Source organism: Thermodesulfovibrio thiophilus DSM 17215 (genome assembly GCF_000423865.1).
GTDB lineage: Bacteria > Nitrospirota > Thermodesulfovibrionia > Thermodesulfovibrionales > Thermodesulfovibrionaceae > Thermodesulfovibrio > Thermodesulfovibrio thiophilus.
In genome coordinates, this window is record NZ_AUIU01000019.1 from 1 (window position 1) to 57,671 (window position 57,671).

Below are 57,671 nucleotides of genomic sequence, written 5' to 3' on the forward strand. Positions count from 1 at the left end.
CAGCAAGGATAGTCAGACATGGGAGGCATGTTGTTATGAAATTGGCTCAGGGTATTCACAGGTTTGCTGACATTTTTTATGCATATGAACAAATACTGAGCCTCCAATTCCGATGACCCAATATAAAATCTCTGACTACTATCAACGCAGTATAAGGGATATGTGTGTCCATTTTCGGTATCTTTAGGGACAAAGTAAGGTTTTATAACTCCAATTCCGACTTCCTCATGATAGTTTTTCAATAAATTAGCTATTGCCATGACAAAATTTCCTTCTTTACAACTCTCTACATCAGGTATATTTGCTTTTATAACGTTTATCGCTGGATTTGGGTTTCTGATTGTTGAGATGTGTATTTTAACTGCCAAGAACAAGGAGTGGATGAAGAGAATTCTTCTTTATTTTTTATTAGGTTTGTTTACGGGGTGGACGGGACTCGAACCCGCGGCCTTTTGCGTGACAGGCAAGCGTTCTAACAGCAGGAAGTGACTTACTTGCTTGATTTGTAATTGTGAAAAACAGCACTTTTTGAAAATTTTTATCACAATTTAACTTTTAATCTCTCCCCTTTATGAATTTCTCAATCTGCAACTTTTTATATGCAAAGATGCCATGTTTTATCCTTTTAAAAAGCCAAAAAAATCAAAGCGTAAGGTAACAGCGGGTACTATAGTTTTTTATAAATTTTGCTTCTATGTCCAACTGCATGAATGAGAATTATTTTTTCGTCTTTAAGAATCTCATAAATCACTCTATAACTACCTGCTCTCAACTTATAAAACCCTACCATCTTACCACTTAATTCCTCAGGTTGAATGTTATCAATGTTTTCTTGAATCCACATGATTTTGTCTAAGATTCGTTTTGAAGCAAGCTTGTCAAGACTGGATAGATATCATCTACTGCTTCGTTAAGAAAACGGACATTATACACCAAAATTATTCCAAACCCGGTTCCTTAAGCACGTCATCGAGAGGCTTGCCCCTTTCGCCTGAGAGAACTTTCATTCTCTGTTTTTTAAGCCTTTCAACAAACTCATCACTTAAAGGTAATCCTTCGTCTGGGTCACCTATCAACTCGAATATCTTCTGTTCAACAATGTAATCTATCAGCGCCTTAAGCTCCTCTTTTGTCATTTGAATTATTGTTGAGTTCATACTTAAATTTTAATATTTGGTGGCCAAAAAATCAAATTCACGAACTTCCTCAAAAATAATCTCTCTGAAAAGTAATTGTTTCCTCAGAATTAAAAAAAGGGGCAACCATTCATTTAACCTAATTAATGGTAAATTTAATAAATGGAGGTTATTGAAAATTTCATGAAAATTTTCAAATATGGAATGAAACAGAGCATGAGTGGAAGAGGGAATTGTTATGATAATGCTGTTTGTGAAAGTTTTTTTAAAACATTAAAAACAGAACTTATTTATCTAAAGAAAGGTGGTTATAAATCTAAAGAAGAGGCCAGAAGGGAGATTTTTGAATATATAGAATGTTTTTACAACTCTAAGAGATTACATTCTGCTCTTGGATATAATAGCCCAAGAGAATATTTAGAAAAATATTATAGAGGTTATTACAAATGTGCTTAACTTTGTGTGGAAAAAATTGTTGCAATTCCAGATTTTTGGAGATTTTGTAACCCTTTGATTTTATTATCGGGGCGAGTGGATTTGAACCACCGGCCCCCTGCTCCCAAGGCAGGTGCGCTATCCAGGCTGCGCTACGCCCCGATGTTTTTAAATTTAATAGAAAATATTGAAAAATGTCAAATTGTTAAGCCTATTTAAAATTTAGTATTATATATTAAATACTTCGCCGGAGGTGTCTTATGTTAGAAAATATTAAATGGCTGGGGCATGATACTTTTAGGATTATCGGTGAAAAAGTTATTTATACTGATCCATTTCAGATTAAAAAATCTGAGAGGGCTGATATTATTCTTATTACGCATGAACACTATGACCATTTCAGTCCTGAGGATATTAAAAAACTTTTAGGACCTGATACAGTAATTGTTATTCCAGTTGATTGTGCCGGAAAAATTAAAGCAAAAGAAGTTATTGTTAAACCAGGAGACAAAATTATCGTAGATGGAATAGAAATAGAAGTTGTTCCCGCCTACAATATAAATAAAAATTTTCATCCAAAGGATAAAGGATGGGTTGGATACATTTTTAAAGTCTCCGGTAAAAGAATTTACCTTGCAGGAGATACTGACTATATTCCAGAAATGAAAAATTTCAGAAACATTGATATTGCTTTGCTTCCTGTTTCTGGTACCTATGTAATGACAGCGGAAGAAGCAGTGAAAGCTGCGCTTGATATTAAACCAAAGATAGCAATTCCAATGCATTATGGAAGTATTGTTGGTTCCGAAAAAGATGCTCAATTTTTTGTTGAAAAACTTAAAGATAAAATAGAAGCAAGAATACTTAATCCAGAGAGGTAAATAATGGAATTTACAGTAGAAGACTTAAAAAAAGCTATTTCTTCAAAAACATTAGAAATTGGGAAAGAAATAGTAATTTATGATGAAGTTGAATCAACTAACAGTATGGCTAATGAACTTTTAAAACAGGGATATCCATCAGGAACAGTTGTGATAGCGGATAGACAGATAAAGGGCAAAGGCAGGCTTGGCAGAAAATGGATTTCACCTTATGGAAAAAATCTTTATATGAGCATTGCGCTTAAACCAACTATTCCACCTAAATATGCTACGTTACTCACTTTAACCTCTGCTGTTGCCTGCACAACAGCCTTAAGAAGATATACTGATATACCTGTAATGATTAAATGGCCCAATGATATGCTGGTTGATGATAAAAAAGTTGGCGGGATTCTCACAGAAATGAAGATTGAGGGTGAAAAAATAAAGTCCGCAGTTGTTGGCATTGGTATTAATGTAAACATGACAGAAGAAGATATCCCTGAAGAGATTAAGGAAATAGCATCTTCTCTTAAAATATGTAAGGGAGAAGAATTTTTAAGGGTTTTACTTGCAGCAGAAATTATTAAAGAATTTGATAAATGGTATCAGCTTCTTGAAAAAAGACAGAGGAAAACAATTATTGATCGCTGGATACAATTAAGTTGCACTATTGGAAGACAGGTCAAGATTGTTTTGTCTGATAAGGAGCTTATTGCTGTTGCTGAAGCTATCGATGAGGAAGGTAGGTTGATTGTAAAATTGAGCGATGGAACATATGAAAAAATAAGTGCTGGTGATGTTACTCTACTCAGAACAAAATAATGCTTTTTGCTGTTGAAATAGGAAATTCCACTATAAATATTGCTTTTTTTAGAAATTCGTATAATTCTGAGTTTGAAATATTTTCCTTTGATACTCAAGAATTTTCCTTATTCAGCAATGCCAATCAAACTGATATTATAACTAAAACTGTAATCGAACCATTGAATAGAACTGGAAAGTTTGACAAAAAATTACATGATAATATTGATTGCATAATATGTTCTGTTGTTCCTGGACTTACAGAGAAAATTTTTATATTTTTTAAAACTCTCTGTAAAAACACTATTGTTATGGATTACAAAATCTACACAGGATTAATACTAAAACTGGATAAACCAGAAACTTTCGGTGTTGATAGACTTGCCTCATCAGTAGCTGCATATGAATTATTTAAAGAAAATTTAGCTGTTGTAGATGCTGGCACTGCAACCACGATTACTATTGTTACTAAAAATGGAGAGATTCTTGGGGGGTCAATAATGCCAGGAATCGGCACAATGAATTATGCCCTTACAGAAAAAACCGCAAGTTTACCTACTGTAGATATTAAAAAAAATTTTGATATACCTGGTAAAGATACCCATTCAGCCATCCTTAATGGAATAGTATTGGGAACAGTTTATGCGGTTGAAGGGATAATAAAAGCTGTTGAAAAAGAAATAAATTTAACTCTTTTAACGATTTTAACAGGTGGATACTCAGAATTAATATCAAAACACATGCAAAGAAAACACTTATTAAATAAATATCTTGTAATTGAAGGCATGAGATTGATATACTTAAAAAACATTAATTTTAGGAGGACGTTATGAAGTTTCAGAAAATTCTTTTACCGACAGATTTTTCAGATGAGTCTTTGTATGCTCTTTCTTATGCAGTAGACTTTGCCAAAATGTTCAATGCAAAGTTATATTTACTTCATGTTATTTATGATATTGAAAAAGTTTCAAATCTTCACATTCCTCATCCATCAATAACCGAACTTTATAAAGATCTCGAAGCTCATGCTAAAAGAAACCTTGATTCATTTGGAATCGAGATGCGTGAGGACTTGAAAAATGTTGAAAGTGTTGTTTTAAAAGGCATTCCTTACGAAGAAATTATTAAATTTGCCAAAGAAAATGATATTGATTTAATTATTATTGGCACACTTCCAAGAAGTGGAGTAGAAAGATTCTTTGTAGGAAGCACAACTCAGAGAGTTATTAGAAATACTCCGTGTCCTGTTCTGGTTGTAACCAAAAAACAGTAAGGATGGAGTGTGAAGTTTTAGTTGTTGGTGGCGGACCTGCTGGAAGCACTGCTGCAAGATTACTTGCTGAAAAAAGAATTGATACTATTTTAATTGAAAAAAATCTCTCATTTAATAAGCCCTGCGGAGGAGGAATCCCATCGGCAGGGCTAAAAGAGTTTGATATTTTATATAAACTCCAGACTGATATTCCATTTAACAGAATCACCAGAATTAAAATAGTTCCACCATTTTCTGATCCATTAGAAGTCGATTTCCATGATGGAGAACTATTGATTTTTAATCGCTCAAAATTTGATTCTTTTCTCAGAAAATTAGCTGAAGAAAAAGGAGCAAAACTTATTGAAGCTGAATTAATAAGCATTGAAGATTTCAGAAGTAAAATTAAATCAAACATTAAAACAAAATCAGGCGAGATTATACAAGTTATATCAAAATATATTATCGCTGCAGACGGGGTTAACTCAAAGATATGCTCTCTTACAGGTATTCCCGGGCCTCTTTATTACTGGACGGTAAGTTTTCATGCACCTGAAAAGTTGATTAATAAAAAAGATACCTGCGAATTCTGGTTTGGCAGTTTTCATGCTTCTTTTTTTTATTCATGGATTTTCCCTGGTACAGACTATTTATCTATTGGAACAGGTTCAGAAGATATCAAGAAACTGAAAAATCTTATTACAAATTTCATTGAAAGAAGATTTAACGGACAGATAGATGTTAATTCTTATAAACTCAGAGCTTACAAGATTCCCATATGGGAAGATAGAAAGTTTTTCAAAAACAATATTCTTTTTTGCGGAGATGCTCTGGGCACTGTCATGCCTATTTCATTCGAGGGAATCTATTACTCAATGAAATCTGCTCAATTTGCATCAGAAGCAATAATACAAAAAGATTTAAATTTATATGAACGCCTCTGGGATGAAAGATTCTTAAAACAGTTTAGCATGATGAAGAAGTTTCAGGATATTATGTTCGGTAGTGATGAAGCCATAGATAAATGGCTTAATATCCATAGAGACCCTGCTGTTCAGGAATTTGCAATGGCTTTATGGTTAAGAAAAGAACATGGTAGCAAACTTATTCCTCTATATTTAAAAGCCTTCAAAAGCTTTATTTCACGAATTGTAACTTTTTAAGCTAAAATAAAATTGTGAAGCGAGCTTTAATTTATTCTTGTATTTTCCATATTTTGTTATTCATATTTATCATGTTGTGGCAGGAGTATTTTAAGCCTGGAAAAGTAGTTACTGAGCCAGTTTCTGTTTTAATTGTACCCCCTACTCCACCATCATCAAGAGCCACACCATCTGTAAAAACACCTCCTCCTAAAACTCTGGAAAAACTTCCTCCTATTCGAGAACCTAGACAACCAAAGGATCTCACTGCTATTCCAAAAGGAAATCGCGGAGAAACAACAGAAAAACAGAAAGAATCAGCGTCTTTACAGTCTTTAAAAACAGACAGGCAGTTTACAGAATTATCTCAAAAAAACTCTCCTGACCTCTTTGACAAAGATGTAATAGCAAAGCTTTCTAGAAGACAAAAAAACAAAAAAGATATGGAAGCATCATCAGGATTAACTTTTTCTACCAAAGAATTCAATAACTGGGGATATCTTGAACGACTTAAAGAAAAAATAGAAAGGGTCTGGCAGTATCCTCCTCAGGCTGCAGAAAGAGGTATATTCGGCGATCTTTATCTTAGATTTACAATTGACAAAAGAGGCAAACTTGTTTCTGTTGAACTCTTAAGGACATCTGGATATAGAATGCTTGATGATGCAGCAATTCAGGCATTAAAAGATGCTGAACCTTTCTGGCCATTGCCTGATGATTGGGAGAAAAACAGTTTAACCATAACAGGACATTTCATCTATACATTACAGGGCGTTTATATACGTTAGTTCCCTCAAAAGTAATTCGTGGTGCATCAAGCCATAGTCTTTCAAGATCATAATATCGTCTTGTTTCTTCCAAAAAAATATGAACAATAACATCACCATAATCCATTAAAATCCAGCGTGCATTTGAAACGCCTTCTATTCCAAAAAGTTTGAACCCCTCTAATTTCATTGTTTCTTCTAAATGTTCTGTTAAAGCTTTAACCTGAGTTGTGCTATCAGCAGAACAGATTACAAAGTAATCTGTTATTATTGTTAATTCTTTAACTTCAAGAATTTTAATATCATTTGCCTTTTTATTATCAAGTAAAGCTGCAATTTTAATTGCTTTTTCCTTTGTAGTTAGTGTCATTTTTTAATTATATCATAATTTTGCATGAGAAAGCTTACAATACCTACTGATACTATTGACGCAGTTTCTGCTCTCAGTATTCTTTTTCCCAGAGAAGCAACCTTTAATCCCTTTTCAGATGCCTGTTTAACTTCTTCAGAGCTGAAACCTCCTTCTGGTCCTATTAGTAAAAATAAAGAATTTTTATGATTAATTTCATGTATGCTCTGTATTAAAGGCAATCTTTCTTTTTCCCAGAAAATAATACCATTATCAATATGTTTAATTAAATCAGAAAAATTTATAACATCACTTATTTCAGGAATAATACTTCTTCCTGATTGCTCGGTAGCTTCTTTTGCAATTTTTTTCCATCTTTCAAGTTTAGTTGTATTCCTTATAACACATCTTTCACTTATAAAAGGTACTATTTTTTTAACTCCAAGCTCTGTAGCTTTCTGAATGACAGTTTCCATTTTTTCACCCTTAAGTATTCCCTGACATAGAACTATTGAAAAATCATCTTCAGTGAATAATTCCTCTTCATGAATAATCTCTATCGTAGCTTTATTTATTATTTTTGCTTTAAAACTTTTTCCCCTGCCATCAGTAACAGAGATTAGATCTCCATGCGAGCATCTCATAACATTAAAAAGATATTTTCTATCCTCCATTGAAAGGTTTAATAAAACTCCCGGAGCAATATAGGAAGATTGAATACAGATTCTTCTATCAGACATATAAAATTTTGAAATTAATTTTTAGAAAAATACCAAATATTTTTAGAGAACAATCTCTGTGCCAACTCCTTTTTTAGTAAAAATTTCAAGAAGCAGACTGTGTGGAATTCTTCCATCTATTATATGCGTTTTTCTCACATTGCCTTTAAGGGCATTAAGGCATGCATAGACTTTAGGAATCATTCCACCACTAATAATTTCTGCCTCTATAAATTTTATTGCATCTTCATTATTAAGAGTGGAAATAAGGTTATTGTTTTCATCACTTATTCCTTTAACATCTGTAAGAAGTATGAGCTTTTCAGCTTTTACTGCGACAGCAATAGCAGAAGCAACTGTATCAGCATTTATATTATAACTCTGCCCCTTTTTATCAAATCCTATCGGTGCTATAACTGGAATAAAACCTCTATTCTGTAAGCTTTCAAGAACATCCACGCAAACTTCTTCTATCTCACCAACAAATCCTAGATCAATTTCTTCATTATTGATTTTTATATTTTTTTTAGTTGTTTTTAAAAGATTACCATCTTTCCCTGTAAGTCCAACAGCTTTTCCACCATGAGAATTAATGAGTTGAACGATTTCCTTATTTATAACACCACCAAGAACCATCTCAACAATTTCCATGGTTTCTTTATCAGTTACTCTGTGTCCATGAATAAACGTAGGGTTTTTACCGAGTTTTTTCATGAGTTCAGTAATTTTGGGACCACCACCATGAACAACAACAGGATTTATTCCGATAAAATTGAGTAAGACAATATCCTGAGCAAAAGCCTGTTTCAGTTCAGGCTCTTTTTGAGCAGCACCACCATATTTTATGACAAATGTTTTTCCGTAAAATTTTCTTATATATGGAAGAGCTTCAACAAGGATATTGGCTTTTTCAAGAAGAGCCTGTTCAAAATCATTCATTATCTGATTTTTCTTAAAAATTCTTCTATATCAAATTCACTACTGACAACTTCTTTTGCTTTTATTGCTTTATCTTTTTCTCTTATTACAGCTTTTCCCATAAGCTTTTCCATTCTATCAACAGCTGCGAATGTATCCATTGGAGTAACAACAATCGGGATTCCTTTAGCCTTTGCTATTCCACTGACTGTCTCATTCACATGCATTCCACCTGTGAGAATTAAACACTTTGTTGATGTTTCCATTGCAACAATTTGAATGTCAGTCCTGTGAATTCCTGTTATAACAGCTTTATTTGGAGTTCTTAAAAAGTATGAAAGTGCTGTTTCAGGGTCCATTGCTCCTATGGAAAGATTTTCAACAAATTCATCAAGCTTATCCTCACAGCATACAAGACCACCATTTACAGCTTCCATTAGTCTTCTTACTGTAACAGCCTCAAGAAACTTATCCTTTTTGAAGACTCCCAAAATCTTTATACCCTTTCCCTCAATAAATGGAATTACTTTTTCCTTAACATGATGGAACTGTTCAGGAACAATTTTATTTATAACTGCACCAATAAATCTATCACCAACTAGCTGTCTTATCCCGAATATATCATCCATAGCTAGATCACTATCCCAGTGTTGAATGGCTATAACTTTTCCATTTGTTTCGTTTAGTAGACCTATAGCATCAATACCAAGAGTGAAACCTTCAAATATATTATTAGAACCAACTACTATCACAAAGTCTTTAGTACTCTGTTTTGAAAAGGAATTAAGAACTTTTTCTTTTACCTTTAAATCTGAACCCTCAAAAAGTCTGTACTGTGTTTCATAAGTAAAAACAAACGGAGATATCACATTTAAGGGTTCTTCAAGCCCTAATAGTTCCTTTATAAAAACTGCTTCCTCATCAAATACTTCATCCCCTTTTTTCAAAGGAATTCTTCCAAGAGGCCTTATATAGCCCACTTTAAATCCACGTTCCTTAAGAGTAAGAGCCAACCCTAATGCGAAGAAATTTTTCCCCGTAAAAGCTCGATTTGATATTATAAAAATTGGAATCATTTTATCCTCCATATTTTTACTTTTAAATTATTATTCTTGCATCCAGTCCAATTCCACCATTATTGAATACCATATATGGATTAATATCAATCTCTTTAATTATGGGGAAATCCTGAACGAGTGCAGAAAGTTTTCTAATGCAACTCGCTATATCTGCTTTGTCATAAGGTTTTTCACCTCTTACTCCATCAAGAATTCTACTTCCTTTAGTTTCATTTATCATCTCAACTGCTTCTTCTTCAGATACAGGGACTATTCTGAAAGAAACATCTTTAAGCACTTCCACATAAATTCCTCCGAGCCCAAACATAATCATATGACCGAAACTTCTATCATAACTCACGCCAAGAATAACTTCTTTACCACCAGAAACCATTTCATATATCATCACACCTTCTATATATGCATCGGGCATAAATCTTTTAACATTTGTTGTAATCTCAACAAAAGCATTATAAACTGCTTTCTCATTATTAAGATTTATCTTTACGCCACCAACATCAGTTTTGTGAAGAATATGCGGAGAGGAAACCTTCATAACAACTGGATAACCAATCCTTTCTGCTATAGCGACTGCCTCCATAGGCGTTTTTGCAAGCGCTCTTTCAGGAAAAGAAAATCCATAAAGAGACAGTATCTGCATTGCCTCTTCTCCACCTATCTCAGAAATTCCCTGTGTCTGCAACTTTTGCAATATCTCAGCTACTTTTTTAATATTTTCTTCTGGCATTTTTATAGGACTTCCATCAGACATCTTTTTATTATTCATTTCAACAAAATCAATGAGTCTTCTATATGCATTAATTGCAATAGAAGGATCACTAAAACATGGAATCCTCATATTTTTAAGTTTAGTTATAGCATTTTTTACTCTCTTACCACCAATAAATGTTGCAAAAACAGGTTTATCTGTATTTTGAGATGAATTTACTATTACATCTGCAATGTTGTCAACATCGGTAACTGCCTGAGGCGTAAGTATCACACAAACTCCTTCTACAACCTCATCTTTCAGAGCTTGATCAAGAACAATTTGATATCTCTCTGATGTGGCATCACCAATTATATCAACAGGATTATAAAGAGATACTGTTGAGGGAAGTTTTTCTGCTATGGCATCTATTGAATTTCTGGTCATTGGGTCAAGTTTTATTCCCATTTTATCTGCTGTATCTGCCGCAATTATTCCTGGACCCCCTGCATTTGTAATAATAAGAAGTCTTCTACCTTTGGGATTTCTTTTTGAAATAAACATTTCAGCTGTTTCAAAAAGTTCCTGAATACTAGAAACTCTTATAATGCCTGTTTTTCTGAAAGCCTCTGTAAAAGCTCTATCAGAGCCTGCAAGTGCTCCTGTATGCGAAGAAGCAGCTCTTGCACCTGCTACTGTTGCACCGGACTTGATAAGTATTACTGGTTTGACTTTTGTCACTTCTCTGGCTATCTGTAAAAATTTTTTGCCATCTATAACATCTTCAATATAACCAATAATTACATCTGTATCTGGATCTTTTGCAAAATATTCTAAAAAATCTATTTCATTCAAATCGGCTTTATTACCAAAACTTACAAATTTTGAAAAACCGAAATTGTTCTCTACTGCCCAGTCTATTATTGCAACGCCTAATGCTCCTGATTGCGAAAATAGAGCAACCCTTCCATCAGGAGGTAAATCTGGAGCAAAAGAAGCATTCATTTTATTTGTAGTATTGATTACACCGAGACAGTTTGGACCAACCATTTTCATTCCTGATGATCTTACAATTTCAACTATCTCTCCTTCTCTTGTAACGCCATCTCCACCAACTTCTTTAAAACCTGCTGTAATTACAATAACACCCTTCACTCCTGCCTGAGCACAATCTTTTAAGGACTCTTTAACTGCTTTAGCCGGTATTACAATAATTGCGAGATCTACTTTATCAGGTATCGCTGATACTGAAGGGTAACAAGGAAGAGAAAATATCTCTGTCCTTCCAGGATTTACAGGATATATTTTACCTTTGTACCCATTTATAAGATTTTTCAGAATAGCATAACCTACTTTTTTCTCTTCTGCAGAAGCACCAATTACAGCTATAGAAGATGGATTAAAAATAAAATCAATCATATTAAATAATTTAGCATAAATAGAGAAGCAATTAAAATAGGAATTATCTATTTTTTTATTAAATTTTCTTTTACTCTTATAAAATTTGTAATTATTTTATTTACAGGGACTGATAAATTACACTCGTTTGCAAGTCTTACAATGGCTCCATTTAATGCATCTATTTCGGTTTTTTTACCTTGTTTTATATCATAATACATTGAAGGGAAATGTTTTACTGTTGGAGGAAGCAGATTTTCATAAAAATAGCTGAGATATTCTTTATAATCCGTCCAATTAAGTTTTATTCCTTTTGCTTTAGTTGTATAAAAAATCTCTTCAATTATTTTATTCATTATTAACCTTGTTTCTTCATTGTCTGCAAGCACTCCATATGTACATTCAAGAATAGCTCCTAGAGGATTCAAAGCTGAATTATAAATAATTTTGTCCCACAGTATGGCATAAACATCTTTAGACACTCTTGTAGGAAGTCCTGCTTTATTAAAAGCATTGTCAATCTCTTTTAATTTTTCTTCAGAAATTGCATTATCAGGTTGCCCGATAACAATATCATCAGCAAATACAGTTACTTCTGCAACTCCTATCTCAATAGTTTTGGCACCGAATATAATTCTTGAAAGAATCACTCTTTCCTTACCAATTAAAGAACTCGCTATTTCATAATTTCCATATCCATTCTGGGCCAGCAATACCACAGTATTCTGTGTCAGAATACTTTTAAGCTGATTTATTACAAGCTCTGTATCATAAGCTTTTACACAAACTATTACAAGGTCAATTGGATAGCTCTTTATGTGCTGGATATCAGTAAAAATACCATCCAGCTTAGCCTGTTTTTGCCCAAAAACTCCATAAATTTTTAATAGATTGTTCTTTATTTTTGCAATATATTTTTCTTTTGTTAATCCAAATACCTCATGTCCTGAGGCTTTAAGAGATGTTGCAAAAACAGTTCCAATAGCACCTAATCCAAAAACTAAAATACGCATGATTATTCTTCTTTACTTTGGCATAATTGAATCAACTCCTGTGGATGAAGGAGTCTTTAATGATTCATCAGATTCATCAGATTCACTAGGTTCAGAAGGTTTCTGCATTGTATCAGGATTAATAAAATCCTGCACCTCTTTTTTAGCAAGAGCTTCTTTCATAAATTGAGCCCATATTGGTGCAGATACTCTGCCACCAGCTTCTCCATGAGCAAGACTTTTTCTCATATCATCATAACCAACCCATACTCCTGCAACAAGCTGGGGCGTATAACCTACAAACCATGCATCCTTAAAATCATTGCTGGTTCCGGTTTTTCCTGCAACAGGTCTACCTATATTTGCTCTTGTGCCTGTTCCATAAGAAATTACATCCCTTAGCATATTGGTTACAGTATAAGCAACCTGAGCCGCTAAAACATCCTCTACTTCAGGTTCATTTCTAACTAAAATTTTACCTAAACCATCAGTAACATATTTTATGGCAATTGGCTTAATTTTTTTACCACCATTGGCAAAAACAGCATATGCTGAAGTCAATTCCAAAGGTGAAAGGCTAACACTTCCAAGAGCAATTGTGAGGTCAGAAGGCATTTCAGATTTTATTCCTGCTCTTCGGGCGAGCTCAATAATAGAATTCACTCCTACCATTTCAGCCAGTTTTACAGTGGGCACATTTCGTGAATAGGCAAGAGCTGTTCTCAATGATATTTCTCCCCAGAATTCTCCATCATAGTTTGAGGGAGACCACTCTTTAAGCCCTGTTCTATAACTTATTGGTTCATCAGGAATGGTGCTATCAGGAGTAAATCCCTTTTCTATGGCAGCAGCATAAACAAAAGGCTTGAAGGCACTCCCTGGTTGTCTCTTTGCAAAAACTGCTCTGTTAAACTCCCCCTTCTGAAAGCTATATCCTCCAACCATTGCTCTTATATAGCCAGTCTGTGGCTCTAAAGCTACGATAGCTCCTTCTATTTCTGTATCCTGCTCAAGAGAAAAAAGAATTTCTTTCCCCACCGCTTTGAATTTAACCATTATTACATCTCCGGGTTGCAATATGTCTGTCAGTTTAAAATTTTTAATAACTTTAACTTTGCCTGCCTGGTCAAGAACTCTGCTTGCCCACATAGCATCACTTATAAGAAGTCTTCCTTTGAGTCCTCGTGCTTTAATAATAGCCTGGTTACTTGAAACAGAAAGAACAACCCCTCTTGCAATATCGCCCTGAGAAGGATAAAAGGCGATTTTTTCTTCTTCTTTTTCTTCTTTTTTTATTGATACTTTATCAACTGGACCTCGCCAGCCAATTCTTTTATCAATATCTCTGAGTCCTTCTTGTAATGCTCTTTGAGCAGATATCTGAGCCTGAGGGTCAAGAGTTGTATAAACTTTTAAATTTCCTTTGTATATTTTTTCAATATCAAAATTTTCTTCGAGCTGTTTTCTCACATACTCAAGAAAATAATTGTAATTTTCAGTTGAAATTCTCAGCGAACTTAAATGAATTGGTTGAGAAAAAGATCTTTTTCTTTCATTAGGAGTAATTAATTCCTCACTTTCCATTCTTTCAAGAACTACTTCTTGACGTTGTTTTGCTTTAACAAGGTCATTATATGGAGAATAAATATTAGGTGCTCTTATTAGTCCTGCAAGCAAAGCTGCTTCAGGAAGTGTTATCTGGTGTACAGACTTGCCAAAATATATTCTTGATGCCATCTCAACCCCGTATGCACCGTGTCCAAAATAAACATTATTAAGATACAGTTCAAGAATTTTTTCCTTGTTTAATTCTTTTTCAATTTTCATTGCAAGATAGGCTTCTTTAATTTTTCGTGAAAGAGTTTTTTCAGGCGTAAGGAACATAATTTTCGCAAGTTGTTGTGTAATTGTACTACCACCTTCTTTAAGACTCATATGTAAAATATCTGTTACAACAGCCCTGCCTATTCCAATATAGTCAATACCTTTATGTTTCCAGAAACGACTGTCTTCTGTAGCAACCACAGCATCTATAAGATACTTAGGAATCTGCTTGAAAGGTATATATATACCTTTCTGGATTTTAAACTCTCCAATTAAACGGCCATCCTCTGCATAGACTTTTGTTCCCTGTGGCATCTTTACTTTATCAAAGTCTTTTATTGATGGTATATCTCTAAATAAAGCAAATCCTGCACCTGCAACAAATGCTATAAAAACAATAACAGTAATTATAATGATTTTAATTTTCATGAAAATTATTATAACCCTAATTTGCTGAGAGAGTAAAACTGAATACAAATTTTAGACCAATAGATTGGCTGTATAAGAAATTTTTTACAATAGAACAGAAACGAAAAATAACTTACAGTGACATGTATCTTATCAATTCGTTATTATAGAGTATGTTTTTTTCATTAAGTATCGGAATTGGCGGAATTAGAAGCGGAGTTGGCAAGACTTATCTTATTGAAAGCCTGATAGCTGAGTTAAAAAGACGATATGGTACAGCACTAAAAATATTTGCAGCAAAATATACCAGAACCTCTCTTTATTCATGCATTATTAAAGACTCATCCGTAATTAGTCAATCTGGTAAAGACACCTCGAGAATGAAAAAAGCAGGTGCAGATTTTGTTTACTGGGTAAAATCAACTGACAAGGACCTGCCAGAGATTGGGAAGAATTTAAAGAATATTATTCATAACATTATGGAAGATATTAGTTCTAATAAAAATATTGTTCTTAATTGTAATACAAAATATGTTCTCATCATTGAAGGGAATTCTCTGGTAAGAATAATGCGGCCAGATGTTATAATATTTCTTAAAGATGATACCAAAGACAATATAAAACCTTCTGCAAAATCTGTTATTGAAATAGCAGATATTGTCCTTAAAAAACCGTATAATCTGGAGGATGTTATGGCAGAGATTGAAAATGTTGAGATTAAAAAAAAGATTCACCAGCTTCTGCAGGAAAGAAGTAACAGTGGTAGAATTACCTGCACTGAAGCAAGAAAAATAGCTGAAGAACTTGCAGTGCCATATATTGAAGTTGGAAGAATAGCCAATGAATTAAATATAAAAATTCGCAAATGTGAGCTGGGTTGTTTTTAATGGGAACTCTTTTTTTTGAAATTGCATTAACTCTTTATTTTGCAGGATTTCTTCTCAGTATTTCTGAGCTTGTAAGAAAAAAAACAGATTTTGAAAAAATCATATTTATTCTCTGCCTATCAGGATTTGTTTTACATACAGTTTATCTGGCTGTAAGGTATATCATTTCAGGTCAGGCGCCTGTATTTTCAATGCATGAAGCCACTTCTTTTTTTGCCTGGAGTATCTTATCAGTCTCCATATTCATCAATTATTTTTACAGAACAAAAATTTTAAATTTCGGGATAATTCTCAGTTTTCTATTGATGTTTATAAGCGCTTTCTTCTCAAGAAGCATTCCAATTATCAAACCTGAGTTGAGAAGTCCGTTGATTGATCTTCATGCAATTCTGGCTTTGTTTGGCATAGCGTTGTTCAGCATTGCCTTCATTTTCAGTATTCTTTATCTCATTCAGGAAAAATCAGTTAAGTCCAAAAAATTTGGAGGTTTTGAAAAAATCCTGCCAAGTCTTGAAATTCTTGATAGAGTGAACTACCGGTTAATATTCTGGGGATTTCCTGTTTATACAGTTGCACTTTTATTTGGCTTGATAAAATATTTACATCTAGGTGGAATTGTATTTGATCCAAAACAGGTATGCAGTTTTATTACATGGATTGTATACCTTGCAATATTTTATTTAATGGTTAAGGGAGACTGGAGGAAAAAAAAAGCTGCATATCTTACAATTATCGGCTTTCTTCTAGTAATAATTGGTTTTTTTGGTGTAAATCTTTTAACAGAGAGCTTTCATAGAAAACTATGGGCTTAATAGTTGTTGGATTAAATCATAAAACAGCACCTGTTGAAATAAGAGAAAAGCTTGCGTTTAATACAGAGGAGTCAACAAGAGAGGCTTTAAAAAAGCTAATCAAGCTCGAATCTGTTGGGGAAGTTGTTATTTTTTCAACATGTAACAGAGTTGAGATATATATCTACTCTGAAAAACAATCTGAAATAGCTGATGTGATAAAGGAGTTTCTAGCTAAGTTTCATCAAATTGACATTACAGATTTTGAAAAATATCTCTATGCCTATACAGATAGAGATGCTGTAATGCATCTATTCAGAGTTGCATCTAGCTTAGACTCAATGATTGTTGGTGAACCTCAGATAACAGGCCAGGTCAAAGCATCTTATGAAATAGCTCTTTCAGAAAGGACAACCTCGCTTATTCTTAATCATTTAATGAATAGAGCTCTTTTTACTGCAAAAAGAGTGAGAAATGAAACTCGCATAGGAGAAAATCCAGTATCTGTAAGCTATGCTGCCGTCGATTTAATAAAGAAAGTATTTCACAAACTTGATAAGAAATCAGTTCTTCTTATAGGTGCTGGAGAAATGGCAGAGCTTGCAATGAAACATTTAATCAGTAGTGGTATAAAAAATATTTTTGTAACAAATAGAACATATAAAAAGGCAGAAGAGCTCGCAATTAAGTTTCATGGAGTTGCAACTCTGTTTGAGAATTTAAAGCAGGAACTTGTAAGCGTTGATATTGTAATCTGCTCTACTAATGCGCCTTACTATGTAATCAATAAAGAAATCATTAAGGAAATAATGTCGCGGAGAAAGTATAAGCCTCTGTTTTTTATTGATATCTCTGTTCCAAGAAACATAGATCCAGCCTGTGATGAAGTTGATAATGTTTATCTATATAATATTGATGACCTTCAGAATGTTGTTGACAGTAATCTATTTGAAAGGGGAAAAGAGGCAGAGAAGGCACTAAAGATTGTGGAGGAAGAAACTGAAAAATTTTTCCAGTGGATCAGTTCGTTGCAATCTGTTCCAGTAATAGTATCAATCAGAACCCGAGCAGAGCAGCTCAGACAGGAGGAGTTTGAAAAATTCAAAAATCGTTTTAAGGATTTGTCACCTGAGGTTTTAAGTTCAATTGATTATCTAACTCAGAGTATTCTCAATAAAATTATGCATTCTCCAACAATAGCATTAAAAAATAACTGCGAAGATAAAGAAATACTCATTTTTGCAGCAAGGAGGTTGTTCGGACTTGACAGTGACGAAGAATAAGATAATTATAGGAACCAGAGGAAGTAAACTTGCGCTATGGCAGGCAAACTGGATTAAAGACAAACTGGAAAGACTCTATCCAGATTTAGTGATAGAAATTGAGAAGATAAAAACAACAGGGGATAAAATCACTGATGCTCCTTTATCCAGAATTGGCGGAAAAGGTTTGTTTGTAAAGGAAATCGAGGAAGCTCTATTTAAAAGCAGGATTGACATCGCGGTGCACAGCATGAAGGATGTTCCTGCAGAACTTCCAGAAGGGCTACATATAGCTGCAATATGCGAAAGAGAAAATCCAAGAGACGCCATTATAAGCAACAACAATAAATCTTTACAAGAGCTTCCTGATGGTGCGGTTTTGGGCACAAGTAGCCTTAGAAGGACAGTTCAACTAAAAGCAATTAGAACTGATTTCAACATAAAGCCTCTTAGAGGAAATGTTGATACGCGTATAAAAAAACTAAAAAATGGGGATTTTGACGCCATTATTCTTGCAATGGCTGGGATAAAAAGAATGGGGCTGGAGAATCTTATTACGGAAGTAATATCAGAAGACACAATGATTCCTGCCATAGGACAGGGTGCTATTGGAATAGAAACAAGAGTAGATGATGAATTTATTAATGAAATAATAAAACCATTGAATCATGAAGATACAGCTATTTGTGTACGTGCAGAGAGAGCTTTTCTGAGCATAATGGGAGGAGGCTGTCAGGTGCCTCTTGCATGTCATGCAAAAATACTAAAACAAAATAATAAAACAACTATAAACATAGAAGGGATACTAGGGGATCCTGATGGTAAATGGTCAATTATACGAGGTTCAAGAAATGGTAGTCTTTCTCAGGCAAATATCCTTGCTGAAGACCTTGCCAGAGAATTGCTAGATAAAGGAGGCAATCCTAATTTACTAGTAGAATAATCAAGAACCATTTTTCTGTGATTTTTGAAATGAAATTTTCAGATTATTTTAAATAGTGCGTGAATAGGAAATTTAAAATCTTTACCGGTAAATTCAGGAGGTAACAGTGAAAAATGGCAAGGTTTACCTTGTAGGAGCAGGACCCGGTGATGCGGGTTTAATTACAGTTAAAGGATTAAGAGCAATACAGCGAGCTGACTGTATTGTTTATGATTTTCACATAAATCCTAGACTTTTAACTTATGCAAGAGAAGATGTGGAGTTTATTTATGCTGGAAAAAGAGGCGGCCATCATGAAATGACTCAAGATGATATAAACCGCGTGCTTATTGAGAAAGCAAAGGAAGGCAACGTTGTATGCAGGTTAAAAGGCGGAGATCCTTTTGTTTTTGGAAGAGGTGGTGAAGAGGCTGAAGTTCTTGCTAACGAGGGAATTATATTTGAGATAATACCTGGCATAAGTTCTGTTATTGCTGTTCCTGCTTATGCTGGAATTCCGGTTACTCATCGCAGAGTAGCATCAGCCTTTACAGTTATAACAGGCAACGAAGATCTGTCAAAGCAGGAAAGGATTTTCACACATCTCAGAGCATTAAATAACTCAGAGACAATGATTTTTTTGATGTGTGTGAAGAATCTTGAAACAATAACTGATAAATTGCTTAATGAAGGCTTAAATCCTCAAACACCGTCAGCAATTATTCGGTGGGGCACAAGACCAGAGCAAAAGGTTGTTACTGGCACAATATCAGAGATTGCTAAACTTGCAAAAGACCATAACATTTCACCCCCGGCAATCCTTGTAATAGGTGAGGTGGTGAGCTTAAGAGAAAAACTTAACTGGTATGAAAGAAAGCCTCTTTACGGACAGAGAATTTTAATAACCAGACAGTTAACAGATGATTATTTAAAACTTGAAGAGCTTGGAGCTGAGCTTTTTGTATTTCCAACAATTAATTTTTTGCCACCTGAGGATTTTACAGAGCTTGATAATTCTATAAAAAACATAAAAAGTTATAACTATATAGTATTTCCATCCCCACGGGCTGTCAATTTCTTTTTTAAAAGATTTATCTTTCTTGGTAAAGACGTAAGGGATTTAAAGGGAGTTTTGATCTGTGTCCTTGGACAAGAAACCGCAAATACATTGAAAAAGTACGGCATAAATGCCGATATTATTCCTGATGAATTTAACGCTGAAGCAGTGGCAGAGCTCTTTAAAAAGAAAGTTATTCATGAATCTCCATCTTCAATTCGTATTCTCTATCCAAGATCTGATATTGCACTTAAGTCATTCGCTAAAGCGATGCAAAATGCTGGTGTTGTTGTTGATGCTCCAGAAACATACAGGACAGTAAAACCATCAGAGCATGCCAAAAGACTTTCAAGATTTTTAATGGAAGGAAAAATCACAGTTGCAACATTCACATCTCCTTCAAGTTTTAATAATCTTTTTGAAATGCTCAAGGATGAAGTCAAAAATGTCCTAAAAGACTTAACAATTGCAGCAATTGGAAAAACCACTGCAAAAGCTATAGAAGAAAAAGGTTATAAAGTAAGCATTATGCCAGATAGATCAACAATAAAAGATATGGTGGAGGCAATTATAAGATGGGGCAAGCAGAAGTAGTTATTGTAGGAGGCGGAATTTCAGGACTTTCCCTTGCATACTTTCTGTTAAAAAAGAAACCTGATCTTGATATAAAGATTATTGAGGCGGAAAATAAAGCAGGCGGAAAGATAGTATCTGAAAATATTTCAAGCTTTTTATGCGAAGCTGGAGTTAATGGATTTCTAAATAATAAACCTTCAACAATTGTCCTTGCAAATGAGCTAGGCATAGAGCCTTTAATGGGCAGTGAACATTCAAAGGTAAGATATATTCTTATTGATGGACAATTAAAAAAAGTACCTGAGGATCCTTTAAAATTTTTTGCCTCTTCACTGCTTTCTGTGAGGGGAAAAATTAGAATGATAGGAGAGTATTTCATCCCACCGTTAAAGGAAGACATAGATGAATCAGTTCAGAGCTTTGTAAGCAGAAGAGTTGGCACTGAGTTTTATGAAAAACTGATTGATCCAATGTCAACAGGAATATATGCAGGTGATCCTACAAAGATGAGCATGAAAAGCTGTTTTCCAAAAGTATACTGGCTTGAAAAAAAATATGGTGGTCTTATAAAAGGCTTGATTGCTCTTAAAAAAGGAAAAAAGAATGTTGAGACAGCTCCAAAGAGTATGCTTATGTCTTTTAGAAATGGTATGGTAGAACTCATTCAGAGTCTTGAAAACAAGCTTGCCTCAAAAATTTTAAAAAATAAAAAAGTGCTGGATATAACGTTAAACAATGGTTTATATAACCTTTACATGGCAGATGGAGAGTATTTACAGGCAACTAAAATAGTTCTTGCCTGCCCGGCCCATGAATCAGCCAACATTGTTAAAGAGTTTGATAAAGAACTTAGCAAACTTTTAGCATCAATTCCATATCCTCCTTTAAGTGTTGTTGCCTTTGGATTTAAAACAGAACAAATAGGTTTTGGCACAGGTCTTTATGGCTTTCTTGTTCCTCACAGGGAGAAACGAAAAATTCTAGGATGTCTTTTTGATTCAACTATATTTCCAAACAGAGCACCTCAAGGATATGTTTTATTAAGAACAATGATTGGCGGCATGAGATCTCCTGACCTTGCTTTGTTGCCTGATGAAAAACTGATTGAAACTGCATTATCAGAGCTAAGGGATATTTTGAGTATTAAGGGTAACCCAGAATTTATAAAAATTTTCAGATGGCAAAAAGCTATCCCCCAGTATCAAGTAGGGCATGAGGAAAAACTGAGAAAAATTGATGAAAGGCTTAAAAGTTTTCCTGGATTTTACTTAACAGGCAATGCTTACAGAGGTGTAAGTGTAAACGACTGTATCCAGAACTCTATTGAATTAGCAGATAAATTTTTATCTCTTTAAGTGCATGGAACTAAAACATTAGTTTTCCTCAGGGAACAATAATGCTTGGTGAAATTTTTTTATTTATAGTCCTGGGTTTAATAATAAGATGTTTACTGTCTTTTTTTAATATTTCACCCGAAAGAATTGATTTTTTGAGAGATAAGACTAATTCCTTTGTTTTTTATTTCATAATTCCATTAATCTGCTTTAAAACAGCCTATACAATGCCTTTTAGTGTTAGTCATTTAAAAATATCGATTGTTGCAAATTTAACAATACTGAGCTGTGTGGCGATTTCATGGTTTATTTATAAAAAGATTAATAAAGTTATGTCTCTATCCATTCAACCTGAGGTTATGGGATCTTTAATAATATGCGCTTCATTTGGAAATGTGCTTTATGTAGGCTTACCGATTCTTACAAAGCTTTATGGAGAGCAAGGAATGAGCTATGCTTTCACATACGATTTTTTAGCAAGCACACCTCTTACCTGGACTGTTGGTATTGCAATTTGTATGAAATACGGTAAAGCCCAAAGTTTCACTTTGAAAAATTCGATTCAAACACTTATAAAAATTCCACCAATCTGGGGAATGATTATTGGATTAATTGTCAGAGAACTGATTATTCCTGTACCTGATATCTTAGTGAATTTTTTAAAAGATATATCAATATTTGTAACATATATAATGTTAACTATTGTTGGATTATCCATCAAAGCTGTATCTCCCAAAAAACTTACAATCTGTTCACCTGCTATTGCAGTAAAGCTTATTGTTTCACCATTGCTTGCTTATAGTTTTGGAAAGATTATAGGCTTACCACAAATTCCCCTTAACTCTTGCATGATTGATGCAGGCATGCCTTCGATGCTTCTGAGTATGATTTTTGCAACAGCTTTTGGAACTGACATGAGAACATCAATAGAGATGATTTTTCTTACTACTGCTATTTTTCTAGTTCTTTTTTCCGGTTACTTTTTAGTATTTTAAAGGAATGAACTTTTTTAAAATAAACTTTTTGCATAGTTAATTTTTCTTTATATATTTCTTTACGAATTCATCAATATACATCTGAGCCACTGCATCATTAAACAAAACCATATCTAATTGTTTTGTATATGCTGTCAGTTTTCCCATTATTTCAAGATATCTTTCAATTGTTGGAGTATCATATTTTGTCAAAATTGCATTTATTATATCTTCCTTTGTTGAAATTCTAAATCCTATTGTTTTTAAAATTTCTGTAATTAATTTTACTCTTCTAAATCTTCTGTCAATGGCAGCACCTCCACCTTTAAAAAAGAATTTTATGTAATTGTCATTGATGTTTTCACCAGCATATGCTTCAATCATTGAAAAATGATAACCAAGACGCAAACTGAAATTCATATAATGTCTGGTTACTATACAGAAACTTTTTTTAGCTGTTTTATTCAACTCATCTTCCGGAATTGAAGCAGTATGAGCAACCATGCCCAAAAATCCTTTTGCATCCACAGGAGGAGGACCTGGCCATTGCATTGATTTCATACCTCTAAGTATTGCTCTGAGCGGAATTGAAAGCACATCGTCTTCTGTAGCTTTATCTATTCCTTCTTTTAAACCTTCTTCTAAATCAAGGACCAATATTGCAATAGGAAGTCCTGTAACAAGGGGAATTGCATGAATTTCACTGTCATATCTCTCCCACATGGTAAACATCTCATGCATAACCATTTCATGACAGAATCTTGTTATATCATGAAGTGTTTTACAGTTTTCAGGTTTAAACTCATTCGAAGTGGGATCAACTAAATTTAATGGTACAATAAACTTCAATATTTTTTCGAGCATTTTATAAATTAAAGTTTCTTTAAAAGGACCTTCAATTTTTGCCATTTCAATAAGCTTTTCAACTTTACCTTCATATATTAGACAGTTATAAGCATCAACTGTTATTTCCTGACCATGCTTTAGTAATTTTGTAGCATTTTCAGTGTTAAGGATTGTCGGTACATTGTATTCTCTTGATAGTGAAGCCATATGACCTGTAGGAGTACCTACATCAGTTATAATAGCCGATGCTTTGTTCATTATAACCACATACTGTGGATTTGTATGTTTCGCAACTAAAACCCATCCTTCTGGAAAGTCTTCAAGCATGCTATCATTTTCTAAAATAAACGCTTTTCCATATCCTACACCCTTACATGCTGAGACACCTCTATCAATTAAAATATTGTAACCTTCAAATTTGGGTGGTTTTGAGACTTTTTTTGCTGAAGTATCCTCTAAATTTGAAATAACTCTTTGAAGAATATCCATAATTTTTAATGGACGTGTTTGAAGTATATAGATGTTATCTTCTTCGTCAATAGCCCATTCAATATCCTGAGGCAAACCGTAGTATTGTTCTATCTCAATTGCAAACTTTGCAAGTTTTAAGGCATTTTCCTCAGAAAGGTAAAACCCATAATTATGAGGAGGAAGAGGTATTTCCTCAATATCACCATCTTCATTGCATATGAGCATTTTATCCTGCTTGCCAGGAAGCTTTTCCACTATGGATAATTGAGGATGCCTTTTTATCACATATGACTCTGCGGTTACCGCTCCATCAACAACAAGTTTACCCAATCCTCTTACAGCGTTAATTATTATATTTTCACTTTCAGGATTATTAGGATTTTTTGAATACATAACTCCACCAACTTTAGCGTTTACCATTTCAAGAACTCCTGCTGCCATTACCATATCACTTTCTGAAAAACCTTTTGTTTTATAGTAAAAAATTGCTCTTGTATTAAAAAGACTTGCAAGTACTTCTTTGTATTTTTCGGGAATAAACTCTTCTTTAACATTCAGGAAGGAAGAGTACTGTCCTGCGAAACTGAAATCAGAGTCTTCGTGAATTGCACTGCTTCTTACAGATACCAGACATTTTTTATTTAACTTTTTACATAAATTTTCATAAGCCATTTTAATAGAGCTTGAGATTTCTGGTGGCATTTCTGAATTCACTATAATTTCCTTGAGTTTTATGCTACATTGCTCAAGTTCTTCAATCTTATTTATATTTGCTTCATTAAGAATTCTGGTTATCTTTTCTTTTAATTGATTGTATTCAATGAATTTTATATAAGAATAAGAAGTTATAACAAAACCATCTGGAACAGGGATTTTTAAAATGTTCTTAAGTTCTGCAAGATGAACATTTTTGCCTCCTGCAATATTGATTGCATCCTTTGGTAAAGACTCAAAAGGAATTGTAAAGTCAGTTACAGGTATATCTATTTTTGATGAAAGAGCTTTCTCTATTTTTTCTTTAATTTCATAATAAACGTTTTCTAATTGTGCATATTTATTGTCAGAAAGAGCATTTAAATTTTTAATTATTCCTATTACTCCATTAGAAATGGCATTAACATTAGTTTTTATATAATGCATATCAAAAACATATTCACCCGAAAGTTTTTCTTCCATATCAGCCATTATGCGAAGAACATCATTGTTTGTGTGAAGCAAGGTTCTGAAGTATGAATATTTTTCTTTTAAAAGTTTTTTCAATTTTTCTTTTTCCTCTATTTTTTTGGCTTTTGACTTAAAAATTCGCCCTAAATCCATATCGTATTATACTCAATTTAGTAGTAATCCCAAAATTGTCCACTAAATAAATTTTAACACGCTAGAATATGACAGGATACATTAATATTTGACAAAATATTGGAGGTCATAAGTGATTTTAATTGGCTTATAATACAATTTTTTTGACAAATATTTTCTATCCTCATAAAATATAGAATCTTACAATATAAGATTAAAGCAACATAATATTGTTAGAACAATATTATAAAGGAGTAAATATGGCTGAATTAATTAACAGAGATGACCATGCCAAATTATATTTACAACTATACACAATTTTAAAAAAAAAGATAGAAAATCAAGAGTGGTATTCTAGTATGCAAATACCTACCGAAGAACAGCTCTGCAGAATGTTTAATGTTAGCAGAGCAACGGTCAGAAATGCGTTAATGGAGCTTGTAAGGCAGGGATATTTAATCAGGCAACAAGGCAAAGGAACTTTCGTGAGTAAAAATTTTATCTCAGAAGGTTTAATTATGGCAACAGTTTTTAAAAAATTATGGTTTGAAAATGATTCTATATTTACTGAAAAAATAGTTGCAAAAACAGTAATGATGCCAGTTGGCAATTTAAGTAATGAACTGAACATTCCTGAAAACAAACACGTTATATACATAAAAATAATCTGGTTTGCTGAAAAAGACCCTACGATGATACAGGAATCCTTCATTCCTTTCAATATCTGTCCTCAGCTAATTGAAGAGGACATCGAACATCAATCCATTATTGAACTTCTTGAAAAGAAATACAATATCAAAACAACAAGAGTCCATAACTATTTTGAGTTAATTTTCTTAAACAAAGAAATTTCTTCATATTTTGAGTTAGAAGAAAACTTTCCTGCTATTTTAATGAATCAAAAGGTTTTTTCAGGAGATACGGTTATTATTGTAAATAAATTTTATAAAAAAATGGATAATCATAAAATCTTCATCGCTTTTCAAAGAAAAGCATTATAACCTCAGGAGGTGGGGTATGTCAGAGGTAAAATTGGTAAAAGATATAATGTTAGGAGTATTTGAGTTTCCACATATTCCTTACTGGTTTAGTATTGAGCAGTCTATTAAAGTTGTAAAGGCTTCTTTTATTCAGACTCAAAAATACAGTGAACCTCTAGCCATGCTTGTATTTGACGAAAAATACAATCTTCTAGGAATCGTTACGATTAAAGACATTCTTAAAGGACTTGAACCTGAATTATTGAAAACATCCTTGAAAATTCAAGACGAAAAAACAAAAAATCTGTCAATATGCTGGAACAGCCTTTTTAAACAGGAATCAAAAAAGCTTTTACAGAAACCTGTAAGTGATATAATGCTTGCAACAAAAAATTTTGTTGAACCAACTGATCCTGTAGAGAAGGCTGCTTTTATTATGATTTATTATAATTTACCGTTATTACCAGTTATTGAGGAGAACAAAAAATTTGTAGGCATTGTAAGAATGATTGAACTTTTTGATGCAATATCCGAAGAAATAATTAAGGAATAAATGTTTTAACCTATATAATGTCTGAAAACTTCTATTTTATGATTAACGGTGCTAAGAAAAAACTTGAAATTTAGGGGGGTTTAATGAAAAAACTAACACTTTTTATAGTCTTTTTATTTCTGAGTTTCAATTCTCTGGTTTTTGCAACAGAAACGAAAAAACATTCAGAAGATGTAGATATATTCAACATTTCTGGAACAATTCTTGATTCACACAGAGAACCTGTTAAAGAGGCAGAGATAAGAGTCTTTGTGAATGAAAATCCTTATAAAATAATAGTAGACCATAAAGAGATTGATAAAACAGTGACTTCTTCTCATGGAACTTTTCAGATCAGTTTTAATCTTAAAGAAGGCATGATTAATACAGCAAAGATTCAGATTGAGATTGTAAAGAGTTCATATAAAAAGACCACAGTGGAGCTTAAAAAAAATGATTTTGCTGTTAAAGAAAATAAGTTTTATCTAACAAAGGACATAATACTTAACAGAAGTCTTGGACCGGCATTCTGGCTAGCTACTGGAGTGTTTTTAGTGTCATATGCTCTTATTTCCTGTGAACTGCTTCACAGAACAGTTGCTGCAATGCTGGGTGCTTCAACAATGTTAATACTCACCTACACTGCTGGAGTGATAAATCCAGAGTTTCACATCATATCATTTCAACGAGCCATAGAAGCTATTGATATGAATGTCATATTTCTATTAATGGGAATGATGATCATCATCGGAGTTTTAAAACACACAGGAGTTTTCCAGTGGTTTGCTTACATATCTTACAGGATTGCGAGGGGAAATGTAATGATGCTTGCTGTAATTTCATGTTTTTTCATAGCTATTTCAGCTGCATTTCTTGATAATGTTACAACAATGCTTTTATACACACCAGTATTAATAGAGATTGCCATAACTTTAAAGATAAATCCACTTTCTTTGCTTATTCCAGGGATAATGGCATCAAACATAGGTGGTACAGCAACCCTCATAGGAGATCCTCCAAATATAATGATTGGCTCATATACAGGTTTAACATTTATGCAGTTTGTCTATGCCCTTACTCCATCAGTTGTTATCTGTCTTATAGTTCTTGCTATATATAACAAGTTTTTCTATTCAAAGGAATACAAAAAGGGAAGAGTTGATGATATAAATTCTTTCATAAGCTATTTAAGAGAAGAGTACAGAATAACAGACAGAACACTTCTTGCCTATGGAGTCTTTGTAATGTTACTGGTTATAGCATTTTTTGTTACACATGGATACTGGCACATGGAAGTAAGCATTCCTGCACTTTTTGGAGCAGGGATTCTTTTTACCTATGCAGTTTTAACCAGGAGAGTAAAACTTCTTGAACTGATAGAAAAAGATATTGAATGGACAACTCTTCTTTTCTTTATGTTTTTGTTTATAATAGTTGGTGCTGTAGAGGAAGCAGGACTACTTTCAGTAATTGCAGACTGGGTTTATGGAGTATCAGCAGGAAATCTCACGGTTGCAATATGCATGATTTTATGGGTATCGGCAATAATGAGTGCTTTTGTGGACAATATTCCCTTTACAGCAACAATGTTACCAATTGTTGCCTATCTGAGTAAAGTGATTCCAGGAGCAGAGAGCAATGTTCTTTGGTGGGCACTGGCATTTGGTGCGTGTTTTGGAGGGAATGGAACTTTAATAGGAGCATCTGCTAATGTAGTAACAATAGGGATTGCAGAGTCTGCTGGTTATAAAATCAGCTTTTTTGGATTCATGAAGTATGCTTTTTTGTATATGATAATAACTGTGGCAATAGCAAATATATGGCTACTTCTTTTTTATTAAAGGACAGCTCTATTTAAATAGTGCATAAATCAGAAAACATTAAATTCTGGAGGTTAAATATATGGTTAAGTTTCCATTTGAAAAGGTATTATTACCGGTTGACAGAAGTGAACATTCAAAGCGAGCTGTAAAATTCGCAGGTAAACTTTTTTCTTCTATTGAAAATTACATTTCAAACATTACAATTCTTCATGTTATAACAGGTGGATTTTTAAGCAAACATATCAAGAATATAGACTTTAGGGCAGAAAGTTTAAAAGATTCAGAATTTTTTGAAAAACTTAAGGATAAGCATTACGAAGAAAATATTAAACCATTTCTTGATGAGTATGAACAACTCTTAAGAAATGAAGGAGTAAAACTAAATTTAAATCAGATTATTCTGGAGGGAGACCCTGGAAATACAATAATTGAATACGCTTTACGAGAGGGATTTTCCACTGTAATGCTTTCACGTCGTGGTATGTCTCCATTGAAAAGCCTGTTTCTTGGCAGCGTTTCTGAAAAAATCGTCTATGGACTGGTTAACCAGAATATCTACCTTATAGGAAATAAAATGGCAGAGGACTATCCTGTTTCAAAAGTTTTAGTTCCTGTTGATGGCTCAGAATATTCCATGAAAGCAGTTGAACATGCTGTATATCTTACAAAAATCTTAAAAAAAATACAGGAAATTACAATTTTCAGGGTCATAAATGTTTCTCTTTATCTTGAACGATTAAAACAAGGAATTGATCCTGAAGAGGAAGCAAAAGATATTCTAATTAAAACTAAAAGAAAATTTTTAGAAGAAGTTGCTGAAGATATTATTAAAACTAAAATTAATGTTGGATTTCCTGCAGAAGAGGTGGTTAAAGAGATACATGATGGAAACTATAATCTTGTTGTAATGGGACGACGAGGCCGTTCTGTACTTAAAGATTTAATTATTGGTGGAGTTAGCTCAGCAGTAATAAATAGATGTTTTGAGCCTACAATAGCTATTATAAACCTATAACAATAAAAAATTTATACCTTCATTTGAGGAATGATGCGTTTAAACACAGGAATATATTAGTAGATAAAAGAATTTACATATAGTTTAAGTAAAGGTTAAAGAATCGCTAAAAAGTTTTGATATCAAACAATGGTCTTTTTAAGAAAGGAGGCTTTGAAGCCTCCTTTCTTTTTAATGTCCTCCGACTTGAAGAACTCCTGATGCAGCAAGTATTAATATTAAGCATTCTGCTAATGCAAAAATAAAATAAGCTGTATCTTTTTTCTTTAGAAAAATTGGTAGTATTCTTATATAACAGAACACTGTAATACTTCCAAGAAATGCAATTGGAACAAAGTTTAAAAAATCTCCTTTTGTCACTAACGTTAACCATGTCCATCCAGAATGTATTTCCGCTGCTGTCATATACTCATGGGCTTTTAATTTCCAATATTTTGGCAAATCAGAAATAGGAATATGTGCAGGAAGTATACCCAATACATAAATAAAAAAAGTTATGATAAGCAATATAAGTCCTATTTTCATTCCTAAATCAAGCAGTTTCGCATAAACAACCTGCTCTTCTTTAGCATTATCATATTGTGTCATTGATAAACCTCCATTTTTAAAGTTATTTCCATATTTCAAGTCCTTTAAGCAAGGCTCTTAATCCTGCAAAAAGAAGCATAATTATAACAACATATCTAACTATTTTAGGTTTTGCTACAGCAAGAATTCTAACTCCAACTACTGACCCGAGCATAATTCCAATAATGCTCGGAACAACTATCATAGGCATAACAGCACCATTATTAAGATAGATCCATGCAGCAGATGTATCCGTTATTGACAGAAGAAATTTACTTGTAGCAACAGAGACCTTAAGAGGAGCCCCCATCAAAAGATTCAACACTGGAACATTTGCCCAACCCGCACCAAGACCAAACATACCTGCCATTAATCCAATCACTATAAATAGACAAAGAGCCTGCGGTGTTCTACAAACCTTCCATTCAATTTCCTTTCCAGTTGATATTTCATTATATACTCCACTTATCTTTAATACCTGTGAAAGTGTATCTGCTTTTTTAACTTCTGGATATTCAGATTTTTTTGCAAGAAACATTATCACCACTATAAAAAGAATTGTTCCACCGAGTGCTATATTCACTACTTTAGATGGAAGGGCAAGTCCTATCATGGCACCTACTATTGAAGAAGCAGAGGCTATCAATGCAAGAGGAATTGCCAACCTTAAATCAGCAAAACCTCTTTTTAAAAGTCCTGGACCAGCAGCCAGAGCTCCTGATAAAGCCACAAAAAGTCCTGCACCTCTAACAAAATCCATACTAAATGGGAAAAATCCTCCAACAATAGGAACAAACAAAACTCCTCCACCAACACCACCTAAAACAGCCAATACACCCAATATAAATGTTGTAATAAACAAAATAACCGGCCATGCCCACCATGGCATTGTACTGTTAACAGATGTTTCTGAAGCTGCAAAAACAGGACCAGCAAGGAACAAAGAGCAAAGCATCACCAGAATAATCCAGCTTAGAAAATTTTTCATTCTAACCTCCTTACATTTTGAGATATAAGATTATAAAATTATTACATAAATTGATCTGAAAGGTGTTATTATAATTTTTTATAGATGAATAATTTATAATTTCTTTACATTTTTTTTGTTTTTTTTTAATATCTTTTAAAGACCTAAAAAATTAGGAGGTAAATATGGGAAGACAGATGAGAGTTTTACTGGTAGATGATGAAGTGGAGTTTATAAAAACTCTTGCCAAAAGACTCGAAATGAGAGAATTAAAACCAGATACTGTATATAGTGGAGAAGAAGCAATTAAGTATGCTGAAGAACAAGAACCAGATGTAATTGTTCTTGATTTAAGAATGCCAGGCATGGATGGAATTGAAGTTTTAAAACAGATAAGGGGTGCATATCCTACAACACAGGTTATTATCCTTACTGCTCATGGAACTGAGAAGGATCAAGAAGAAGCTCAAAAACTGGGAGCTTATGAGTTTCTGAGAAAACCTGTTGATATTGAAACTCTTATGGATAAGATTAAGGGAGCTTATAAAAGAAAGCTTGAACTTACAATGTCTGCTATTGCTTTTGCTGAGGAAGGTGAATTTGATACTGCAAGAAAAATAATGGAAAACAAGGAACAAAATAAATAATTTATACTGGTATATTTATTGTAATTATTTTTTCATCACTTGAGATGCTTATATCAGTCAGGTATGCAATTTCTTGAATATTTGATAATGGCCAGATTTCTGTTACGGGTGTTTCTATGAATTCGCCTTCGTATTTTATGACGATCCTTATTATATTATTTTCTGATGTAATACTAACAACTATGGAACTATCTGGTATGGATTTTTTTAAAAAACTATCTACAGCGTAAAATATCAGAAACTGCAATATAAATGGAGAGCTTTCTATAGTAGGAATATTTGATTGTAAATTATACTTCAGAGAAACTTTTTTCCTGTTTAAATATCTTTTAAGAAGTTCAAAGATTTCTTCAAAAACTGAACTCAATACAAATGTGCTTTTAAGATTGTCCATTCTATGAGCAAATCTGTTAAAGTAATTAATAAAATTAACACTCTTATTTATCTGATTGGTAATTGCTTCTAAACTTTCTTTAATGAGGGGCATCTCTTTCTTATCAATTGATTTTTTATCCTTACATATATCACTGATTAACCCTGCTGATTCTTTTATTAAAGCAAGATGGTTGTTAATTTCATGAGTAAAGTCTGCTATAATTTTAGCTATAAAGGCAATTGGTTTTTCTAACATTACATAGTCCCTCTTTTTAGTTTTGCATTGTCTATCTTAGATACTAATTCATCAATATCAACAGGTTTAATGAGATAATCATAAGCTCCATGCATGAGACTTTTATTTATTCTCTCCGCATCTCCGTAACCTGACATCATAATAACCTGAATTGTTGGATTTATTTCCTTTATTTTTTTTAAAATTTCCATTCCATCCATATCCTGTAATCCAATATCCAGGATAACCACATCCGGCGTTTCATTTAGAAGTTTAATTCCATCTATAAAATTTGTAACACCATGTGCATCATAGCCTCTAAGATTTAATCTCTCCGTTAGAGTTGATACTAATTCAGCTTCATCATCAATTATCAGTAATTTTGCCTTTTTCATTTAATTCCTCCATGTCAGGATTAATAGGGATTTTTATTGTAAAGGTTGTTCCCTGATCAATTTCACTTTCTACATGAATGTCTCCACCAAGTTTTTTAATAATTCCGTATGAAATATACAATCCCAGCCCTGTGCCCTTTTTCTTAGTAGAATAAAAAGGTTCAAAGATATGTTTTAAGACATCCTTCGGAATACCACTACCGTTGTCTTGAATTGAGATTTCTAAATAGTTTGAGTCAGATAATCTGGTTTGAATTTTAATTGTTCCCCCTTGAGGTACAGCATCAACTGCATTATTGATGATATTCAACAATACCTGCTGAAGTTGTCCTTTATCCGTTATAATTTTCGGTAAGGTGTCCTGAAAATCGTAAACTATATTTATTCCTTTTGATTGGATTTCTTTTTCTATAAATCCAAGAACTTCTTCGATCACGTCATTAACATTAATATCTTCTTTGCCGATATTTATTCTTCTTGAAAAACTTAAAAGTCGGTGTGTTATCGTTCTACATCGTGTAACACTATTCTGAATTGAGTCTATAAGTTGAATAAATCTGTCTTTATTTTTTGACAGGTCACCATATTGAAGTAAATCTTTCATGAGTCCTGCTTGTTCATTTATTATGGCAAGAGGATTATTTATCTCATGTGCAACTCCAGCTGCAAGTCTTCCGATTGAGGCAAGTTTATCAGCATGTTCTGCATTTGCAATAGCTATTTCTCGTTCATGGTCAGCCTGTTTTATTCTGTTAATCAATGTATTTATTGATTTTGTTATAACAATGAAGGTGATTATTATACTTAAAAGACTTATCAACATAACTTCTTTAGTGAAAAAAGACGGAATTTTTTCATAAGGTCGTGAACATATTATAGTAACAAGTATCCATGGCGTATCTTTTATTGGAACATAGGATATATAGGCTTGCTTTTTATTGAGTTCAATATCATATATTGAAACATTCTTTTTATCGCTTTTTATTTTTAAGTTGTTTAATTTCAAGGGCTCAAGAACATTACCAAAAAGTTTAGAATTGGTCTGAAGAATATGTTCGTTGTTTAAAAGAAAAACATCATCCATAGAGCTGATTTCAAGATTTGAGATGAGTTTTTGAAGCACATCCATGTTTATTGATACTCTTAAAAGCCAGAATTTATCATGGGATGTTGACTCTTTTTTTATCACAATTGAAAAGTGAGGAATTTTTCTATAACCAAGAAATACACTTGTTACATAATCTGTTCTAAAAAACATTTCTTTAAACCAATCTGCTTGAGAATAGTCTTTACCTTTAAGATTATATGGTCCTGTATAAAGTAGCTGTATGCCTCTATCATCAATTATTCCCATATCAACAATGCCTTCAAATTCACTTTTAAAGTTGGAAAATAATTGTACAAACTTTTTTTCATCTGAGAAATAGTTTTCAGGATAAGAATTTACAAGAAATTTAAGAGCTGAGATTCTTTCAGAAATAAAAAACTCAAGAGCATGCCTTGTTTCTTCCATTTGCCATTTTAGATTATTTTTGAATTCTGTATGAACTATTTGATCAATCCATAAATATGTAATTGTAACAACAATGACAAGGGGTATTACAGAGAAAAAAGTATTCAATACTATTAATCTAAATTTAAGATGAAAATATCTTTCTTCGCGAAACTTAGTAATAAATTGTTTAATAAGATTAAACATTCGTTACATTATAGCAAATTAGTTTTCAAGTCTGTAATTTTTAATTTTTCTCCACAGAGAGACTCTATCAATTCCCAGTATCTGCGCTGCAAGAGTTTTATTATTGTAAACTTCTTTTAATACCCATTTAATATATTCTCTTTCAACTTCTTCAAGAGTCATAAACTTACCTTCTTTTTTTGTAAATACTTTAATTTTTAATTCTTTGAGATCATCTGGAAGATGTTCAATTGCAATCTGTGAGGAACTGCACAGCACAACTGCTCTTTCAATAAGATTTTCTAACTCTCTTACATTGCCTGGATATTTATAGTTTAAAAGAATATTTAATACTTCTTCTGAGATTTTTGTCACGTTTTTTTTCATCAAATAAGAGTATTTTTTCAAAAAATAAGCCACCAGCAATGGAATATCATCCTGCCTTTCCCTTAATGGTGGAATTTCCAGATTGACAACATTCAATCTGTAATAAAGGTCTTCCCGGAATTTGCCTTTTTTAACCTCGTCTCTTATATCCTTATTCGTTGCTGCTATAAACCTTACATCCACATGGACAGGAATTGTTCCTCCTAATCGGAAAAATTCTTTTTCCTGAATTACTCTTAAAAGTTTAGCCTGCATGGTTAAAGACATTTCTGTTATTTCATCAAGGAATAGAGTGCCTGATGAAGCTATTTCAATCAAGCCTTTTTTAAATGTGGTAGCCCCTGTAAAAGCTCCTTTTTCATGCCCAAAAAGCTCATTTGAGAGAAGTTCTTCTGTAAAAGCTCCGCAATTTACTGCCAGAAAAGATCTATTTTTCCTTAATGAATTAAGATGAATATATCTTGCAAAAAGTTCCTTCCCTGTTCCACTTTCTCCGGTTATCAATACACTGCAGTCTGTAGGAGCTATCTGGCGGGCTATTTCCAGAAGTTTAAGCATTTTACTGTTTTGAGTAATAATGTTAATTTTTTCGTGGAAATCAAGTTGCTCTCTGAGATGTTTAACTTCTTTTTTTAGATTTATCTTTTCATCGGCTTCTTTAATAATTTTACGAATAATCTCTAATTTAAAGGGTTTGGAAATATAATAAAATGCTCCCTCTCTCATTGCCTCAACAGCGTTTTCCACTGTAGCATAGCCTGTTATCATTATAACCTCTGTATCTGGATAGAGACTCTTACATTTTCTTAATATTTCAAATCCATCAATCTTTTCCATTTTTATATCAGTTAAAACTATGTCAAATGGCTGTTCTTCAATAAGTTTTAAAGCCTCTAAACCACTATCTGTAGCAACCACGTCATAGTTTTCTTTTTTTAATACATGTTCTAGATTTTTCAGCGTTATTTTTTCATCATCTACTACAAGAATCTTCGTCATTTTATTCCTTTGGTAGCATTATGATAAATGTTGTTCCTCTGTCAGCAACACTATCAACACATATACAGCCCTCATGATCTCTTATTAATTCTTGGGTGATAAATAACCCTAACCCTGAGCCTTTACTTTCTTTAGTGGTGAAAAAAGGCTCAAATATTTTTGATAAAATTTCTGGAGAAATTCCAGGACCGTTGTCCTGTACCTCAATGATAATAAACTCTTTATTAACAGAAAGTTCTCCAACACATTTCCCTTCTTTTTTCAAAAAGAGATGTTTATCAAGCGCTTCTTGGGTGGATGAGTAAACCTTTATCTTTATTTCTCCATTATTATCACATGCCTGGATTGCATTTTTTATAAGATTTAAAAGGACCTGCTGAATTTTCTGCTTATCAGCATATATCGAAAGACTATTTTCTACTTCAACACTTAAATTCATTTTTGTTGGTAGTTCACCTTTAATAAAAATAATTGTGTCTTTAATTAATGTCTGTGCAGGAATAGTTTCTTTTTTCAATTCTCTTCTTCTTGAAAAATCAAGCACCGTTTTAATAATATTTTTGGCTCTCTCTGTCTGGGACTCTATTGCCTGAAGAAGCTCTTTTTTATATTGAGTGTCTGAATCTTCGAGTTCTTCAAGAAGTATCTGACATGACGTTGAAATATTTGATAAAGGATTATTCAATTCATGAGCAATCCCTGACATGAGAGTTCCTAATGAAGAGAGTTTTTCAGCCTGGATAAGTTGCTTTTGTTTTGCTTCAAGCTCTTTTAAGACCTTATTAAAAGTCTCAACCAGTGAAAGAATTTCTTTGTCCTTGGATTTAACTTCAATGTAATAGATTTTACCTTCTGCAATTTTTTTCATTTTATTTTCAAGCTCTTTTAATGGTCCAGAGATTAATCTTGTCAGTCCAAGTCCGAACAAGATGAAAGGAATAATAAAAAATATAATTATCAAAACAATACTATATTTCAAAATATTATTTAGGCTGTCTTTTATTATTTTGTGTTCTGTAGTTTTAATATTTTCTGCAATATGAGTGAGTATTTTGCCTTGTTCTCTGATTGATTGTTCAAGAGAGGTAACAGATGGAGAACTTATATTTTCTTTTAACTGAAGCATCAAGGCTTCATAGTTCTGAAGCGTACCCGATAGTTCTTGAATTGCATTTTCTATTTTAAGGCCTTCAAATTTCTGATTTTTGATAAAATTTTTAACAGTTTTAATGTATGACAGGTTATCATTATAGTCTACCTCATTTTTATAAAGAAAAAAATTTTTCTCCGTTCTTCTTATTTCCTGAATTGTTTCAAATAAATTTGAAATATTTCCTTCAAGCTCTATTTTCTGTTTGATTAGCCAGATATCAGACAAAACAATCAGGGATAAACCCACAGTAACAAAGATTCCAGCAATATAAAAAATCATAATTTTTTGTGCAATACTTTTTGGAAACATAGTTTAATTTAAAATATATAGATTGCAAAATGCAACAGAGGGTTTATTTTTGAAACATTTGATAAACATAAATAAATTTAATCATGCTATTAAATCCATAATAAATAAAATAATCTTATTGTGGCATAAAAAATGCTTATTTTTATGATAAAATCAAATTTAAAAGTACAGGAGGTTATAATAATGTTTAAAAAAATTATAAAATTTTTAGAAAATATTTTTGTAGCTGCAAGCTTTGCAGAAGCCGGTGAGTTTGATACGGCAAGAGAAATTTTAGGAAAGAGAAATGGTAACAGGCAACGAAAGATTATAAGGAATACTGAACAGAGAAAAAGGATTCAGATGAGAGCATGAAAGCAGGGGCTTACAGCCCCTCTGTTGTCATACTAAAATTAAATCAGAATTTTAGAAACAATATCCTCAATTTTTTCCATAAATATAATTTCAAGTCCCTTTTTAAAATTTTCTGGGAGATTTTCAATATCTGGTTTATTTCTATAAGGAATTATTACTGCCCTTACACCTGCTCTTTTTGCTGCTAAAATTTTTTCTTTAATGCCTCCCACAGGAAGTATTCTTCCGCTCAGAGTGAGTTCTCCTGTAACTACTACATCTCTTCTTGCAGGCTTATTTGTAAATAAAGAAATTAGAGCCATTGCTATTGTTACGCCTGCTGAAGGTCCATCTTTTGGTATAGCTCCCTGAGGAACATGGATGTGTATATCGTGATCTTCAAAAGCATCTTCTGAGATGTTCAACACAGAAGCATTACTTTTAATATAGCTTAAAGCAGCCTGAGCAGATTCTCGCATAATATTTCCAAGTGAACCTGTAAGAATAAGCTCTCGTTTCCCCTTCATCTTAGCTGCTTCTACAAATATAATATCTCCACCGGTTTCTGTCCACACAACTCCTGTTACAACCCCTACCCTGTTTTTGACATCTGTAACTTCAAAATAGTATCTTCTCGGACCAAGATATTGCTCTACTAATTCCGGCGTTACCTTCACTGAGCTTTTTGGTTTCTTTCCTTTGACAACTTCAGTGGCTAATTTTCTGCATATTGTTGCTATCATCCTCTCAAGATTTCTTATTCCAGCCTCTCTTGTATATTCCTGAATAATTTTTAAAATAGCTTCCCTGGTAAACTCTGGAGGAAATTCTGTAAGTCCCTGTTCAGCTGTCTGTTTAGGAATCAGATGCTTTAATGCGATGTTTTCTTTTTCCTCTTCTGTATATCCTGAAAATTCTATAACCTCCATTCTATCCAATAGGGCAGGTTGGATATTATCAGGTATATTAGCTGTTACTATAAACATAACTCCAGAAAGGTCAAAAGGAACATCAAGATAATGGTCAATAAAAGCACAATTCTGTTCTGGATCAAGTGCTTCAAGCAATGCAGAGGCAGGATCTCCTTTAAAATCCTGACATATTTTATCTATTTCATCAAGCATTAAAACAGGATTGGCCACAGCAGTTCTGCGAATTTCTTCTATTATTCTACCTGGCTTTGCACCAGCATAGGTTCGTCTGTGTCCTCTTATCTCTGCTTCATCTTTAATCCCTCCAAGAGAGATTCTTGCAAACTTTCGTCCTAAAGCATCTGCTATGGATTTTCCTAAAGATGTTTTTCCTGTTCCCGGTGGTCCAGCAAAACACAAAATTGAACCCCTGGTTGAAATAGTTGAAAGTCTGTGCTGAAGTGCCTGTTTAATTGAAAGTTTTACTTCTTCTATTTTAAATGGCTTTGCAATATAATGACATGCTCCTCTCTTAATTGCCTCAACAGCGCTATCCACTGCAGCATAGGCTGTTATCATCATTACCTTAGTATTTGGATATTTTGCTTTGATTTTCTCCAATACAGCAAATCCATCAAGGCCTTGCATTTTGACATCCGTCAGCACTATTTCAAATTCCTGGTCATCAAGAAGTTTAAAAGCTTCTGTTCCATTCTGCGCAGTAACTACTTCATAGTTTTCTTTTTTTAATACATGTTCTAGATTTTTTCTTGCTATTTCTTCATCATCAACAATTAAAATTCTTGGATTTCTGTTTGAAGATAGAATTTTTACAGCAAGATGTTCAAGAATCCTGTTTTTTACTCCATAAAGACCATAATGTCTTTCATTTAAAATTCTTTCTGCTCGTTCAAGATCAAGATTATCAGATGTCTTTTTATTCCATGGCAGGCTTGTAAGATACTCAATATATGTCAATGTAATTGTATACTCTGCTGCTGAAGAATTCATCTTTGAAAGTAAATCGAGTTCTTTTAAAGCAATATCTTTTACCTGAGCTGGCATTTCAGAGTGAGAAATTTTATTTTTGAGTTCTTCAACTATAGTTGTTTGATTTTCGTCATTTTGATTATTTTTTTTAAAAAATCCCATCTTTGTTTCCTTTATTGCATTTTACAAATATAGCGATGCAATTTGCAACATAAAAAATTCTGATTTGATAAAAAATAGCAATAAAATCAAGGAATTCAAATAATAAATTTTCTGGCACATGAATTGTTCTTTAAAAAGAAGGAGGAATTGATGTCAGGTATAAAAAATTTAATAAGCAAATTTGATAAATACATGTCTGCAATTACTTTTGCTGAAGCAGGCGAATTTGAGACTGTCCAGCAGATTATAAGGAAAAAGCCTGTTATTGCAGTAGTTCTCTCATGTCTGGAAGAAGATGAATATTCAATAAAGTATGCTTTGAACTTAACAAAAAGAATGAATGGCATATTGAAAATCTTAAGCAAAGAAAAATGTTCAAAAAATTCATTCAAAGTTTTAAAGAATAGTGAATTAAATCCTGAGACTTTAGAGTTTAAAAGTTTTTCAGATGTTAGAATCAAAAGCTTTTTGGAAGATTCTACCATCATCGTTGTTGGTGATAAAAATGCTTTGCAGGAATTAAATTTCCCGGATGTCTCGATAGTTTTCGTTCAACCAAATAAAAATTTAGCAGGAGGGTAAAATGGTAAAAAAGAAAAAAATATTATTTAAGCTGCTATTTTATGGAGCAGTTACAGTGAGTTTATATGCTGGTTTATTTTTAAATGAGCAAGCTATAAAATCACTTTGTATAAGAGGAGGAGTATATGCTTTGTTTCCAATTGTCACAGCTCTGATTTTTTGTTTTGCTCATGGCAACTTTACAAACTATTTCTGGCAGAGTCTGGGTGTTGAAGCAAAGAAAAAAAGAATGGATATAACTGTTCAGGACAGAACTGTTGATAGAAGAAAAGAAATTAGAACTCAGTTACGTGCATAAATAAAAGGGAGGCTAAGATGATCGATCTTACAACAAATTTTATTGATTTAAATTTAATGAATGTAATGTATTTATTCTTTGTTGGCCTTATAGGTGGACTAGTAAGCGGATTTATAGGTTCAGGAGGAGCATTTGTTCTTACACCTGGGATGATGAGCATAGGTGTGCCAGGCCTTGTTTCAGTTGCAACAAATATGTGTCACAAGTTCCCTAAAGCTCTGGTAGGAGCAGTAAAAAGAGCTAAATTTGGTCAGGTTGATGTTAAATTAGGTTTAGTTATGGGTGCTTCAGCAGAAGTAGGAGTTTTAGTTGGAGCACACATTCAGGAATATATTAAGAAAACATTTGGTGATGCTGGCTCAAATCTATATGTAAGCGCAGCTTTTGTTATTGTTTTGAGCATTGTTGGTACTTATGTACTATTCGATGCGATAAAAACCAAAAATAACAACAAAACAAATAAAGCAGAAGAAATTACAAAAATTGCAAAATGGGTTCGCTCGGTTAATATCCCTGGAACAATGGTTTATTTTAAAAGCCTCGGTGGAAAGGTTTCTTTCCTTTTTACAATTCCTCTTGGTTTTGCCACCGGAATTCTGGCATCTACCATAGCAGTTGGTGGTTTTATTGGTGTTCCTGGATTAATGTATGTGCTTGGTGCACCTGCAATAATGGCATCAGCAACTGAACTTGTTATTGCATTTGTTATGGGATTACTGGGCTCTTTAAAATATGCAATGGGTGGTTTTGTAGATATAAGACTTGCGATGATAATTTTAGCAGGTTCTCTTTTCGGGGTTCAGCTTGGTGCCATAGGAACAACTTATGTCAAAGATTACATGATAAAAATTGTAATGGGTGTAATAATGTTAATAGTGCTTGTTAGTAGAGGGTTGATGGTTCCTGTTTACATGGGACAACTCGGTTTAATCTCTCCATTACCAGACAATACTGTTACTATGCTTAAAACCATAAGCTTTATTACCATGGTGGCAGCCCTTTTGATAGGCGCTTTAATCATCTGTGCTGCTTTAATTAAGGGGATGAGGGCTGAAAGAAAACTGAACAAACTTGCTGAATTTGAAGTTTCAACAACAGCATTAAAATAATTTTTAACTTTCAGTGTCATATCTCTTGGATTTCAAGATTAAATTTATAGGAGAGGTTTACAATGACTGTTTATAATAAAATTTTAATATGCATTGATGGTTCACAAGAAAGTTTGCATGCCTTTGAAGAGGCTATCAAGTTTGCGCAGGATAAAAAGCTTGACGTTTTTGTTTTATCAGTTGCTCCGCCATATAGTGGTGATTTAGGGCTTATCGGAATAGGCCTGTCGTTACAGGAACTTAATAAAGCATATCAACAAGCTCTTGATGTGGCAAAAAATATTGCTGAAAGATATAAAATCTATGTTCAGCCTTTATACGAAGAGGGTGAACCTTATGAAAAAATAGTAGATATAAGTGAAGAATTGTCAGTAGATTTGATTGTGATGGGGAAAAAAGGGCTCAGTGCTGTGGAACAAATTTTAATAGGAAGTGTTACAGAAAGAGTAATAGGCTACAGCAAAGTTGATGTTTTAGTCGTTCCAAAATTCTCCTCAATAAAATGGAACAGCATTGTTGTGGCAACTGATGGCTCGAAAGACAGTAAGATTGCCTGTGAGAGAGCTTTGCAGATAGCGAAGCAGTATAGCTGCCAGAAGGTTAGCATTGTGTCAATTCCCGAAGTTGCGTCAGAAGTTTTTGCCATAAAACCAGAAATTTTTGATACGCATTTGAATAAAATCAAGCAGCATTTAACTTATTGGGAGGAAAAATTTTCAAAAGAAAGTATTCAAACAAAAATTTTCATACAGGAGGGGAAACCTTATAAACAGATTCTAGAAATAGCCAGTAATACACAATCTGATATCATCATTACAGGTTCTCATGGAAGAACAGGGCTACGCAGGCTTCTCATGGGAAGTACGTGTCAGAGAGTAATGGGACTTTCAAAAATTCCCATTTTAGTGATTAAATAAAATTAAATGAATCTTTATTTATCTGGATGGGCTGGATTTAAAGAAGTTTTAGAAGATGTGCCAGAGAATTGGAAATTTTTAATTCCATTTGTTGATTTTGATGAACATGGAATTATCAAGTTTCTAGAAGACAAATCTGGCCAGACTGTCATGGGATGGTCAACAGGTGGACATATTATTCTTAAAAATTTTCATTTTTTTTCTGAAAGGTTTAAGCTAATAGTCATTATTTCAGGATTTAATAAGTTTACGGATTATGTTAATCCAAAAGTTATAAAAAGAATGATTAATAAAATGGAATTAGAGTCTGATAGTGTTGTCAGAGACTTTCTAATAAAAGCAGGATGTAAACCTATTTTACCTAAAAATTTAGACAAACATGCGCTTATTGAAGGACTGAAGTTTCTTTTAACATCTGATTTCTCACATTCTAATACTTATCCTGGCAAGAAGCATAAGTTAGTTTTAATTCACGGAAGCATGGACAAAATTTTACCATCTCAAGCATTATACGATTTACAAAGATTATATCCCTACGCTGAAATATATCTTAAAAAAAGCAGTCATCGGATTCCTTTTTCTGACTGTATCAGTTAATACACTAATTTTTTCTACTCATTATACTGATGAAAACATATGCAAGCGCTAATTGTACAAAACTGGATGGTATTCACTGTCAAAATTTTCATACAAGCGATCATACTTATTGAGAGCTAAATTTTAAAAATACATACTCTCCTGAGTAAGAAATTTATTTAAACTCTGATTAGTTTTAACATTGCTGTAACATAACTTATGTATAATTATTTAATGCCCAGGATACAGAGGGGACAAATAAAGGATTTTATGTTTCTTAGTTTGACAGCTATTACAGCATTCAGTGTAATTGTTATTACAGTAGGAATATTCATTATCTTGTTTAAAGAATCTCTGCCTGCCATGAATAAATTTGGTTTTGAAGAGTTTATTTTTTCTAAAGATTGGGATCCTGTTCAGGAATCATTCGGAGCTGCTCCTGCTTTGATTGGAACATTGATTACATCATTTTTTGCCCTTTTGCTTGCAATACCTGTAGCTATTGGAATAGCAATATTTATTACAGAGATTGCTCCATCAGCATTAAAGGGAGTTATCGGTACAGCTATTGAGCTTCTGGCTGCAATACCAAGTATAATTTACGGAATGTGGGGGCTTTTTACTTTAGCTCCAATAATGAGTAAGTATATTGAACCCTTTTTCCAGTCAACTATAGGAAAACTTCCTCTTATTGGCAAACTATTTGAAGGAACGCCTCTTGGTGTTGATTTATTCACAGCAAGTATTATTTTAAGTATAATGATTATACCTTTTACAGCATCCATAGCAAGAGATTCCTTTAATCTTACTCCTTCAGTGCTTAAAGAGTCTGCCTATGCAATAGGAGCAACAAAGTGGGAAGTTGTCAAAGATGTTGTACTACCTTACTCAAAACTCGGAGTTTTAGGAGGAGTAGGACTTTCTCTTGGAAGGGCTTTAGGTGAAACTATGGCTGTTGCATTTGTTCTGGGAAATCTTAATCAAATTCCCACATCACTTTTTGATGCAGCAGCCACTGTTACAGTAAAGCTTGCTAATGAATTTACAGAGGCTGATAAAGATATATATCTGAGTTCTCTTTACTATCTTGCGCTGCTTCTCTTTATCATGAGCTTTACAATTCTTGCAGTAGCAAAAATTTTTCTGGTTAGGGTAGAAAAAAGATAATAATGAAAAAAAGAAAAATAATAAGTGGGTTAGCACTTTTCATATCATTTCTTGCAGCAGTATGGGGTATTTTCTGGCTATTTTTTATAATTTTTGATGTCCTAAGACATGGGATATCTGCTATAAATCCTGCCTTATTTTTTAATGATCCAGTTCCTCCTGGAGAGACTGGAGGAGGATTAAGAAATGCCTTTGTAGGACATCTTTTAATTACACTATTCGCTACTTTAATTGGAGTTCCCATTGGAGTTCTTGGTGGAACCTTTATTGCCGAATATGGAAGAAAGTATCAAATTTCAAAAGTTATAAGCACGCTTGCAGATATTATGGTAAGTATTCCTGCAATAATTGTAGGCGCTTTTATTTATGCAGTAATGGTTACCCCTCTTGGACATTTCAGTGGATGGGCTGGTGCAGTTTCGCTTGGTATTATTATGATTCCTACTGTTCTCAGAACCACTGAAAATATGCTTTCCCTGATACCATGGACATTGAGAGAAGCTGCCTTTGCTCTTGGAGCACCTTACTATAAAGTGATTATTCAGATAGTTTACCGTGGAGCAGCAACAGGGATTCTTACTGGAATTATTCTTGCAATTGCAAGAGTTACAGGAGAAGCTGCACCTCTTCTTTTTACAGCCTTCAATAATTCATTCTTCTCAATAAATATGAACGAGCCAATTGCATCATTAACAGTAACAATATTTCAGTATGCCATGGGTCCCTATGAGGACTGGCACATTCAGGCATGGGGTGCGTCACTAATGATTACAGTATTTATTCTCTTTGCAACTATTGCGGGAAGAATTCTTATAAAAGGGAGGTACAAGGATTGATACCTGAAATTGAGGTAAAAAGTCTTAATTTTTACTATACTGGTAATATTCATATACTTAAAAACATAAACATGACAGTATATAAAAATAAAGTAACTGCTCTTATTGGTCCTAGTGGATGTGGTAAGACAACACTTCTTAGATGCTTTAACAGAATGCATGATCTTTATGCAGGGAATAAATATGATGGAGAAATAATATTTCAGGGCAGTAATATACTTGTAAAAGATACAGACCTTATAGAATTAAGAAGCAAAATAGGAATGGTGTTTCAGAAGCCAACTCCTTTTCCTATGACAATTTTTGAAAATATTGCTTATGGATTAAAGCTAAAGGGAGCGAAGAAAAGAGCAGAATTAAAAGAACGAGTTGAAAAAGCTTTAAAAGACGCAGCTCTCTGGGATGAGGTAAGGGATAAACTTAATACCAATGCTTTTGGACTTAGTGGAGGTCAGCAGCAACGCTTATGTATTGCACGAGCACTTGCAGTTGAGCCAGAAATTATATTATTTGATGAACCAACAAGCGCTCTTGATCCAATATCAACAGCAAAAATTGAAGAACTTATTATTTCATTAAAAGATAGAGTAACAATTATAATTGTTACTCACAATATGCAGCAGGCAGCAAGAATCTCTGATTGGACAGGTTTTATGATGCTTGGTGAACTTATTGAATATGACAAAACTGAAAAAATATTCACAGTGCCGTCAAATAAGCTTACAGAAGAATATATAACTGGAAGATTTGGTTAATCAGGATATTTAAATGGATTACCTCTAATGATTCTTTCAATCTTTGGGGGGTTGCCTTTAATCAAAAATATAGCGAGTCCTCTTTCTTCTGTTTCCTTGTTAAGATATTTCCATTTGCCATTCCATGAAATATAAAGTTTATAACCGTCTGATTCCATTTCTCCAAGAACAGGTTCAAACTCAAGCTCTGCTTTATCAAAAGGCTTAATTGATGTAATTATTTCTCTATATGCAGATTCTGAACAATACTTTCTTATTCCATAGTTATCTTTATTTTGATAAGCCTTTCTCATTTCATCAACAGCTTTAAATGCTTCTTGTGTGTAGCTGTATTCCTCTGACGGTGGCTTAACCTGTTTTTTCCCTCCGCAACTAAGCAGAAAACAAATGAGGAGAAAAACTAAAACTTTTTTCATACTTGCCTCCGTACCCTTTTTACAATCTGTATTTTACAATCTCTTGTTCTAATATTGCATCATAAATTTTTTTATTTTCAGTTATTTCATTTTTAATTACTATCTCTGTATTTTTTCGTTTTGAATAATATACGCATATTGATGCTGCAACCTGAATCTCTCTTTCTGAGTATGTTCCTGATAAAAAAACAACAGGTCCTTTAAAATCAGATGGAAAAAGGAAAACTCCTTTATTGATTTTTAAAAGAGTTTCATTTTCTGATTCATTCCTTCCGACAATAATTTTACATCTGTCAGAAATTCTAAAATGCCTGCCAATCCTGAGTAATTCTGTCTTTTTAATGGTTAATTCATCATGTTCAAAAAGGTCTCTAACTTTTTTACAGAAAGATGGATCAGTAAGCAAACATCCACCTGCTGGTTGAGGAATTTTCTCAATTCCAAACTTTTTTGCGAGAGCAATCTGCGGTTTTCTTGTTCTGCCAGAAATATCATATAAAAGATTCCTGTCAATAACTCCTTTTAGTTCAGATATTGTAGGGGGAAGAAGCTTTGCAGACAGAGGCCTTAATATTAAACCTTTAAGTGATGTTTCCTTTTCCATTAGAGAAAATATTCCTTTTTTCTGACTCATGGGTCTCTGTCCAGAAACCTCTCCAGTAACGATAAACTCAGCATTATATTGATGCATGATAGTTTTAGCTTCTTTAAGCATTAAAATTTTACAATCAATACAGGGATTAAGATTTTTCCCATAACCATATCTGGGATTTTTTAATATTTCAAAAAATTTTTCTCTAATATCGACTTCTTGTAGTTCAAAGCTAAATTTCCTGGCTAAATCTTCATCTTCCTGTTTTAATGCATTTCCAAATCCTGTTAAAAATTTAAAAGCAGCAACTTCTATATTTTGTTCCTTCACTGTAAGAATTGCAAGAAGACTGTCAAGTCCTCCTGAATATAAAGCAATAGCTTTAGACATAAGAAGCTTTTAGTATTTCTATAATTTCTTCCTGTGTCGCAACAGCTGTTCCAACTTTTTCAACAACTATTCCAGCAGCTATATTTGCTATTTTTGCTGCCTCTGTAAGAGAAGCACCAGCTACATGAGCAAGTGTTATTGCCGCAATTACAGTATCGCCCGCACCTGTAACATCAAATACTTTTCTGGCAGTTGTTGGAAGATGAGTAGTTTTTATTTCCGAATTAATTTTTTCAAACAAACTCATTCCCTCTTCTCCTCTGGTTATTAAAACCGAATCACAAGCAAGCTTTTTTAAGAGATTATACCCTGCTTTAGTCAAGCTTTTTTCATCTCTTATTTCAATTTCTGCTCCATGAGAGGCTTCAGCTACATTTGGAGTTATAAGCGATACTTGTTTATAAAGTCTGAAATGTCCTACTTTTGGATCAACTGCAATAAAACTGCCATTTTGTTTTTTATGGCTCACTAAAATACGAAATAATTCTTCGGAGACAACACCTTTTTTATAGTCAGAAACAATGACTGCATCAAAATTTTTTAAAGCGTTTTTTATTATTGAGAGAAACAATTCCTTTGACTTGCCTTCAAGTCTTCTTCGATTTTCTATATCGAATCTTACAATTTGCTGATTTCCACCAATTACCCTTGTTTTCACTGTAGTTCTTCTTGTATCTTCAAAGATATAATCCTGACCAATTCCTTTTTCTTGGAGCAAATCTTTTAAAATTCTTCCATAAGACCCTTTACCTATTATTCCGCATAGATGAACTTGCCCTTTCAATGCAGTTATATTATTGGCAACATTTGCTGCTCCACCAAGTCTGTAGGTTTCTTCATCAACTTCCACAACAGGAACTGGTGCTTCTGGAGAAATTCTCATCACCTTTCCAAGGATGTATCTATCAAGAATAATATCACCAATAACAAGAATCTTTTTATCTTTGAATTTTTTTAGAATTTTCTCTAACTTAGTTATTGACATTGCTCTTCCTTATCAAATCAACCAGTTCATCAAGAGAGGCTTCTCCCTGTAAACCGTTTTTCATGTTTTTCCATTTATACAGCGATTTTTTGATTTCGTCCTCTCCCACAATAATAACTATATCTGCACCTAATCGATCAGCTTTTCTTAACTGGCTTTTTAAAGATGCTTCCTCATAAGAAGTTTCAACACTTATCTCTTTATTTCTTAAAAATCTAACAAGTTTTCTTGCTTCTTTTTCTTCTACCTGTCCATTTATATATGCAACATATACTAGATTTTTTTCAGGTTTTATTGACAAAGAATTTGCACATATTTCAATTAACCTTTCCATACCAATAGCAAATCCCGCTGCTGGAGTTGATGGACCACCGAATAATGCTACAAGGGTATCATATCTTCCTCCTGCAGCAATGGCATTCTGAGCACCTAGCATTGTTGTGGTAACTTCAAAAACAGTCCGTGTATAGTAGTCAAGTCCTCTTACAATTCTTGGATTTATCGCATATGATATCTTCATTTCATCAAGTTCATTTTGCAAACTCAAAAAATGATTCTTACAATCATTACACAAAAAATTAAGTATAAGAGGTATATTTTTTAAAGACTCCTTACATGCTGGTAGTTTGCAATCCAGAACTCTCAAAGGATTTTTCTCAAATCTTCTCTGACAATCATTGCATAGATTGGTTACTTTATCAGCTAAAAAATTAAAAAGAACTTTTCTGTATTCTGGTCTGCATTTCTCACATCCAAGAGAATTTATCTCATAATTTAAATTTTTGATATCTAACCTTTCTAAAAACATCTTCAGCATATAAATTAATTCAGCATCTATCACAGGAGAAGCTATTCCAAAAGACTCCGCCCCGATCTGATGAAACTGCCTGAATCTTCCCTTCTGGGGTCTTTCATATCTGAACATAGGACCTATATAATAAAATTTTTGAGGAGCCGGATTATTAAAAAGAGAATGCTGAATATAAGCTCTCACAACCGATGCTGTTCCTTCTGGTCTTAAAGCAACTTTTCTGCCTTTTTTGTCCTGAAATATATACATCTCTTTTTCAACTATATCTGTATCCTCTCCAATACTTCGTAAAAATAATTCAGCATTTTCTACAATGGGCGTGCGAATCTCCTTGAAATTAAAACTTTCAACTGTTTTTTTTGCACAGTCTTCAACATACTGCCATAGATGGATTGTTTCAGGAAAAATATCCTGCATCCCTCGTAATAGACTATACTTCACTTTCTTCGCCTTCTCTTTCTTTATCAAATTCTAGCATTTTTAAATGTGACTCTATCAGTCTTCTTATTTCTTCCTTAAAATGCCTTCTGATTCCCTTTAAATCAACAATATCCTCATGAATCTTAACAACCTTTTCCTGAGCTTCTTTTATAATATTTTCAGCGGTTAATTGTGCTTCTTTTATTATGAGTTCAGCTTCTTTTTTTGCATTTATCTGATAATCCTCAACAAGCCTCTGAGCTGTCATCAATGTATCTCTGATTGATTGTTCGATTTTTTTGTAGTCCTCTAGCTGATTCTCAAGAATTACCACCTTTTCTTTTAGCATTGAATTTTCTTTTAAAATTTCTTCTAACTCTTCTCGTATAATCTCAAGAAAAGAGTAAACCTCATCCATATCAAAGCCTCTGAATTTAATCTTGAACTGCTTTTGTTGAATATCCAACGGCGTTATTCTCATAAAAGTCCTCCTTTAATTCTATAACCAAGCTCAACGAGGCTTGCAACTAAAAATTTCTGTAAAAAAAATATTATTAGCAAAAGAATTAATGGTGATATATCAACTGGAAGTCTGAAAGGCATCAATTTTCTTATTGGACGCAAAACCGGTTCAGTAACTCCATAAAGAAATCTGACGATAGGATTATAAGGATCAGGATTGACCCAGCTAATTACTGCAGCAATAACGATGATGAAAGTATAAATTGTAAATACGATATCTAAAATATTTGCCAAAGCAATAATAAGATTTGCAATTAAAAACATGTATCCTCCTGAATTGAAAGCTCTTTAGCTCTTTTGCTTGCCTCCTGAACAGTTTTGAAAATTATGTCTTTAAGATTACTTTCAGCTAACACCTTAAGTCCAGCCTCTGTTGTACCCCCTGGTGATGTTACTTTCAGCCTTATTTTATCAGGCGGCATTCCACTGTCAAGCAGCTTTGCAGTGCCAATAACTGTTTGAACTATAAGTTCTTTTGCAATATCATCAGAAAATCCAAGCTCTGTTGCTACATTTATAAACTGTTCCACTATATAGCACAAAAATCCAGGTCCGCTTCCTGATAAGGCAGTAACAAGATTCATATAACTTTCAGGAAGTGTAAGCACTTTTCCAACACTCATGAAAATATCTCTTACCGGAGCTAAAATTTTCATCTCAAGGCACTCACATAAAGCAAGAACCGTCATTGATTCACCTACTGTTGCTGCAAAATTTGGCATTGCTCTGATAAGTTTGTCTGTTTTAAGATATTGCTTAATAAAATTAAGAGAAATTCCAGCAACTATTGACACAATAATATGTTTTTCAGAAACAAGATCTTTAATTTCTTCAAGAACCTCTCTTATATTCTGTGGTTTTATGGCCAGCACAATAATTGTTGATGAATTGACCACTTCTATGTTTGAAGCCGTTGTTTTAACTCCGTAACAGTTCTCAAGATATCGTCTTCTTTCTTCAACTGGTTCAGATACGATAATGTTTTTTTTCCCATCTTTAACAAGCCCTTTTATAAGAGCTTCTGCCATATTTCCTCCACCAATAAAGCCTGTCATTTTATTTTCCCTCCTCAATTTATTCTTGGTCCAAAAATGGCTGTGCCTATTCTTACCATAGTAGATCCTTCTTCTATTGCTACTTCAAAATCATTAGACATTCCCATTGAAAGTTCTTGTAATGGATATCCTTTTTGAGATAGCTCTTCTTTTATTTGCCTGAGTTTTCTAAAATAGGGTCTTGTATCTTCAGGGGTTACAAAATATGGTGGAATTGTCATCAGTCCTTCAATTTGTAAATACTTAAGCTTTTTAGATAGTTCCAATATTTCTTCTACTGCATCTTCGTTAATCCCATATTTTGTTTCTTCCTCAGATAACTTGACCTGAATTAAAGCTCTCTGAATTTTTTTAATTTTACTTGCCTCTTTATCTATTAATATTGCAAGTTTGTCTGAATCTACTGAATGAATTATTTCAAAAAGTCTTACAGCCTCTTTTACTTTATTGCTCTGAAGATGTCCTATCATATGCCATTTAATATTAAAATTAAATTCATTAAGTTTTTCAATTTTCTGTTTCGCTTCCTGAACTTTGTTTTCTCCAAAAACTCTTAACCCAAGATCAACCGATTCTATTATTTTATCAATTGGTTGAGATTTTGTTACTGCTATCAGTTTAATCTCCTCGGGATTTCTGCCTGATCTTAATGCTGCATAAGTTATTTTTTTAAAAACAGATGATATTCTTGCTGTAAGCATAATATAATACATTATACATGATTATGAATATCCTTGATAGACTTTCTTTAAGGTGGAAACTGATACTCATTTTATTATTACTCAATTTTAGTTTAATGTTCAGTTTATATATATTTTATAGTCAAACCGAAAAAAAACTATTAAAGGAAATAGAACGGCAAACTGCTGACCTTACAAAGGCTATTCAAATAGGAGTTGAAGAAGTTACTAAAGGAGGGTCAAATAAACTTACAGAGTATTTAAAAAAGCTTAATACAAAAGGAATAAGAGAAGTATCCATCATAAGCAATACTCAGGAGATTATAGCAAGCACAAACCCTCAAAACATAGGGAAACCCATAACTCATAGTAAAAAGGAGTTAATTATTAAAGCAGAGCTTGGCGAGCCTGTATTTGAAGAAGAGAATGTTTATAATGTGATAATTCCTGTAATAGCAGGCAATGTTCAGTATGGGTACATTCATCTAAGAATCAATAAAGATGATTTTTCTCATATTTTAAAAACAAATGCACTTAAAAGAATTCTTACAACTTTAATGATATTTTTTATAGGTATAGTGGTTACCTATATTATTTCTTTAAGATATACTAAACCAATTAATACTCTAACTGAGGCTGCAAAAAAAGTTGCTCAGGGAGATTTTAAATATAGACTTAATATTAAGAGAAAGGATGAAATAGGTAAGATAGCAGAAAGTTTTAACTTCATGATTCAGAAACTTCAGGAAAACCAGATTTTACATGAAAGACTTAGAGAAGCAGAACATCTATCAGCAATTGGGCAACTCAGTAGAACAATTGCTCATGAAGTAAGAAATCCTCTTAATTTCATCAATTTAAGCATAGATCATCTAATAGAAAAGTTACAAAAACAAGAATTGGACTCTGACAACTACATAAAGCTTCTTGAGAATATGAAACAGGAAATTTACAGAGTTAATAATTTAATTACAGAATATCTTGAATATACAAGACCTCTAAAATTGAACAAAAAACTTGCAAGTATCATAGAGATAATAGAAGATGTTGTTTCGCTTGTTGAAGCGACCGCATCAAAATATGGGATTAATATTTATAAAGACTATGATGTTGATTTTACTCTTAATCTTGATGTAGATTTGATAAAAAGTTGCTTTTTGAATATAATTACAAATGCATTATATGCCATGAAAGATTCGGATATGAAAAATCTTTTTATCAAAACAGAACTTTCAGAAGACAATCTGTTGATAAAAATATCTGATACTGGATCTGGAGTACCTGAAGAGTATATAGATAAAATTTTCGAGCCATTTTTCTCAACGAAAAAAGGAGGACTCGGGCTGGGGCTTCCGTTATCAAAGAGAGTTATTGAGGAACATGGAGGTAAAATAGAGTTTTCAAGCAGGCAAGGTAATGGTAGTGAAGTAAAAATTTATATACCGGTTTAACATATAAAGATATGACAACAATACTTATAGTTGATGATGAGATTTTGCAGAGAGAGATTCTGTTAACCATTCTTTCTGAGGAAGGGTATAATGTTCACTCTGCTTCTTGTATAGAGGAAGCACGAAAAATAATTAATGAATCGTTTCCTGAAATAATCCTCACTGATCTTAAGCTTGGAAGTCAGGATGGAATGGAGATCCTCAATAATCTTCCGGATGAACCATTTCGACCTGCTGTAATTGTGATCACTGCTTTTGGTACAATATCCTCTGCTGTGAATGCTATTAAAAAAGGCGCATTTGACTATCTCACAAAACCTCTTGATAAAGAAGTACTTCTTGTTACTGTAAGAAAAGCAGAAGAGAGAATGAATCTGATTAAAGAGAATCTGATGCTTAGAAAGGAACTTTACGATAAATTTAAAATTGATGGAATTATAGTCAAATCTAAAAAAATGCTTCAGATCATTGATATAGTTAAAAAAGTAACTCCGACAAATGCTACTGTGCTTATATATGGAGAAAGCGGAACAGGTAAAGAACTTATTTCAAGAGCAATTCATTACAATTCGCCAAGAAAGAATAAACCATTTATTGCAATAAACTGCGCAGCAATACCTGAGACATTAATTGAGAGTGAACTTTTTGGATACGAAGCAGGCGCTTTTACTGGAGCAAATACAAGAAAAATAGGGCTCATTGAAGCTGCTGATAAAGGTACTCTTTTCCTCGATGAGATTGCTGAACTTCCGATTACAACACAATCTAAACTGCTCAGAGTGCTTCAGGATAAAGAGATACGAAGAATAGGAGGAAAGGATATCATAAAAGTTGATGTCAGAATTATTGCAGCAACCAACAAAAACCTTGCTGATGAAGTTGTAAGTAATCGTTTCAGAGAAGATCTTTACTACAGGTTGAAGGTTGTAACAGTTGAACTTCCAGCACTGAGAGAAAGAAAAGAGGATATTCCAGATCTTGTTCACTTTTTCATAGAAAAATATTCTAAAGAATTTGGTAAACGAATTAATGGAATAGATGAAAAAGCAATGGAGGCAATTTTAAATTATTCATGGCCTGGCAATATAAGAGAACTTGAAAGTGTTATTGAAAGAGCAATAATAATATGCGACAAAGATAAAATTACAATTGATGATATTCAGGATGAATTAAAAGTTACAAAATGCAAAAATATTTTTGATATCAATATACCTGATGAGGGCATAAATTATGAAGAACTTGAAAAAGAACTATTAAAAAAAGCATTGATTAAATCAAATTTTGTTATTGCACAGGCTGCTAGACTACTGGGCATGAGTTATGATACATTCTGGTATAGATTGAAAAAATTCGGACTTTCAGAAAATATTCGTGAAATGACGAAAAACTTTGTGAAATGACGAATCTAATTAATAACTGTAAATATAAAATAATTTATAAAACAAAGGGTTTTAATATGGCATCAAACTTGATTAACTCCATAAGGTATGGAGCTAAAAACTGAAATCCCTTTAGTAAAAAATTAAAAAAGAAAGGAGGTGAAGAATAAGATGAAGAAAATTATAGCAGTAGTAATGGCTTTGGTGTTCGCTCTTACAGTAACAGCAGCATTTGCTCAGCAGCCTGCTGCCAAACCAGCTGAACCAGCAAAACCAGCTGAACCAGCAAAAAAACCTGCTAAGGAAACAGTTAAAAGTATCACAGGTGAGGTTACAGCTGTTGACACAGTTGGCAAAACCGTCACAGTAAAAAGCGCAAAACAGGAACTCACAATAGGAGTAACTGACGAACAGATTAAAGATGTTAAAGCTGGTGACAAGGTTGCAGTAAAATATTCCGAGAAAGACGGAAAGCTTACAGCAAAAAGCGTAAAGAAAACCGCAGCAAAGAAAGCTGAGAAAAAAGATATGAAGAAAGACGAGAAGAAAACTGACAAGAAACAGTAAAAGCTTTCTTTAATTAAAAGGTTGGAGAAGATTAATCTTCTCCAACCTTTTTTATTTTATATTTCAACGCCTCTTTTCCTTAATTCTTCTAATTTTTTTTCTCGACAGGTTTTACATCTGAATTCAGGTTCAGGATCATTCAATCTGTCATAGTTTTTTGTTTTAACAACTCTGTAACCTTCACATATCTGTCCGCAATCAACACATCTTACATTTTCTCTAATCTGCCAGAGCGGATAGAATGCTGGAATTTTAAAATGAGATTTAAATATTGCTTTGTCAATAAACCAAAAAACATTGGCAAGTAAAAACTGATTAAGCAGAAATGCAGGAATAGTGTGAATTCCCAAATAATCACTCAATAAAAATTGTAGTAATGCTCCAGCTATGCCAGAAAGAACAATCCAGCGTCCAAATACATAAACAAACCATGTTTTCATAATTTATCCTCCTACTAAGAATTTGTGTTATAAAATTTATATACATGGGTTTTACCCATATAAAACAAAAGAAGACAGGCAGGAGAACTCTATTTACCTGGGTCAGTGAACCCTTCGAGGAGTTTGTTCCCTGCCTCCCAAAGCCATTATAGGTTGATTGGGTCACTAAACCCTCGTGTCACCTTGGAGGATTGGTCGGGAGGCATCCCCTGCTCTGTCCAAACAAGTTCTGGAGGTGCTATTATGTTTAAAATCTTCATAGGTATTGATATCTCCAAAGACTCTTTCTCCGTTTCTACTGTTGATCTGAACGGTAATGTCTGTTTTTCCCTGTCTGCCAGTATGGATTCTTCTGGTTTCTCTGAACTCTACAACGCTATCATTTCTTCCTGCAATGTACTCTCCTCTGTTATAGTTGGTATGGAATCCTCTGGCTGTTACCATATTAATCTGTTCTCCTTCCTTTCCAACAAAGGCATCAAAACTATCATCATTAACCCCTTGCTTATTTCCAATTTCTCTAAACTTTCTCTCAGAAAAACCAAAACAGACAGAAAAGATGCCCTTACCATCGCTAAATTCCTCCTTGTCCATAAAAACCAAATTGAGCAGTTCTCTTCCTCTCAAGATATAATAGAGCTCAGAGATATCGCAAGGGAAAGAGAATATCTGTGTAACCTTATTGCCTCTATAAAAAATGAAATTAAAAGGCTCCTTCAACTGCTCTTCCCTGAGTTGGAATCCATCTGTAATGTCTTCACCCTTACTATGCTTAACTTCCTCATGAAGTTTCCTTCTGCAAGAACTATCAGAGAATCTAAATCCCACCTTATAGCTAAGGCTCTTGAGAGCTCCTGCCAGGGCAGAAAAATCTCTGTCTCTGTAGAAACCATAATCAAAACTGCTCAGTCTTCTGTGGCTTCTACAAACATAGCTAAAGAGATCATACTCAGAGGAAAAATCTCTACCTTGCTTCATCTTATGGAAAGACTGAATGAAATTACTGAGTTGCTTTCCTCTTACTGCCAATCTATTATGCTTGAGGACCTTCAAATCCTTACCTCCATTGACGGAATTGATACAACAACTGCTGCCACTTTTTTGGCTGAAGTGGGGAAAATTGACAACTTTCAGTCTCATAAAAAATTGATTGCCTATGCAGGCATAGACCCTTCTGTGTATCAATCTGGCAAGTTTGAAGGCAAAAGCAAAATCTCTAAAAGAGGTAACAGACATTTTACAAGAGTGATTTACATCATAACAGTCAATGTTATAAGGGTTAATCATGTCTTCAGAGCTTATTTTCTCAGAAGAAGAAATGAAGGACTGCCATTCAGAAAGGCAGTTATGACTACCGCACATAAGCTTCTCAGAACCATCTTTGCTATGCTCTCTCATAAATCCTATTTCCGTGTTAAGAAACATTCTTTATAGTTGACTCCATGCTAACATGTTAATTTTAAAGGCAATATAATTTTTTAGTGTAACATTTTCCTTAATTTCATCAGAAAAGGCACAGCAATAAGCTGAAAAATGACTGTAAAATATTATTCAAAATTATATAAAAATAATCCCTATATTAAAAAATGATAAATGGATATGTTAGAATCATCAGTGTTTTATAGACTAATTGCAACAGTTTTTTTTATTGGATACTTTCCTATTGCTCCAGGAACTGTGGCTTCAGCTTTTGCTATGATTTTTATCGGCCTGACTAAGCCCTCCGATACTTTAATTATATATATATTAATAATTTCGTTTTTTTTAGGTATTCTTGCATCTAAGAAGGTTGAAGAAAAAACAAAGAAAAAAGATCCTTCATATATTGTAATTGATGAATTTGCAGGTTATTGTACATCTGTGATTTTTCTTCCTGTTAACTGGCAGACTTTAATTGCTTGTTTTGTTTTTTTTCGTTTTTTTGATATTATAAAACCAACTCCAATAAGACAGATTGAAAGAAAATTAAGTGGTGGAATAGGAATTATGATGGATGACATAATAGCCGGTTTGATGACAAATCTTTTATTGAGAATTTTTTTGATGTTATGATATTTTATGCGAACTTTTATAGCCAT

General features: G+C 33.2%; 61 protein-coding genes, 1 tRNA gene and 1 pseudogene (1 of these 63 running past the window's edge). 34 read left to right on the forward strand and 29 right to left on the reverse strand.

The window, feature by feature from the left end:
* The 3 genes from G581_RS12180 to G581_RS0109440 all read right to left on the reverse strand — a co-directional run.
* A partial coding sequence (locus G581_RS12180; RefSeq protein WP_169368438.1) for a hypothetical protein occupies positions 1 to 368 on the reverse strand: 368 nt, incomplete at its 3' end.
* 299 nt (positions 369 to 667) lie between these two features.
* A complete protein-coding gene (locus tag G581_RS11965; protein ID WP_083962698.1) occupies positions 668 to 844 on the reverse strand; it encodes a type II toxin-antitoxin system RelE family toxin in 177 nt (58 codons plus the stop codon).
* Between the two features lie 94 nt (positions 845 to 938).
* Positions 939 to 1,157 (reverse strand): hypothetical protein, encoded by a 219-nt coding sequence (locus tag G581_RS0109440; RefSeq protein ID WP_028845593.1) that lies wholly within the window; start codon positions 1,155 to 1,157, stop codon positions 939 to 941.
* Between the two features lie 180 nt (positions 1,158 to 1,337).
* Here G581_RS0109440 and G581_RS0109445 point away from each other — a divergent pair.
* Positions 1,338 to 1,592 (forward strand): annotated as a pseudogene (locus G581_RS0109445) (integrase core domain-containing protein); the annotation flags it as partial.
* A 66-nt stretch (positions 1,593 to 1,658) separates the two neighbouring features.
* Here the strand turns inward: G581_RS0109445 and G581_RS0109450 are convergent.
* A tRNA-Pro gene (locus G581_RS0109450) sits at positions 1,659 to 1,733 on the reverse strand.
* 98 nt (positions 1,734 to 1,831) lie between these two features.
* Here G581_RS0109450 and G581_RS0109455 point away from each other — a divergent pair.
* The 6 genes from G581_RS0109455 (at position 1,832) to G581_RS0109480 (ending at position 6,417) form a co-directional block, all read left to right on the forward strand.
* Complete coding sequence (locus tag G581_RS0109455; protein WP_028845595.1) at positions 1,832 to 2,452, forward strand: MBL fold metallo-hydrolase; 621 nt, start codon at positions 1,832 to 1,834, stop codon at positions 2,450 to 2,452.
* 3 nt (positions 2,453 to 2,455) lie between these two features.
* Positions 2,456 to 3,256 (forward strand): biotin--[acetyl-CoA-carboxylase] ligase, encoded by an 801-nt coding sequence (locus tag G581_RS11345; protein ID WP_051179190.1) that lies wholly within the window; start codon positions 2,456 to 2,458, stop codon positions 3,254 to 3,256.
* The gene (locus G581_RS0109465) at positions 3,256 to 4,068 is read left to right on the forward strand and encodes a type III pantothenate kinase (RefSeq protein WP_028845596.1); all 813 of its coding nucleotides are present in this window, start codon (positions 3,256 to 3,258) and stop codon (positions 4,066 to 4,068) included. The genes G581_RS11345 and G581_RS0109465 overlap by 1 nt, the downstream gene beginning before the upstream one ends.
* Complete coding sequence (locus G581_RS0109470) at positions 4,065 to 4,508, forward strand: universal stress protein (protein ID WP_028845597.1); 444 nt, start codon at positions 4,065 to 4,067, stop codon at positions 4,506 to 4,508. The genes G581_RS0109465 and G581_RS0109470 overlap by 4 nt, the downstream gene beginning before the upstream one ends.
* A 2-nt stretch (positions 4,509 to 4,510) precedes the next feature.
* The gene (locus G581_RS0109475) at positions 4,511 to 5,650 is read left to right on the forward strand and encodes a geranylgeranyl reductase family protein (protein ID WP_028845598.1); all 1,140 of its coding nucleotides are present in this window, start codon (positions 4,511 to 4,513) and stop codon (positions 5,648 to 5,650) included.
* Positions 5,651 to 5,721: 71 nt separating this feature from the next.
* Positions 5,722 to 6,417 carry an energy transducer TonB gene (locus tag G581_RS0109480; RefSeq protein ID WP_028845599.1) on the forward strand — a complete coding sequence of 232 codons (696 nt, stop codon included), beginning with the start codon at positions 5,722 to 5,724 and terminating at the stop codon, positions 6,415 to 6,417.
* Here the strand turns inward: G581_RS0109480 and rsfS are convergent.
* Genes rsfS through G581_RS11360 form a run of 7 tightly spaced genes read right to left on the reverse strand, consistent with a single transcriptional unit; the run spans position 6,383 to position 14,792 of the window.
* Complete coding sequence (gene rsfS / locus G581_RS11350) at positions 6,383 to 6,766, reverse strand: ribosome silencing factor (protein ID WP_051179192.1); 384 nt, start codon at positions 6,764 to 6,766, stop codon at positions 6,383 to 6,385. The two genes, G581_RS0109480 and rsfS, sit on opposite strands and share 35 nt — an antisense overlap.
* A complete protein-coding gene (locus G581_RS11355; RefSeq protein ID WP_083962701.1) occupies positions 6,763 to 7,485 on the reverse strand; it encodes an RsmE family RNA methyltransferase in 723 nt (240 codons plus the stop codon). The genes rsfS and G581_RS11355 overlap by 4 nt, the downstream gene beginning before the upstream one ends.
* A gap of 42 nt (positions 7,486 to 7,527) precedes the next feature.
* Positions 7,528 to 8,403: an acetylglutamate kinase gene (gene argB, locus G581_RS0109495; RefSeq protein ID WP_028845600.1), complete on the reverse strand. Its 876-nt coding sequence runs from the start codon at positions 8,401 to 8,403 to the stop codon at positions 7,528 to 7,530.
* Positions 8,403 to 9,458, reverse strand: a complete 1,056-nt coding sequence (locus tag G581_RS0109500; RefSeq protein ID WP_028845601.1) for a DRTGG domain-containing protein — start codon at positions 9,456 to 9,458, stop codon at positions 8,403 to 8,405. Before G581_RS0109500 ends, argB begins: the two co-directional genes overlap by 1 nt.
* 22 nt (positions 9,459 to 9,480) lie before the next feature.
* Positions 9,481 to 11,568, reverse strand: coding sequence for an acetate--CoA ligase alpha subunit (gene acs, locus G581_RS0109505; RefSeq protein WP_028845602.1), 2,088 nt, complete (start codon positions 11,566 to 11,568; stop codon positions 9,481 to 9,483).
* A 47-nt stretch (positions 11,569 to 11,615) separates the two neighbouring features.
* Complete coding sequence (locus G581_RS0109510; protein WP_028845603.1) at positions 11,616 to 12,560, reverse strand: ketopantoate reductase family protein; 945 nt, start codon at positions 12,558 to 12,560, stop codon at positions 11,616 to 11,618.
* 12 nt (positions 12,561 to 12,572) lie between these two features.
* The gene (locus tag G581_RS11360; RefSeq protein WP_051179196.1) at positions 12,573 to 14,792 is read right to left on the reverse strand and encodes a penicillin-binding protein 1A; all 2,220 of its coding nucleotides are present in this window, start codon (positions 14,790 to 14,792) and stop codon (positions 12,573 to 12,575) included.
* 152 nt (positions 14,793 to 14,944) lie between these two features.
* Here G581_RS11360 and G581_RS12285 point away from each other — a divergent pair, with 152 nt between their 5' ends.
* From G581_RS12285 to G581_RS0109550, 7 genes are all read left to right on the forward strand, one after another.
* Positions 14,945 to 15,658 (forward strand): hypothetical protein, encoded by a 714-nt coding sequence (locus G581_RS12285; protein WP_239639061.1) that lies wholly within the window; start codon positions 14,945 to 14,947, stop codon positions 15,656 to 15,658.
* On the forward strand, positions 15,658 to 16,470 hold the full coding sequence (locus G581_RS0109525) for a cytochrome C assembly family protein (RefSeq protein WP_028845605.1): 813 nt from the start codon (positions 15,658 to 15,660) through the stop codon (positions 16,468 to 16,470). The genes G581_RS12285 and G581_RS0109525 overlap by 1 nt, the downstream gene beginning before the upstream one ends.
* A complete protein-coding gene (gene hemA, locus G581_RS0109530) occupies positions 16,461 to 17,732 on the forward strand; it encodes a glutamyl-tRNA reductase (protein ID WP_028845606.1) in 1,272 nt (423 codons plus the stop codon). Before G581_RS0109525 ends, hemA begins: the two co-directional genes overlap by 10 nt.
* On the forward strand, positions 17,719 to 18,654 hold the full coding sequence (hemC, locus tag G581_RS0109535) for a hydroxymethylbilane synthase (protein WP_028845607.1): 936 nt from the start codon (positions 17,719 to 17,721) through the stop codon (positions 18,652 to 18,654). Before hemA ends, hemC begins: the two co-directional genes overlap by 14 nt.
* 106 nt (positions 18,655 to 18,760) lie before the next feature.
* Complete coding sequence (cobA, locus tag G581_RS0109540) at positions 18,761 to 20,284, forward strand: uroporphyrinogen-III C-methyltransferase (protein ID WP_038065846.1); 1,524 nt, start codon at positions 18,761 to 18,763, stop codon at positions 20,282 to 20,284.
* Positions 20,266 to 21,621: a protoporphyrinogen oxidase gene (gene hemG / locus G581_RS0109545; protein ID WP_028845609.1), complete on the forward strand. Its 1,356-nt coding sequence runs from the start codon at positions 20,266 to 20,268 to the stop codon at positions 21,619 to 21,621. The genes cobA and hemG overlap by 19 nt, the downstream gene beginning before the upstream one ends.
* 41 nt (positions 21,622 to 21,662) lie before the next feature.
* Entirely contained in the window at positions 21,663 to 22,595 is a 933-nt protein-coding gene (locus tag G581_RS0109550) for an AEC family transporter (protein WP_028845610.1), read from the forward strand.
* Positions 22,596 to 22,631: 36 nt separating this feature from the next.
* Here the strand turns inward: G581_RS0109550 and G581_RS0109555 are convergent, their stop codons facing one another.
* Entirely contained in the window at positions 22,632 to 25,208 is a 2,577-nt protein-coding gene (locus G581_RS0109555) for a PEP/pyruvate-binding domain-containing protein (protein ID WP_028845611.1), read from the reverse strand.
* Between the two features lie 239 nt (positions 25,209 to 25,447).
* On the opposite strand from G581_RS0109555, the gene G581_RS0109560 reads away from it, so the two are divergent.
* From G581_RS0109560 to G581_RS0109575, 4 genes are all read left to right on the forward strand, one after another.
* Positions 25,448 to 26,188 (forward strand): GntR family transcriptional regulator, encoded by a 741-nt coding sequence (locus tag G581_RS0109560; RefSeq protein WP_028845612.1) that lies wholly within the window; start codon positions 25,448 to 25,450, stop codon positions 26,186 to 26,188.
* 16 nt (positions 26,189 to 26,204) lie between these two features.
* Positions 26,205 to 26,720, forward strand: coding sequence for a CBS domain-containing protein (locus G581_RS0109565; RefSeq protein WP_028845613.1), 516 nt, complete (start codon positions 26,205 to 26,207; stop codon positions 26,718 to 26,720).
* 83 nt (positions 26,721 to 26,803) lie between these two features.
* Positions 26,804 to 28,540: an ArsB/NhaD family transporter gene (locus G581_RS0109570; RefSeq protein ID WP_028845614.1), complete on the forward strand. Its 1,737-nt coding sequence runs from the start codon at positions 26,804 to 26,806 to the stop codon at positions 28,538 to 28,540.
* Positions 28,541 to 28,601: 61 nt separating this feature from the next.
* Positions 28,602 to 29,537 carry a universal stress protein gene (locus tag G581_RS0109575; RefSeq protein WP_028845615.1) on the forward strand — a complete coding sequence of 312 codons (936 nt, stop codon included), beginning with the start codon at positions 28,602 to 28,604 and terminating at the stop codon, positions 29,535 to 29,537.
* A 171-nt stretch (positions 29,538 to 29,708) separates the two neighbouring features.
* Here G581_RS0109575 and G581_RS0109580 read toward each other — a convergent pair whose 3' ends face one another.
* Complete coding sequence (locus G581_RS0109580; protein WP_028845616.1) at positions 29,709 to 30,125, reverse strand: hypothetical protein; 417 nt, start codon at positions 30,123 to 30,125, stop codon at positions 29,709 to 29,711.
* 22 nt (positions 30,126 to 30,147) lie between these two features.
* On the reverse strand, positions 30,148 to 31,092 hold the full coding sequence (locus tag G581_RS0109585) for a sulfite exporter TauE/SafE family protein (RefSeq protein WP_028845617.1): 945 nt from the start codon (positions 31,090 to 31,092) through the stop codon (positions 30,148 to 30,150).
* A 164-nt stretch (positions 31,093 to 31,256) separates the two neighbouring features.
* On the opposite strand from G581_RS0109585, the gene G581_RS0109590 reads away from it, so the two are divergent.
* Positions 31,257 to 31,718, forward strand: coding sequence for a response regulator (locus tag G581_RS0109590; protein ID WP_028845618.1), 462 nt, complete (start codon positions 31,257 to 31,259; stop codon positions 31,716 to 31,718).
* A 1-nt stretch (position 31,719) separates the two neighbouring features.
* Here G581_RS0109590 and G581_RS0109595 read toward each other — a convergent pair whose 3' ends face one another.
* Genes G581_RS0109595 through G581_RS0109615 form a run of 5 tightly spaced genes read right to left on the reverse strand, consistent with a single transcriptional unit; the run spans position 31,720 to position 37,249 of the window.
* Positions 31,720 to 32,349, reverse strand: coding sequence for an ATP-binding protein (locus tag G581_RS0109595; RefSeq protein ID WP_028845619.1), 630 nt, complete (start codon positions 32,347 to 32,349; stop codon positions 31,720 to 31,722).
* The gene (locus tag G581_RS11365) at positions 32,349 to 32,723 is read right to left on the reverse strand and encodes a response regulator (protein WP_051179199.1); all 375 of its coding nucleotides are present in this window, start codon (positions 32,721 to 32,723) and stop codon (positions 32,349 to 32,351) included. The genes G581_RS0109595 and G581_RS11365 overlap by 1 nt, the downstream gene beginning before the upstream one ends.
* Positions 32,695 to 34,422 carry a sensor histidine kinase gene (locus G581_RS0109605; protein WP_051179201.1) on the reverse strand — a complete coding sequence of 576 codons (1,728 nt, stop codon included), beginning with the start codon at positions 34,420 to 34,422 and terminating at the stop codon, positions 32,695 to 32,697. Before G581_RS0109605 ends, G581_RS11365 begins: the two co-directional genes overlap by 29 nt.
* A gap of 18 nt (positions 34,423 to 34,440) precedes the next feature.
* On the reverse strand, positions 34,441 to 35,787 hold the full coding sequence (locus G581_RS0109610) for a sigma-54-dependent transcriptional regulator (protein ID WP_028845621.1): 1,347 nt from the start codon (positions 35,785 to 35,787) through the stop codon (positions 34,441 to 34,443).
* A gap of 1 nt (position 35,788) precedes the next feature.
* Positions 35,789 to 37,249, reverse strand: coding sequence for a sensor histidine kinase (locus G581_RS0109615; RefSeq protein ID WP_028845622.1), 1,461 nt, complete (start codon positions 37,247 to 37,249; stop codon positions 35,789 to 35,791).
* Positions 37,250 to 37,432: 183 nt separating this feature from the next.
* Here G581_RS0109615 and G581_RS0109620 point away from each other — a divergent pair, with 183 nt between their 5' ends.
* The gene (locus G581_RS0109620; protein WP_156875258.1) at positions 37,433 to 37,603 is read left to right on the forward strand and encodes a hypothetical protein; all 171 of its coding nucleotides are present in this window, start codon (positions 37,433 to 37,435) and stop codon (positions 37,601 to 37,603) included.
* 38 nt (positions 37,604 to 37,641) lie between these two features.
* Here the strand turns inward: G581_RS0109620 and lon are convergent, their stop codons facing one another.
* Positions 37,642 to 39,645, reverse strand: coding sequence for an endopeptidase La (lon, locus tag G581_RS0109625; RefSeq protein WP_028845624.1), 2,004 nt, complete (start codon positions 39,643 to 39,645; stop codon positions 37,642 to 37,644).
* Between the two features lie 150 nt (positions 39,646 to 39,795).
* Between lon and G581_RS0109630 the strand changes: the two genes are divergently transcribed.
* The 8 genes from G581_RS0109630 (at position 39,796) to pstB (ending at position 45,885) form a co-directional block, all read left to right on the forward strand.
* The gene (locus G581_RS0109630; protein ID WP_028845625.1) at positions 39,796 to 40,227 is read left to right on the forward strand and encodes a hypothetical protein; all 432 of its coding nucleotides are present in this window, start codon (positions 39,796 to 39,798) and stop codon (positions 40,225 to 40,227) included.
* Position 40,228: 1 nt separating this feature from the next.
* Entirely contained in the window at positions 40,229 to 40,525 is a 297-nt protein-coding gene (locus G581_RS11370; RefSeq protein WP_051179203.1) for a hypothetical protein, read from the forward strand.
* Between the two features lie 17 nt (positions 40,526 to 40,542).
* Positions 40,543 to 41,634 (forward strand): sulfite exporter TauE/SafE family protein, encoded by a 1,092-nt coding sequence (locus tag G581_RS11375; protein WP_038065851.1) that lies wholly within the window; start codon positions 40,543 to 40,545, stop codon positions 41,632 to 41,634.
* 62 nt (positions 41,635 to 41,696) lie between these two features.
* A complete protein-coding gene (locus tag G581_RS0109645; RefSeq protein ID WP_028845626.1) occupies positions 41,697 to 42,551 on the forward strand; it encodes a universal stress protein in 855 nt (284 codons plus the stop codon).
* A gap of 6 nt (positions 42,552 to 42,557) precedes the next feature.
* Positions 42,558 to 43,148 carry a hypothetical protein gene (locus G581_RS0109650; RefSeq protein WP_028845627.1) on the forward strand — a complete coding sequence of 197 codons (591 nt, stop codon included), beginning with the start codon at positions 42,558 to 42,560 and terminating at the stop codon, positions 43,146 to 43,148.
* 249 nt (positions 43,149 to 43,397) lie between these two features.
* A complete protein-coding gene (gene pstC, locus G581_RS0109655) occupies positions 43,398 to 44,294 on the forward strand; it encodes a phosphate ABC transporter permease subunit PstC (RefSeq protein ID WP_239639063.1) in 897 nt (298 codons plus the stop codon).
* Between the two features lie 2 nt (positions 44,295 to 44,296).
* A complete protein-coding gene (gene pstA / locus G581_RS11380; RefSeq protein ID WP_038065856.1) occupies positions 44,297 to 45,130 on the forward strand; it encodes a phosphate ABC transporter permease PstA in 834 nt (277 codons plus the stop codon).
* Positions 45,127 to 45,885, forward strand: coding sequence for a phosphate ABC transporter ATP-binding protein PstB (pstB, locus tag G581_RS0109665; protein ID WP_028845629.1), 759 nt, complete (start codon positions 45,127 to 45,129; stop codon positions 45,883 to 45,885). The genes pstA and pstB overlap by 4 nt, the downstream gene beginning before the upstream one ends.
* Here pstB and G581_RS0109670 read toward each other — a convergent pair.
* The 8 genes from G581_RS0109670 to G581_RS0109705 are packed head-to-tail and all read right to left on the reverse strand — an operon-like array spanning position 45,882 to position 51,789.
* A complete protein-coding gene (locus tag G581_RS0109670) occupies positions 45,882 to 46,301 on the reverse strand; it encodes a hypothetical protein (RefSeq protein WP_028845630.1) in 420 nt (139 codons plus the stop codon). The genes pstB and G581_RS0109670 overlap by 4 nt on opposite strands.
* Before the next feature lie 19 nt (positions 46,302 to 46,320).
* Positions 46,321 to 47,283, reverse strand: a complete 963-nt coding sequence (locus G581_RS0109675; protein ID WP_028845631.1) for a DUF814 domain-containing protein — start codon at positions 47,281 to 47,283, stop codon at positions 46,321 to 46,323.
* A complete protein-coding gene (gene rfaE1 / locus G581_RS0109680; protein ID WP_028845632.1) occupies positions 47,276 to 48,268 on the reverse strand; it encodes a D-glycero-beta-D-manno-heptose-7-phosphate kinase in 993 nt (330 codons plus the stop codon). Before rfaE1 ends, G581_RS0109675 begins: the two co-directional genes overlap by 8 nt.
* A complete protein-coding gene (gene hisS / locus G581_RS0109685; protein WP_028845633.1) occupies positions 48,255 to 49,520 on the reverse strand; it encodes a histidine--tRNA ligase in 1,266 nt (421 codons plus the stop codon). Before hisS ends, rfaE1 begins: the two co-directional genes overlap by 14 nt.
* Complete coding sequence (locus G581_RS0109690; RefSeq protein WP_028845634.1) at positions 49,510 to 49,980, reverse strand: DivIVA domain-containing protein; 471 nt, start codon at positions 49,978 to 49,980, stop codon at positions 49,510 to 49,512. The genes hisS and G581_RS0109690 overlap by 11 nt, the downstream gene beginning before the upstream one ends.
* The gene (locus G581_RS0109695) at positions 49,977 to 50,285 is read right to left on the reverse strand and encodes a YggT family protein (RefSeq protein ID WP_028845635.1); all 309 of its coding nucleotides are present in this window, start codon (positions 50,283 to 50,285) and stop codon (positions 49,977 to 49,979) included. Before G581_RS0109695 ends, G581_RS0109690 begins: the two co-directional genes overlap by 4 nt.
* A complete protein-coding gene (gene proC, locus G581_RS0109700) occupies positions 50,276 to 51,076 on the reverse strand; it encodes a pyrroline-5-carboxylate reductase (protein ID WP_038065862.1) in 801 nt (266 codons plus the stop codon). The genes G581_RS0109695 and proC overlap by 10 nt, the downstream gene beginning before the upstream one ends.
* A 14-nt stretch (positions 51,077 to 51,090) precedes the next feature.
* Positions 51,091 to 51,789 carry a YggS family pyridoxal phosphate-dependent enzyme gene (locus tag G581_RS0109705; RefSeq protein WP_239639064.1) on the reverse strand — a complete coding sequence of 233 codons (699 nt, stop codon included), beginning with the start codon at positions 51,787 to 51,789 and terminating at the stop codon, positions 51,091 to 51,093.
* An 83-nt stretch (positions 51,790 to 51,872) separates the two neighbouring features.
* Here G581_RS0109705 and G581_RS0109710 point away from each other — a divergent pair, with 83 nt between their 5' ends.
* The 3 genes from G581_RS0109710 to G581_RS11830 all read left to right on the forward strand — a co-directional run bounded on the left by G581_RS0109710 (position 51,873) and on the right by G581_RS11830 (position 55,153).
* Positions 51,873 to 53,207 (forward strand): sensor histidine kinase, encoded by a 1,335-nt coding sequence (locus G581_RS0109710; protein WP_239639065.1) that lies wholly within the window; start codon positions 51,873 to 51,875, stop codon positions 53,205 to 53,207.
* Between the two features lie 11 nt (positions 53,208 to 53,218).
* Positions 53,219 to 54,607: a sigma-54-dependent transcriptional regulator gene (locus G581_RS0109715; protein WP_028845639.1), complete on the forward strand. Its 1,389-nt coding sequence runs from the start codon at positions 53,219 to 53,221 to the stop codon at positions 54,605 to 54,607.
* Positions 54,608 to 54,757: 150 nt separating this feature from the next.
* Complete coding sequence (locus G581_RS11830) at positions 54,758 to 55,153, forward strand: hypothetical protein (RefSeq protein WP_051179204.1); 396 nt, start codon at positions 54,758 to 54,760, stop codon at positions 55,151 to 55,153.
* A gap of 56 nt (positions 55,154 to 55,209) precedes the next feature.
* On the opposite strand, the gene G581_RS0109725 is transcribed toward G581_RS11830, so the two are convergent.
* Positions 55,210 to 55,593, reverse strand: a complete 384-nt coding sequence (locus G581_RS0109725; protein ID WP_028845640.1) for a hypothetical protein — start codon at positions 55,591 to 55,593, stop codon at positions 55,210 to 55,212.
* Between the two features lie 243 nt (positions 55,594 to 55,836).
* Between G581_RS0109725 and G581_RS11970 the strand changes: the two genes are divergently transcribed.
* The 3 genes from G581_RS11970 to thpR form a co-directional block, all read left to right on the forward strand.
* A complete protein-coding gene (locus G581_RS11970; protein WP_038065866.1) occupies positions 55,837 to 57,027 on the forward strand; it encodes an IS110 family RNA-guided transposase in 1,191 nt (396 codons plus the stop codon).
* A gap of 159 nt (positions 57,028 to 57,186) precedes the next feature.
* Positions 57,187 to 57,645: a phosphatidylglycerophosphatase A family protein gene (locus G581_RS0109735; RefSeq protein WP_028845641.1), complete on the forward strand. Its 459-nt coding sequence runs from the start codon at positions 57,187 to 57,189 to the stop codon at positions 57,643 to 57,645.
* 6 nt (positions 57,646 to 57,651) lie between these two features.
* Positions 57,652 to 57,671, forward strand: the 5' end (the start) of a protein-coding gene (gene thpR, locus G581_RS0109740) for an RNA 2',3'-cyclic phosphodiesterase (protein ID WP_028845642.1). 568 nt of this gene lie beyond the right edge of the window; 20 of the gene's 588 nt are visible here — the first part of the coding sequence; the start codon lies at positions 57,652 to 57,654; its stop codon lies off the right edge, out of view.

Bases quoted from the DNA above. Each gene is read 5' to 3' on its own strand.
- G581_RS0109620 (WP_156875258.1), top strand. From the start codon at position 37,433: ATGTTTAAAAAAATTATAAAATTTTTAGAAAATATTTTTGTAGCTGCA.
- pstA (WP_038065856.1), top strand. From the start codon at position 44,297: ATGAAAAAAAGAAAAATAATAAGTGGGTTAGCACTTTTCATATCATTT.
- G581_RS11370 (WP_051179203.1), top strand. From the start codon at position 40,229: ATGGTAAAAAAGAAAAAAATATTATTTAAGCTGCTATTTTATGGAGCA.
- G581_RS0109550 (WP_028845610.1), top strand. From the start codon at position 21,663: ATGCTTGGTGAAATTTTTTTATTTATAGTCCTGGGTTTAATAATAAGA.
- rsfS (WP_051179192.1), bottom strand. From the start codon at position 6,766: ATGACACTAACTACAAAGGAAAAAGCAATTAAAATTGCAGCTTTACTT.
- G581_RS0109645 (WP_028845626.1), top strand. From the start codon at position 41,697: ATGACTGTTTATAATAAAATTTTAATATGCATTGATGGTTCACAAGAA.
- hemA (WP_028845606.1), top strand. From the start codon at position 16,461: ATGGGCTTAATAGTTGTTGGATTAAATCATAAAACAGCACCTGTTGAA.
- G581_RS0109470 (WP_028845597.1), top strand. From the start codon at position 4,065: ATGAAGTTTCAGAAAATTCTTTTACCGACAGATTTTTCAGATGAGTCT.
- G581_RS0109650 (WP_028845627.1), top strand. From the start codon at position 42,558: ATGAATCTTTATTTATCTGGATGGGCTGGATTTAAAGAAGTTTTAGAA.
- G581_RS0109575 (WP_028845615.1), top strand. From the start codon at position 28,602: ATGGTTAAGTTTCCATTTGAAAAGGTATTATTACCGGTTGACAGAAGT.
- G581_RS11965 (WP_083962698.1), bottom strand. From the start codon at position 844: ATGTGGATTCAAGAAAACATTGATAACATTCAACCTGAGGAATTAAGT.
- G581_RS0109710 (WP_239639065.1), top strand. From the start codon at position 51,873: ATGTTCAGTTTATATATATTTTATAGTCAAACCGAAAAAAAACTATTA.
- G581_RS0109480 (WP_028845599.1), top strand. From the start codon at position 5,722: ATGTTGTGGCAGGAGTATTTTAAGCCTGGAAAAGTAGTTACTGAGCCA.
- G581_RS12285 (WP_239639061.1), top strand. From the start codon at position 14,945: ATGTTTTTTTCATTAAGTATCGGAATTGGCGGAATTAGAAGCGGAGTT.
- G581_RS11360 (WP_051179196.1), bottom strand. From the start codon at position 14,792: ATGAAAATTAAAATCATTATAATTACTGTTATTGTTTTTATAGCATTT.
- G581_RS0109615 (WP_028845622.1), bottom strand. From the start codon at position 37,249: ATGTTTCCAAAAAGTATTGCACAAAAAATTATGATTTTTTATATTGCT.
- G581_RS0109735 (WP_028845641.1), top strand. From the start codon at position 57,187: ATGGATATGTTAGAATCATCAGTGTTTTATAGACTAATTGCAACAGTT.
- G581_RS0109705 (WP_239639064.1), bottom strand. From the start codon at position 51,789: ATGTATTATATTATGCTTACAGCAAGAATATCATCTGTTTTTAAAAAA.
- G581_RS11375 (WP_038065851.1), top strand. From the start codon at position 40,543: ATGATCGATCTTACAACAAATTTTATTGATTTAAATTTAATGAATGTA.
- G581_RS11970 (WP_038065866.1), top strand. From the start codon at position 55,837: ATGTTTAAAATCTTCATAGGTATTGATATCTCCAAAGACTCTTTCTCC.
- G581_RS0109525 (WP_028845605.1), top strand. From the start codon at position 15,658: ATGGGAACTCTTTTTTTTGAAATTGCATTAACTCTTTATTTTGCAGGA.
- G581_RS0109440 (WP_028845593.1), bottom strand. From the start codon at position 1,157: ATGAACTCAACAATAATTCAAATGACAAAAGAGGAGCTTAAGGCGCTG.
- G581_RS11345 (WP_051179190.1), top strand. From the start codon at position 2,456: ATGGAATTTACAGTAGAAGACTTAAAAAAAGCTATTTCTTCAAAAACA.
- G581_RS0109630 (WP_028845625.1), top strand. From the start codon at position 39,796: ATGTCAGGTATAAAAAATTTAATAAGCAAATTTGATAAATACATGTCT.
- G581_RS0109670 (WP_028845630.1), bottom strand. From the start codon at position 46,301: ATGAAAAAAGTTTTAGTTTTTCTCCTCATTTGTTTTCTGCTTAGTTGC.
- G581_RS11830 (WP_051179204.1), top strand. From the start codon at position 54,758: ATGAAGAAAATTATAGCAGTAGTAATGGCTTTGGTGTTCGCTCTTACA.
- G581_RS0109715 (WP_028845639.1), top strand. From the start codon at position 53,219: ATGACAACAATACTTATAGTTGATGATGAGATTTTGCAGAGAGAGATT.
- G581_RS0109595 (WP_028845619.1), bottom strand. From the start codon at position 32,349: ATGTTAGAAAAACCAATTGCCTTTATAGCTAAAATTATAGCAGACTTT.
- rfaE1 (WP_028845632.1), bottom strand. From the start codon at position 48,268: ATGTCAATAACTAAGTTAGAGAAAATTCTAAAAAAATTCAAAGATAAA.
- G581_RS0109690 (WP_028845634.1), bottom strand. From the start codon at position 49,980: ATGAGAATAACGCCGTTGGATATTCAACAAAAGCAGTTCAAGATTAAA.
- G581_RS11355 (WP_083962701.1), bottom strand. From the start codon at position 7,485: ATGTCTGATAGAAGAATCTGTATTCAATCTTCCTATATTGCTCCGGGA.
- G581_RS0109585 (WP_028845617.1), bottom strand. From the start codon at position 31,092: ATGAAAAATTTTCTAAGCTGGATTATTCTGGTGATGCTTTGCTCTTTG.
- G581_RS0109580 (WP_028845616.1), bottom strand. From the start codon at position 30,125: ATGACACAATATGATAATGCTAAAGAAGAGCAGGTTGTTTATGCGAAA.
- G581_RS11365 (WP_051179199.1), bottom strand. From the start codon at position 32,723: ATGAAAAAGGCAAAATTACTGATAATTGATGATGAAGCTGAATTAGTA.
- proC (WP_038065862.1), bottom strand. From the start codon at position 51,076: ATGACAGGCTTTATTGGTGGAGGAAATATGGCAGAAGCTCTTATAAAA.
- G581_RS0109570 (WP_028845614.1), top strand. From the start codon at position 26,804: ATGAAAAAACTAACACTTTTTATAGTCTTTTTATTTCTGAGTTTCAAT.
- acs (WP_028845602.1), bottom strand. From the start codon at position 11,568: ATGATTGATTTTATTTTTAATCCATCTTCTATAGCTGTAATTGGTGCT.
- G581_RS0109500 (WP_028845601.1), bottom strand. From the start codon at position 9,458: ATGATTCCAATTTTTATAATATCAAATCGAGCTTTTACGGGGAAAAAT.
- G581_RS0109565 (WP_028845613.1), top strand. From the start codon at position 26,205: ATGTCAGAGGTAAAATTGGTAAAAGATATAATGTTAGGAGTATTTGAG.
- G581_RS0109675 (WP_028845631.1), bottom strand. From the start codon at position 47,283: ATGTCTAAAGCTATTGCTTTATATTCAGGAGGACTTGACAGTCTTCTT.
- G581_RS0109555 (WP_028845611.1), bottom strand. From the start codon at position 25,208: ATGGATTTAGGGCGAATTTTTAAGTCAAAAGCCAAAAAAATAGAGGAA.
- G581_RS0109725 (WP_028845640.1), bottom strand. From the start codon at position 55,593: ATGAAAACATGGTTTGTTTATGTATTTGGACGCTGGATTGTTCTTTCT.
- argB (WP_028845600.1), bottom strand. From the start codon at position 8,403: ATGAATGATTTTGAACAGGCTCTTCTTGAAAAAGCCAATATCCTTGTT.
- G581_RS0109560 (WP_028845612.1), top strand. From the start codon at position 25,448: ATGGCTGAATTAATTAACAGAGATGACCATGCCAAATTATATTTACAA.
- pstC (WP_239639063.1), top strand. From the start codon at position 43,398: ATGTTTCTTAGTTTGACAGCTATTACAGCATTCAGTGTAATTGTTATT.
- G581_RS0109475 (WP_028845598.1), top strand. From the start codon at position 4,511: ATGGAGTGTGAAGTTTTAGTTGTTGGTGGCGGACCTGCTGGAAGCACT.
- G581_RS0109610 (WP_028845621.1), bottom strand. From the start codon at position 35,787: ATGACGAAGATTCTTGTAGTAGATGATGAAAAAATAACGCTGAAAAAT.
- G581_RS0109455 (WP_028845595.1), top strand. From the start codon at position 1,832: ATGTTAGAAAATATTAAATGGCTGGGGCATGATACTTTTAGGATTATC.
- G581_RS0109465 (WP_028845596.1), top strand. From the start codon at position 3,256: ATGCTTTTTGCTGTTGAAATAGGAAATTCCACTATAAATATTGCTTTT.
- lon (WP_028845624.1), bottom strand. From the start codon at position 39,645: ATGGGATTTTTTAAAAAAAATAATCAAAATGACGAAAATCAAACAACT.
- G581_RS0109695 (WP_028845635.1), bottom strand. From the start codon at position 50,285: ATGTTTTTAATTGCAAATCTTATTATTGCTTTGGCAAATATTTTAGAT.
- G581_RS0109510 (WP_028845603.1), bottom strand. From the start codon at position 12,560: ATGCGTATTTTAGTTTTTGGATTAGGTGCTATTGGAACTGTTTTTGCA.
- G581_RS0109590 (WP_028845618.1), top strand. From the start codon at position 31,257: ATGGGAAGACAGATGAGAGTTTTACTGGTAGATGATGAAGTGGAGTTT.
- hemG (WP_028845609.1), top strand. From the start codon at position 20,266: ATGGGGCAAGCAGAAGTAGTTATTGTAGGAGGCGGAATTTCAGGACTT.
- G581_RS0109605 (WP_051179201.1), bottom strand. From the start codon at position 34,422: ATGTTTAATCTTATTAAACAATTTATTACTAAGTTTCGCGAAGAAAGA.